46 protein-coding genes (2 of these 46 only partly in view) are annotated in these 57,671 nt (G+C 26.3%); 23 read left to right on the forward strand and 23 right to left on the reverse strand.

Annotation, left to right across the window (positions count from 1 at the left end; all coding sequences use genetic code 11):
- On the reverse strand, positions 1 to 1,192 hold the 5' portion of the coding sequence (gene recJ / locus BHYOB78_RS12340) for a single-stranded-DNA-specific exonuclease RecJ (protein ID WP_020064894.1). It extends 968 nt beyond the left edge of the window; the window shows 1,192 of its 2,160 coding nt (coding positions 1-1,192); it begins with the start codon at positions 1,190 to 1,192; its stop codon lies beyond the left edge, outside the window.
- 164 nt (positions 1,193 to 1,356) lie between these two features.
- On the opposite strand from recJ, the gene BHYOB78_RS12345 reads away from it, so the two are divergent.
- Positions 1,357 to 2,535: a tetratricopeptide repeat protein gene (locus tag BHYOB78_RS12345; protein ID WP_012671115.1), complete on the forward strand. Its 1,179-nt coding sequence runs from the start codon at positions 1,357 to 1,359 to the stop codon at positions 2,533 to 2,535.
- 393 nt (positions 2,536 to 2,928) lie between these two features.
- Here the strand turns inward: BHYOB78_RS12345 and BHYOB78_RS12350 are convergent, their stop codons facing one another.
- The 3 genes from BHYOB78_RS12350 to BHYOB78_RS12360 all read right to left on the reverse strand — a co-directional run bounded on the left by BHYOB78_RS12350 (position 2,929) and on the right by BHYOB78_RS12360 (position 5,973).
- Positions 2,929 to 3,435, reverse strand: a complete 507-nt coding sequence (locus tag BHYOB78_RS12350; RefSeq protein ID WP_028331366.1) for an NUDIX hydrolase — start codon at positions 3,433 to 3,435, stop codon at positions 2,929 to 2,931.
- Positions 3,436 to 3,547: 112 nt separating this feature from the next.
- The gene (locus BHYOB78_RS12355; RefSeq protein ID WP_020064892.1) at positions 3,548 to 4,354 is read right to left on the reverse strand and encodes a M55 family metallopeptidase; all 807 of its coding nucleotides are present in this window, start codon (positions 4,352 to 4,354) and stop codon (positions 3,548 to 3,550) included.
- 413 nt (positions 4,355 to 4,767) lie between these two features.
- Positions 4,768 to 5,973, reverse strand: a complete 1,206-nt coding sequence (locus tag BHYOB78_RS12360) for an MFS transporter (protein ID WP_020064891.1) — start codon at positions 5,971 to 5,973, stop codon at positions 4,768 to 4,770.
- Positions 5,974 to 6,301: 328 nt separating this feature from the next.
- Between BHYOB78_RS12360 and BHYOB78_RS12365 the strand changes: the two genes are divergently transcribed.
- Entirely contained in the window at positions 6,302 to 6,727 is a 426-nt protein-coding gene (locus BHYOB78_RS12365) for a hypothetical protein (RefSeq protein WP_012671119.1), read from the forward strand.
- Between the two features lie 87 nt (positions 6,728 to 6,814).
- On the opposite strand, the gene BHYOB78_RS12370 is transcribed toward BHYOB78_RS12365, so the two are convergent.
- Positions 6,815 to 7,354, reverse strand: coding sequence for a hypothetical protein (locus BHYOB78_RS12370; protein WP_020064890.1), 540 nt, complete (start codon positions 7,352 to 7,354; stop codon positions 6,815 to 6,817).
- Between the two features lie 155 nt (positions 7,355 to 7,509).
- Between BHYOB78_RS12370 and BHYOB78_RS12375 the strand changes: the two genes are divergently transcribed.
- Together BHYOB78_RS12375 and creD are read left to right on the forward strand one after the other, a co-directional pair.
- On the forward strand, positions 7,510 to 8,496 hold the full coding sequence (locus BHYOB78_RS12375) for an aldo/keto reductase (protein ID WP_020064889.1): 987 nt from the start codon (positions 7,510 to 7,512) through the stop codon (positions 8,494 to 8,496).
- Between the two features lie 606 nt (positions 8,497 to 9,102).
- Positions 9,103 to 10,482, forward strand: coding sequence for a cell envelope integrity protein CreD (creD, locus tag BHYOB78_RS12380; RefSeq protein WP_020064888.1), 1,380 nt, complete (start codon positions 9,103 to 9,105; stop codon positions 10,480 to 10,482).
- 446 nt (positions 10,483 to 10,928) lie between these two features.
- Here the strand turns inward: creD and BHYOB78_RS12385 are convergent, their stop codons facing one another.
- A complete protein-coding gene (locus BHYOB78_RS12385) occupies positions 10,929 to 11,861 on the reverse strand; it encodes a DUF7638 domain-containing protein (RefSeq protein WP_020064887.1) in 933 nt (310 codons plus the stop codon).
- 113 nt (positions 11,862 to 11,974) lie between these two features.
- Here BHYOB78_RS12385 and BHYOB78_RS12390 point away from each other — a divergent pair, with 113 nt between their 5' ends.
- Complete coding sequence (locus BHYOB78_RS12390; protein ID WP_020064886.1) at positions 11,975 to 13,261, forward strand: malic enzyme-like NAD(P)-binding protein; 1,287 nt, start codon at positions 11,975 to 11,977, stop codon at positions 13,259 to 13,261.
- A gap of 688 nt (positions 13,262 to 13,949) precedes the next feature.
- Positions 13,950 to 15,227 carry an MATE family efflux transporter gene (locus BHYOB78_RS12395; protein WP_020064885.1) on the forward strand — a complete coding sequence of 426 codons (1,278 nt, stop codon included), beginning with the start codon at positions 13,950 to 13,952 and terminating at the stop codon, positions 15,225 to 15,227.
- Between the two features lie 207 nt (positions 15,228 to 15,434).
- Here the strand turns inward: BHYOB78_RS12395 and BHYOB78_RS12400 are convergent, their stop codons facing one another.
- Both BHYOB78_RS12400 and serS read right to left on the reverse strand, forming a co-directional pair.
- On the reverse strand, positions 15,435 to 18,065 hold the full coding sequence (locus BHYOB78_RS12400) for a DUF2971 domain-containing protein (protein WP_020064884.1): 2,631 nt from the start codon (positions 18,063 to 18,065) through the stop codon (positions 15,435 to 15,437).
- Positions 18,066 to 18,468: 403 nt separating this feature from the next.
- Positions 18,469 to 19,749, reverse strand: a complete 1,281-nt coding sequence (gene serS, locus BHYOB78_RS12405; protein ID WP_020064883.1) for a serine--tRNA ligase — start codon at positions 19,747 to 19,749, stop codon at positions 18,469 to 18,471.
- Positions 19,750 to 20,247: 498 nt separating this feature from the next.
- Here serS and BHYOB78_RS12410 point away from each other — a divergent pair, with 498 nt between their 5' ends.
- From BHYOB78_RS12410 to BHYOB78_RS12430, 5 genes are all read left to right on the forward strand, one after another.
- The gene (locus BHYOB78_RS12410) at positions 20,248 to 21,333 is read left to right on the forward strand and encodes an NAD(P)-dependent alcohol dehydrogenase (protein ID WP_012671130.1); all 1,086 of its coding nucleotides are present in this window, start codon (positions 20,248 to 20,250) and stop codon (positions 21,331 to 21,333) included.
- A gap of 144 nt (positions 21,334 to 21,477) precedes the next feature.
- Positions 21,478 to 21,861 (forward strand): hypothetical protein, encoded by a 384-nt coding sequence (locus BHYOB78_RS12415; RefSeq protein WP_012671131.1) that lies wholly within the window; start codon positions 21,478 to 21,480, stop codon positions 21,859 to 21,861.
- A 32-nt stretch (positions 21,862 to 21,893) separates the two neighbouring features.
- Entirely contained in the window at positions 21,894 to 22,553 is a 660-nt protein-coding gene (locus BHYOB78_RS12420; protein WP_028331365.1) for a hypothetical protein, read from the forward strand.
- 475 nt (positions 22,554 to 23,028) lie between these two features.
- On the forward strand, positions 23,029 to 24,414 hold the full coding sequence (locus BHYOB78_RS12425; protein WP_012671133.1) for an MATE family efflux transporter: 1,386 nt from the start codon (positions 23,029 to 23,031) through the stop codon (positions 24,412 to 24,414).
- An 81-nt stretch (positions 24,415 to 24,495) separates the two neighbouring features.
- Positions 24,496 to 25,884 carry an MATE family efflux transporter gene (locus BHYOB78_RS12430; protein WP_020064880.1) on the forward strand — a complete coding sequence of 463 codons (1,389 nt, stop codon included), beginning with the start codon at positions 24,496 to 24,498 and terminating at the stop codon, positions 25,882 to 25,884.
- A gap of 420 nt (positions 25,885 to 26,304) precedes the next feature.
- Here BHYOB78_RS12430 and modA read toward each other — a convergent pair whose 3' ends face one another.
- The 3 genes from modA to BHYOB78_RS12445 all read right to left on the reverse strand — a co-directional run bounded on the left by modA (position 26,305) and on the right by BHYOB78_RS12445 (position 29,759).
- Entirely contained in the window at positions 26,305 to 27,078 is a 774-nt protein-coding gene (gene modA / locus BHYOB78_RS12435) for a molybdate ABC transporter substrate-binding protein (RefSeq protein ID WP_020064879.1), read from the reverse strand.
- A 400-nt stretch (positions 27,079 to 27,478) separates the two neighbouring features.
- Positions 27,479 to 28,774, reverse strand: a complete 1,296-nt coding sequence (locus BHYOB78_RS12440; RefSeq protein ID WP_020064878.1) for a replication-associated recombination protein A — start codon at positions 28,772 to 28,774, stop codon at positions 27,479 to 27,481.
- Entirely contained in the window at positions 28,767 to 29,759 is a 993-nt protein-coding gene (locus BHYOB78_RS12445) for a DUF8042 domain-containing protein (protein ID WP_020064877.1), read from the reverse strand. Before BHYOB78_RS12445 ends, BHYOB78_RS12440 begins: the two co-directional genes overlap by 8 nt.
- 216 nt (positions 29,760 to 29,975) lie before the next feature.
- On the opposite strand from BHYOB78_RS12445, the gene BHYOB78_RS12450 reads away from it, so the two are divergent.
- Positions 29,976 to 31,826, forward strand: coding sequence for a methyl-accepting chemotaxis protein (locus BHYOB78_RS12450; protein WP_020064876.1), 1,851 nt, complete (start codon positions 29,976 to 29,978; stop codon positions 31,824 to 31,826).
- 50 nt (positions 31,827 to 31,876) lie between these two features.
- Here the strand turns inward: BHYOB78_RS12450 and BHYOB78_RS12455 are convergent, their stop codons facing one another.
- On the reverse strand, positions 31,877 to 33,640 hold the full coding sequence (locus BHYOB78_RS12455; protein WP_020064875.1) for a tetratricopeptide repeat protein: 1,764 nt from the start codon (positions 33,638 to 33,640) through the stop codon (positions 31,877 to 31,879).
- 403 nt (positions 33,641 to 34,043) lie between these two features.
- Here BHYOB78_RS12455 and BHYOB78_RS12460 point away from each other — a divergent pair, with 403 nt between their 5' ends.
- The 5 genes from BHYOB78_RS12460 to scpB all read left to right on the forward strand — a co-directional run bounded on the left by BHYOB78_RS12460 (position 34,044) and on the right by scpB (position 38,719).
- Positions 34,044 to 34,661 (forward strand): carboxymuconolactone decarboxylase family protein, encoded by a 618-nt coding sequence (locus tag BHYOB78_RS12460; protein ID WP_020064873.1) that lies wholly within the window; start codon positions 34,044 to 34,046, stop codon positions 34,659 to 34,661.
- A gap of 24 nt (positions 34,662 to 34,685) precedes the next feature.
- On the forward strand, positions 34,686 to 35,063 hold the full coding sequence (locus BHYOB78_RS12465) for a hypothetical protein (protein ID WP_012671143.1): 378 nt from the start codon (positions 34,686 to 34,688) through the stop codon (positions 35,061 to 35,063).
- Between the two features lie 215 nt (positions 35,064 to 35,278).
- On the forward strand, positions 35,279 to 35,530 hold the full coding sequence (locus BHYOB78_RS12475) for a DUF167 domain-containing protein (protein WP_028331364.1): 252 nt from the start codon (positions 35,279 to 35,281) through the stop codon (positions 35,528 to 35,530).
- Between the two features lie 75 nt (positions 35,531 to 35,605).
- Entirely contained in the window at positions 35,606 to 37,912 is a 2,307-nt protein-coding gene (locus tag BHYOB78_RS12480) for a tetratricopeptide repeat protein (RefSeq protein ID WP_020064871.1), read from the forward strand.
- 135 nt (positions 37,913 to 38,047) lie between these two features.
- Positions 38,048 to 38,719 carry an SMC-Scp complex subunit ScpB gene (gene scpB / locus BHYOB78_RS12485; RefSeq protein ID WP_012671146.1) on the forward strand — a complete coding sequence of 224 codons (672 nt, stop codon included), beginning with the start codon at positions 38,048 to 38,050 and terminating at the stop codon, positions 38,717 to 38,719.
- A gap of 353 nt (positions 38,720 to 39,072) precedes the next feature.
- On the opposite strand, the gene BHYOB78_RS12490 is transcribed toward scpB, so the two are convergent.
- Positions 39,073 to 39,819, reverse strand: coding sequence for a hypothetical protein (locus tag BHYOB78_RS12490; protein ID WP_020064870.1), 747 nt, complete (start codon positions 39,817 to 39,819; stop codon positions 39,073 to 39,075).
- Positions 39,820 to 40,159: 340 nt separating this feature from the next.
- A complete protein-coding gene (locus BHYOB78_RS12500) occupies positions 40,160 to 40,729 on the reverse strand; it encodes a hypothetical protein (protein WP_020064679.1) in 570 nt (189 codons plus the stop codon).
- 299 nt (positions 40,730 to 41,028) lie between these two features.
- Here BHYOB78_RS12500 and mnmG point away from each other — a divergent pair, with 299 nt between their 5' ends.
- The 3 genes from mnmG to tmk all read left to right on the forward strand — a co-directional run bounded on the left by mnmG (position 41,029) and on the right by tmk (position 45,118).
- Positions 41,029 to 42,882, forward strand: coding sequence for a tRNA uridine-5-carboxymethylaminomethyl(34) synthesis enzyme MnmG (gene mnmG / locus BHYOB78_RS12505; RefSeq protein ID WP_012671149.1), 1,854 nt, complete (start codon positions 41,029 to 41,031; stop codon positions 42,880 to 42,882).
- 255 nt (positions 42,883 to 43,137) lie between these two features.
- Positions 43,138 to 44,289 carry a phospho-N-acetylmuramoyl-pentapeptide-transferase gene (mraY, locus tag BHYOB78_RS12510; RefSeq protein WP_012671150.1) on the forward strand — a complete coding sequence of 384 codons (1,152 nt, stop codon included), beginning with the start codon at positions 43,138 to 43,140 and terminating at the stop codon, positions 44,287 to 44,289.
- A 217-nt stretch (positions 44,290 to 44,506) separates the two neighbouring features.
- Positions 44,507 to 45,118, forward strand: coding sequence for a dTMP kinase (gene tmk / locus BHYOB78_RS12515; protein ID WP_020064680.1), 612 nt, complete (start codon positions 44,507 to 44,509; stop codon positions 45,116 to 45,118).
- On the opposite strand, the gene BHYOB78_RS12520 is transcribed toward tmk, so the two are convergent.
- Together BHYOB78_RS12520 and BHYOB78_RS12525 are read right to left on the reverse strand one after the other, a co-directional pair.
- A complete protein-coding gene (locus tag BHYOB78_RS12520) occupies positions 45,087 to 45,503 on the reverse strand; it encodes a single-stranded DNA-binding protein (RefSeq protein WP_020064681.1) in 417 nt (138 codons plus the stop codon). The two genes, tmk and BHYOB78_RS12520, sit on opposite strands and share 32 nt — an antisense overlap.
- Before the next feature lie 84 nt (positions 45,504 to 45,587).
- Entirely contained in the window at positions 45,588 to 46,634 is a 1,047-nt protein-coding gene (locus tag BHYOB78_RS12525; protein WP_028331344.1) for a hypothetical protein, read from the reverse strand.
- Positions 46,635 to 46,793: 159 nt separating this feature from the next.
- On the opposite strand from BHYOB78_RS12525, the gene BHYOB78_RS12530 reads away from it, so the two are divergent.
- Positions 46,794 to 47,684, forward strand: coding sequence for an AAA family ATPase (locus BHYOB78_RS12530; RefSeq protein ID WP_012671153.1), 891 nt, complete (start codon positions 46,794 to 46,796; stop codon positions 47,682 to 47,684).
- Positions 47,685 to 47,726: 42 nt separating this feature from the next.
- Here BHYOB78_RS12530 and BHYOB78_RS12535 read toward each other — a convergent pair whose 3' ends face one another.
- Both BHYOB78_RS12535 and BHYOB78_RS12540 read right to left on the reverse strand, forming a co-directional pair.
- Positions 47,727 to 49,529 (reverse strand): methyl-accepting chemotaxis protein, encoded by a 1,803-nt coding sequence (locus BHYOB78_RS12535; RefSeq protein WP_020064683.1) that lies wholly within the window; start codon positions 49,527 to 49,529, stop codon positions 47,727 to 47,729.
- A gap of 816 nt (positions 49,530 to 50,345) precedes the next feature.
- Positions 50,346 to 51,017 (reverse strand): tetratricopeptide repeat protein, encoded by a 672-nt coding sequence (locus BHYOB78_RS12540; protein ID WP_047108771.1) that lies wholly within the window; start codon positions 51,015 to 51,017, stop codon positions 50,346 to 50,348.
- 687 nt (positions 51,018 to 51,704) lie between these two features.
- Between BHYOB78_RS12540 and BHYOB78_RS12545 the strand changes: the two genes are divergently transcribed.
- Positions 51,705 to 52,829 carry a hypothetical protein gene (locus tag BHYOB78_RS12545; RefSeq protein WP_173425791.1) on the forward strand — a complete coding sequence of 375 codons (1,125 nt, stop codon included), beginning with the start codon at positions 51,705 to 51,707 and terminating at the stop codon, positions 52,827 to 52,829.
- 2 nt (positions 52,830 to 52,831) lie between these two features.
- Here the strand turns inward: BHYOB78_RS12545 and BHYOB78_RS12550 are convergent, their stop codons facing one another.
- The 5 genes from BHYOB78_RS12550 to BHYOB78_RS12570 all read right to left on the reverse strand — a co-directional run bounded on the left by BHYOB78_RS12550 (position 52,832) and on the right by BHYOB78_RS12570 (position 56,180).
- Complete coding sequence (locus BHYOB78_RS12550; RefSeq protein WP_020064686.1) at positions 52,832 to 53,329, reverse strand: Imm26 family immunity protein; 498 nt, start codon at positions 53,327 to 53,329, stop codon at positions 52,832 to 52,834.
- A 119-nt stretch (positions 53,330 to 53,448) separates the two neighbouring features.
- Positions 53,449 to 54,117, reverse strand: coding sequence for a DNA alkylation repair protein (locus BHYOB78_RS12555; RefSeq protein WP_020064687.1), 669 nt, complete (start codon positions 54,115 to 54,117; stop codon positions 53,449 to 53,451).
- Between the two features lie 18 nt (positions 54,118 to 54,135).
- Positions 54,136 to 55,140 carry an Ldh family oxidoreductase gene (locus tag BHYOB78_RS12560; RefSeq protein WP_020064688.1) on the reverse strand — a complete coding sequence of 335 codons (1,005 nt, stop codon included), beginning with the start codon at positions 55,138 to 55,140 and terminating at the stop codon, positions 54,136 to 54,138.
- 151 nt (positions 55,141 to 55,291) lie between these two features.
- Complete coding sequence (locus BHYOB78_RS12565) at positions 55,292 to 55,543, reverse strand: PepSY-like domain-containing protein (protein ID WP_012671158.1); 252 nt, start codon at positions 55,541 to 55,543, stop codon at positions 55,292 to 55,294.
- 55 nt (positions 55,544 to 55,598) lie between these two features.
- Positions 55,599 to 56,180: a PepSY-like domain-containing protein gene (locus BHYOB78_RS12570; protein ID WP_028331346.1), complete on the reverse strand. Its 582-nt coding sequence runs from the start codon at positions 56,178 to 56,180 to the stop codon at positions 55,599 to 55,601.
- Between the two features lie 646 nt (positions 56,181 to 56,826).
- Between BHYOB78_RS12570 and BHYOB78_RS12575 the strand changes: the two genes are divergently transcribed.
- Positions 56,827 to 57,671, forward strand: partial view of an aspartate-semialdehyde dehydrogenase gene (locus BHYOB78_RS12575; protein WP_020064689.1) — the 5' portion only. 253 nt of this gene lie beyond the right edge of the window; the window shows 845 of its 1,098 coding nt (coding positions 1-845); its start codon is at positions 56,827 to 56,829; its stop codon lies beyond the right edge, outside the window.

Here is a 57,671-nt window from a genome sequence, read left to right on the forward strand (position 1 = left end):
ATTTTACATAAGCCCTATTTTCTTCTATAAGAGGCACAACATCAGCTACACTTCCAAATAATACGAGTATTGATTTCTTCTTTATATAACTTTGAAGCTGTTTCTGACTTATATAAAATAGTCTTCTGAATATTTCCATCTTTATAATTAAATCTCTATACTCTATATCATCATATCTATAAATATTAACATTAAGCGCCAAAGCAAAATCATCTAAAGTCTTTGTAGTCTTTATATTAACATTACCGTATTTAGCACCTAATTGAAGAAGATCATATACATTGTCATATTCAGGCAAATATATTTCATACCTTTCATAGAAATTAAGAAGTTTCTTTAATCTCTCCTCTCCTCCTGTAAGTACCAATACACATCCATCACCTTCAAACATATAACTAGCAAGCTCTTCAAGTACCTCATCTTCACTCATAAGCTCATCATAATAGTCAGCATATATTGATTTATAGCAATTATTATCATTAATAAGCTCAAATCCGAACACCTCATCGCTTATAACAAAATTAGTAGATTTTAGAGCTCTTATTTTTTTTAATACATTTTTCGACTTATCAATCTCATAATCTAATACTATTATATCCTTATTATAAAGCTTAGTATAAGAAAACACGAAAGCCTGCATAAGTTTAAAGGCAACCGCACAGCCTGAAAAGTTCTTTGATACGAAACCTGTATTTGAAATCTTAGGATTAAATACTGCATAAGCATTAGGAAGTATTTCCGGTATATCATGGTGATCTGTTACTATAATATCTATTGATAAATCCCTTGCAAACTCTACCTCTTCAGCATTGGATATTCCGCAGTCTACTGTTATAATAAGGCTTACTCCTGAATTAGCATACTCCTCTATAACCGCCTTAGAAAGTCCGTATCCTGTTGTATGATTAGGAACAAATGCCTCAACATTCTTTGTAACTACTTTCAATGTATTATATATAATAGATGCTGCTGTTATGCCGTCTGCATCTTTATCGCCATATACTAATATCTTTTCGTCATTATCTATAGCTTCTTTTACTCTGTCTACAAATACATTAATATCTCTTATATTAAAAGGATTAGATAATGAGTATATATCCTGAAAAAAGAAATCATAAATATCTTCTTTTGAAGTTATGCCTCTTAATTTTAAAAGTTCTAATATCGTTGTATTTAAGTTATTTATGTCCATAATTATCTTTATCGCTTATATAATTATAATGTTTTATAATTCTAAAATAGTATATTTTATTTATGATATTCTTTCAAGTGGTATATATTTTGCTATATTTATAATTGAGTTTTTTCGATATTAATTATATCATAAAATAATAATATAATATAAGGTTTTAACTTATGGCTGAAAAAGATATTAAAAACTTTTTTAATAAAGCTTATGATGCTTTTAAAAGTAAAAATTATAAATTAGCAATAGAATATTTTTCTGAAGTTATAAAATTAGATTCAACTATTTACGAAGCATACTATAACAGAGCAAATGCAAAAGCAAATATAGATGATGAGGCTTCATATAAAAGTGCTGTAGAAGACTATACTTGGACTATAAAACTAAATGATCAATTTGCAGCAGCATATTATAACAGAGGAATTATAAATAGAAGTTTAGGAAATACTGAAGAAGCTTTAAAAGATTTTGATAAAACTATAGAGCTTAATTATAATCTTGAAGAAGTTTATTATGTTAGAGCGAATACAAAAGCAAGCTTAAAAGATTATAAAGGATCTATAGAAGATTATAATAAAGCTATTGAAGTTTATCCGCATTTCGCTGATGCCTACTATAATAGAGCATTATCTAAAAATGCATTAGGAGAATATAAAGAAGCTATAAAAGATTATGACAAAGCCATAGAATATAATTCTCATTTCATTGATGCATACAATAACAGAGGAAATGTCAAAGAAAAGCTCGGCAATTTTAATGAAGCTATAGATGATTATACAAATGCTATTCATATTAACCGAGAATTTGCAGACGGATATTTCAATAGAGCAAATGCTAAGTTTCATATAAAAGACTATAAAGGTGCTGTGGAAGATTTTGACGAATTAATAAAGATAAATCCAAAATATACAAAGGCATATTTAAATAGAGGAATAATTGCTATGACTATGGAAGCATATCAGGAGGCAATTAAAGATTTTGACAAAGTTATAGAATTAGAACCTAATCTTGCTGATGCTCATTATAATAAAGCGGTTGCTCTTAATCATTTGGGTATATACGATGAAGCTATACTTTATTATAACAAAGCCATAGAACTAAATCCTAATTATTCTGAAAGCTATTTCAACCGTGGAATATCCAAATCTAAAACTGCATATATGAAAAAAGATAAAATGAATGAAGATGAATATAAAAATATGATAAAAGAATCTGAAGATGATTTTGATAAAGCATATGATTTAGCTAATGAACATATAAAGAATATAATATCTGATGGGCTTAAAAAATTGGCTTTTCTTAATATGGAAGCTGCTGAAAATTTCTGCAAGAAGCATGACATAAAATAATTTTTTATATAATTGGCGGTAATCAGACAACAAATTTAAATAAATCTTGGGTGGGAAGCTGTAAATTCTAATTTAGCAACAATAAAAAATAATAGTATTAATTTCAGATTAAAGCTATAAATATAAAGGGTGGGCAAATGTAATTAGATTTTAAAACTTTAATTACATACCCCGCCCTTTATTCATTAATACCATAATTTGAAGTTTTCAATTTAGCTATTTTTTAAAGTATAATTATAAAATATAAAAACCCGCCCAAGCTTTATTTAAGTTTGAAAACCATTAAATGAATTTTATTTATCATTTAAATTAAAAGCCATTGTTGTAAATATTGAACTTACATATTTTGTATGGCTTTTAATAAAACTAAACTTATTATAAAAATTTCTTAATTTACTTATTATTTAACTTATCATAAATATCATAGAAATATCTTATAGAAGAAATTATCTCTCCGCTTTTACACATCTCTAAATATTTTTCTCTATTTACTATCATAGCATCACTAACTTCATTTTCCTGCAAAACTAAATCCTCAATATTTACATCTCTTCTAAACATATACGAATCTACTATTGTATTTGAAAAGTCTAATACAAAAGAAGTTAAAAATACTGCTTCATCTTTTTTAAATGATAATCCTATTTCTTCTTCAAGCTCTCTCAAAGCCCCGTCAATACTATCCTCTCCGGCTAATATAGAACCTTCTGTGCATTCCCACATATCAGGACATATTTTTTTGCTCTTATGTCTTTTTGTGATTATAACCTCATCATTACTATTAACTACCCAAGCATGTATAACTATATGATAATCATTTTTATTTAAAGGAATTCCTCTTTGATGAAATCTTCCTGTTTTATTTTTATTTATATCGTATATATCCCAAATCTCTGCCATAAACTTTACCCAAACTTTTTTTAAAATATTTAACAATAAAAAAGCCTCCTTAAAAGAATGCTGCTTTTTAAGGAGGCTTTCATAAGTTATCGGATTCCTATATTATATTATTTTATAATATAAATTTCAAGGCTCTTAGTATTTCATAATAGTCATTATTTTCAAAAATTACCGTAGTATCATTAATTTTTTTAGCTCCAGGATAGAATGACACTTTATGAGCGTATCCATGTTCCCTATAACAAATCTCTAATTTAAAATGATTAGGAAGTTTTAATAACTTACCTTTAAAATCTTGACTCAATGCCTCTTTAGTTTTTTCTTTAATCATTTTAACCATCAAATTAGGTGAATAATTGATAGTAGAATAACCTATACCCTCTTTAACAGGAAGAGTTACTAAATTAGGGTGATTAGGCTGCATATTTTGTGCTACTTCGCATAATCCTTTATCTCCTGATAAAAATACTGTAGGTACTTTTCTATAAGCTGCCGCATAACTAAAAAACATAAATTCGCTTGCTAATACTTCATTAAGCTTCACATAAACATTTCTAGTATTCATAGTATGCGAAAGCGGATTATTTCCAATAGAAGCTGCATTATGATATCCAATAAACATTATAGCATCAAAGCTCTCATCAATACCTTCTATCATAGAATAAGGATCTCCGCTCCATCTTCTATGTATTTTCACGCATTCAGGCAAAGCAGTTTGAGATATATTCATAGCAGAGTCATGGGCATCTTTTACAAATATTTCTTTTGCTCCAGCATCAATAGCTCCCTCGCATGCCGCTTTAACTTCTTTAGTCATTTGAAGTGCATGATCTTTATAAGTTAAACTTCCTGCATCTGTATCAGGCCATTGTGTAGTTGTGGTAATTCCTTCAATATCCGCACTAATAAAAACTTTCATGATAATTCCTCTAATATTTAAAAATTATTTTAATGATTAAAAACTATATTATATTTTTGATTTAATTCAATATGTTTTTTATTGTTTTATACTACAAAATACAACTATATAAGGTTTAATTTTTATAAACTAATTATATTTTTTATTTTCATAAACTTTTTTTGGGCTTCGCCAAAGTTGCAAAAAAAACAAATTATTAAATTGCATATAATTGATGTAAAATATTTTCATTATAGTATTCGGATACGATTCTAGAAATTCTTCGTTTTTAATAAAAGTAATATGATAATTATAAAAGTTTAATTTATATTTAATACAATATTTGAAAACTGTTTTACTAACTTGATGATAATGAGCTTTTTAAGATTAACATTAAGCCATATAAACATAAAAATCGATAATACTTAAATATATTAAAGAGTTTTATCAATATATTTACTGTCTATATCATCTATCATCTTGTTAAATTTTTCTTTAAGCAAAGCTCTTCTTTTCTTCTGCCACATAATGTATATAGCTATAATGTAGCATATTAAAGATACTGTCATCATAAATAAAAATCCCACAAAATACGAGAAATTAGAAGCTAAATAACCCACTACAAAAGGTATGAATAAAGCTGCAACACCTGTCAAAGCCTCATTAACAGCAACATTTCTAGGAGCATTATCCTGATCCGCCAAAGCATAATAAAGCCCAAAGAAATAACCGAAACCGCTTACAAAACCTAAAAACATAAATGCTACTAAAAATAACCAGAAATTTCTAGTGAATGTTATTAATAGCAAAGCAGCCGGAGTAAGAATCCCTACTATAGTAAATACTCTCTTTTTCTCCAAAAATCTTAAACAAAAAGCAGATGATAAAGAACCTACTGCCATAAAAGCCGATAAACTTCCTACTAATAATGAAGAATCTGCCTCAGAAAAACCAATTACCTTTATTCCATAATCAAGAAACATGAATCTTAAAGTATGTAAAACCATAGCACCTACAAATATTACAAGCCAGCCTATATGTACTTTATATCTAGGAGCTCTCATAAAAGGCATATTCCAATTTCTTTTTTTGTTGTTAGCCTTAAATCTTAAATGCCTTGAAAGATAAAATAGTATAAACATTATCACGCTTACTACTATAACAAAGTAAAAACCCAATTTATAATCAAACTTATATATCATACCTGTAATAGTAGGACCTAAGGCAAAACCCAAAGACCAAGAAAATATAAATAAAGCCCCGCTTAATGTAACAGGCAAATCTTTTGATACCACATCTAATGATGACTGAAAGCATACAAAAAATATAGTAGCACTGCATCCATATAAAAATGAATAAAATAAAGACATTTCAGGAGGAAGAAATATTAAGCATGCTGCTGCAATAATAAGCTGAAGTACTGCTTCAACATATATTAAATTTGTATAATATTTCTTTTGTATTTTAATGCGTGAGAAAGTACCCGCTGTTAGCATCATTCCCATACCATAAGAAACACCAATCAATGATACAAAAAAAGGAGTAGCCCCTGATATAGAAGCATTTATAACTAAAACCGTGCTGAATATGCTTGAACATAAATAAAGCAAAAACGGCATAGAATACACCAATATAGTCATTATTATTTATTCCTAACAATATATTATTTCAATGATGAAATATTATATACATTATTTATAAAAAATGTATATCATTTTACGATTTTTTTATTTTTTTACTTAATTATTTTAACAATCACTAATTAAAACTTTTATATTATATCATTATTGCCAAGTATCATTATAAGAAATCAATAATATTTTTGTCAATAATAAAAAATAAAATTACATAATATATTGATTTATATTCATTAATTTTATAAAATAAACTCTATTATTAAAATTTGATAATTCAATAAATAAAATGATTTGACCGATAATAAATGAAATTAATTGTTAGGTTTTTGATATGTATAAAATTTATTATGCATCAGTAATAATAATACTATTCATTATATCATGTAATGACAAAAAATTAGAAAGCAAACAGTACAGACTCAATATAGCAGAAACAAATGAAGTAATAAATATAAAAAGCAGAAATTTTGACGGTATCAGCCTAATTAAAAACAGTTCATTTACGGCATACCCTAATATAACAATAAATGAGCTTTTATCACCTTTCAGTTCTGTAGAATGGCAGGATTTTATATCTGAAGATGATTATAACCGTTATATAGATATAGTAGCAAGATATGACACTAATGAATATATAATACAGTTTCAAGTAACAGATCAGTACAGATGGGAATTATATGCATTTGAAATCAATAAAACTCCATACACTATCGATATAGTAGCAAATGAGTTATATAAATTGTATACAAATAAATAGAAATATTTTTTCTCATAAAAAAATAAAAAGCTGATTTTTTAGTCAGCTTTTTATTTTATTGATAACAATTCATTTATAGATAATATATTAATTAAATGCTAAAGATATGCTTCCTCTTTTTATATCTATAGGACCTGCTATATTTCTAGATAATTTTATTTGAATAGATAAACTTCTATCCAAATCATTTCCTGTAGTCCAATCATTTTTCTGAGGCTCGAATATTCCTACGATAGTTCCTGTTCCTGTTCTTTTACCCAAGAATACTTTTACATCATAATATGTAACAACTATACCTCTTGTACCATTAATAGTTTCTTCTGTAACTTTTAAAGGTGCTACTAAAGATGATTTTTTTATATCAGCTTCTGTCATATTCTCAACATCTTTTCCGCCTATTACATAATAAGTTTTATCATTTATTTCCACAGCTTGAATTTCTTTATCTGCTCCATAAACTGTAACTTTCATTTTTGGTGTATCTTCTCTAGTTATAGTTTCTTCTTTTTTATCTTCATTAGATGAATTATCATTTTTTACAATTGTATCATTATTTTTAGGCTGCATAGTTTCACATCCAGCAAGCACACTCATCAAACCCACAACAATAAAAAGTTTCTTAAACATGATGCCTCCGCAAGTATTTTATTTAAATTAATACTGTTAAAACTATCGGAAACTATTTTGGTAATATTAAATACTTTTTTACATTTTATACTTGAATAAAATTATAATAAATCTATACTTAATTAATATACACTATTTTACAAAGGATAATAAAAATGCAAGCTGCTGATAATAGATATGATAATATTATATACAATAGATGCGGTAAAAGCGGATTAAAACTTCCTATCGTTTCTTTAGGACTTTGGCATAATTTCGGTGAAAACTGCGATTATAATAATATGAAAGATATGGTAAAAACTGCTTTTGATAACGGCATTACTCATTTTGATTTAGCTAATAATTACGGACCTCCTTACGGATCTGCTGAAATTAGCATGGGTAAAATATTAAATGACGGACTTAATAAATACAGAGATGAACTCATAATAAGCACTAAAGCAGGTTATGATATGTGGGAAGGTCCTTATGGAAATTGGGGAAGTAAGAAATATTTAATAGCTAGTATAAATCAAAGCTTGAAAAGATTAAATCTTGAATATGTTGATATATTCTATCATCATAGAATGGATCCTGAAACTCCGCTTGAAGAAACTATGGAAGCATTAACTAGAATAGTTAAAAGCGGTAAAGCTTTATATATAGGACTTTCAAATTATGATGGTGCTGCAATGGAAAAGGCTTCTAAATTACTTTATATGGCAAATGTACCATTTATAATCAATCAAAACAGATATTCAATATTCGATAGAACTATAGAAAATAATGGATTAAAATTAAAGGCAAAAAAATTAGGAAAAGGAATCATAGCATATAGTCCATTGGCTCAAGGTTTATTAACAGATAAATATTTAAATGGTATCCCAAGTGACAGCAGAATAGCAGCTGACGGAAGATATTTGAAACATGATGCTATAACTAGAAAAAGATTATACAAAATCGAACAGCTCAATAATTTAGCAAAGGAAAGAGGGGAAAGTTTAGCACAAATGGCTTTGAGATGGGTGTTAAAAGATGAAGAAATTACAAGTGTATTAATAGGTGCTTCAAAGCCAAGCCAAATAATAGAAAATCTAAAAATCATAAATAAAATGCCTATTACTGATGATGAATTAAGAAAAATTGATGATTTTAGCTTATGAAATAAGATTATATAATTCATAGTAAATAGATTTTTATATTATTAAAAAATTAACTTTATATGCATGTATATGTGTCAAATTTAAATAAAACTTGGGTGGGAGCTAAAAACTCTAATTTAATCATAAAGAAATAAAAAATTAAAATTTCAAAATAAATAAAGAACTTAGAGGGTGGGAAGTGTAATTAAATTGAAAAACTTTAATTACATTATCCCGCCCTTTATATTTTCTGCTTCAATCTGTAATCATAAGTTTTTTATATTAATAATTTAAATTAGAAATTAAGGCCCCCGCCCAAGCGTTATTTATATTTTAAAAATTTATTAACGCACGGTTAGCTAAATTACAATATAGTAAAAACTTGAATTGAAAATAAACTTATATTTTTAACTTTGTTCTGCGTGCGTTAATAAAATAAAACATATAAAAAATCATCGACTATGTGTAATTAGCATATTGTTATAATAAAAAATAATATTTAAACTATTATACCATTTATATTACAAATCATACTATACAATCATTTTTTATTATTACTATTTTTTATTACCTATTTATGGTATTATGGTTTTTTATACAAAATAAAATTTTTATGGGGTAAATATAATGATAAAAAATTTTAATGAGATAACAAAAACTTTAGGTTTTAAAATACTTATAATAGTGATACTAGGGCTTTTGCTTTTGATACCAATGTCTTTTATAAATAGTGTTGTAAGAGATAGAATCAGTTATCAAAGAGAGGCAGTATCTTCTATAATTGAGCCTGTTGGAAGCAGTGCAAATATACAAGGTATAGTTGTTGCCATACCATATTTAACAAGGGTTATTGATAGTGAAACTAAAGAGATAAGCTATATAAGAAAATATATTTTTTATATGCCTAATGAATATAATATTACAGGAGATGTTGAAGTTTCAAGTTTAAGCAGAGGAATATTTAAAGCTCCTATTTTCAATTCTAAATTAAATATTACAGGAAGATTCGATAAATATAATGCTGAAATATATAATTTAGATGAGAATAATGATACTATACTTTATGATGAAGTTATGATTATATTAGGAATAGGAAATAAAAAAAATCTTATGAAGCTTCCTAGTATATTAGTTAATGGAAATGAAGAGCTTAAATATTATGAGAAAAATATTAGTATAGCTTTGAATATGTTTAATAATAAATTCCTATACACTATTTCAAGAGACAGAATATTAAATGGTTTTGATTTTAATATTACAATGGACATTCAAGGAGGAAACTCTCTTATAATAACTCCATTAGCTTCTGAAAACACTTTTAAAATATCTTCAAAATGGAAAGATCCTAGTTTTACAGGCGGATTCTTGCCTACAAAGAGAGAAGTTAATAATGACGGATTCAATGCAGAGTGGAATATAGCTAGTTTTAATACAGCATTTACTAAATATTGGACTAGCGATGAAAATGCCAATAGAGCAGATAATATTGATGATACTCAATACTTTACTGCAGATCAGAATTTTAATAGATCATCAAACAATGTTTTAATATCTTTTTTACTTCTCAATGATAATTATCAGAAAACATCAAGAAGTGTGAAGTATGCAATATTATTTATATTCATTCCGTTTTTTGTATTATTTTTATGCGAGGTACTTTCAAAGAAGCGTATACACCCTGTTCAATATATATTAATAGGTATAGCCAATGCAATATTCTACCTACTACTTTTAGCAATATCTGAACACATAAACTTCAATATTAGTTATTTTATAAGTGCATTGATGGTGACTGCTTTAACTTCAATATATATAGGATACATTATAAAATCTCCGAAGTACACTATTTCAATGGCTATTGTAGAGGCTTTGATATACATATTCTTATTTGGAATACTTCAGCTTACTGATTATGCATTGCTTATGGGAACTTTAGGGCTATTCGCTGTTATTGCTCTTGCTATGTACTTCACTCGTAATGTGGATTGGTATGGTGAGAATAACTAAAATAATTTACCGCACGGTGAGTTGGCTTCAAATTTAATGAAAATTTAAATTATAATTTTTGCTAATATTTAAGTTTAGTTTACCGTGCGTTAATATATGCTATAAATTTAAATATCCGCTTGGGTGGGTATTAATAAATTCTAATTTGACAGCAAGAAAATAAAAATTTATATAACAAATTAATATTTTAAATATAGAGGGTGGGCTTTGTAATTAAATTTTAAAACTTAAATTACATACCCCGCCCTTTATTCTTCATTACTATAATCTGCAATTTTTAATTTATTTATATTTAAAGCCAATTCAGAAATAAAAGCACCCGCCCAAGTTTTTTTAAATTTAAAAATTTAATTAACGCATGTATTATATAATGTTGTATTTTTATGATAAGTATAATTTTAATTTTTATTATATTTTTTGTTTTTCTCAGCATGCGATAATAAAAATCATACTTCTCTTTTTATATTAGGTGTGTAAATTATTCTCATGAAATCAGAGTCTTTATTGTCCATATCTCCCAAAAACATTCTTTCATGTTCAGGTACTTTTTCATAAGCCTCTTTTAATAATTCTCGGTTATAATCTGAAGGATATATAAGATAATTATGATAGCATTGTATAGCATAATCAGAAGCAGTTTCTTTTCCAGAAATCTCATTTATATTTTCTTCTATCTCTTTTAATTTTTCTTTTTTATTTGTATACTTTACAGATGCTTTTAATTTAAGCTTGGCAAGATTTTCTATTATAATAGTATCATCTTCTTTGGGATATAAAAGAAGTTCATTTTTATTAAACATCTTTTTTATATCATCAAAATTATATATATTATCATCATTATATATTGATATTGTTTCATCCTCATAAATTATATAGCAAGTTAAAAATATTTCTTTGCTAGATGAATAATTAGGAGATTTTCTAAATATAAAATAACTTTTTCCATCAGCCAAATCATATCCAAATTGAGCTTTCATTTTAAAATTTATAGGATTAGCCATAAATGACACTTTTAATTTTTCACATTTTTCTATTTCTCTTTGAGCAGTTTTATAAATATTTTGCATTTCAGGATTCATTTCTTTTAATATGCTTTTAATGTATTCATAATAATCATCTTTATGAAACCACTCTGATTCTAAAATTTCAAAATCACCTATACCATTAATATCTAATTTTTCATTATCTTCTATAAATGATACAACCCATTTTCTTTCTAACTCTTTTTCAAATTGATAAATATCAAATTTAAACCAAGCACTTACTATACCGTCCTCATAAATTGCTAAATTTGAAAGAAAGTAATTACCATTTTTTATAATACCGAAAAAACTTCTTCCCTCTATCTTTTCATTTCTATATACATTATTTTTATTCATAAAACTATTTCCTTATAATTATTTATATACCTAAATAAAAAAATTGACAAAATTATATTGTTTATATAATATTATTATAACTTTTTATATAAAAAATATCTAAGGAAATATTTATGTCAGATGAATTAAAAACAAAAGCATTGGAATATCATTCTAAAGGCAAAGCTGGAAAAATAGAAGTTATAGCTACCAAACCTTGTAAAACTGCTGATGATTTATCTTTAGCATATACTCCAGGAGTTGCAAAACCTGTACTTGAAATAGCTGAAAATCCTAATGAAGCATACAAATACACTTCAAAAGGAAATTTAGTAGCTGTTATTTCAAATGGAACTGCGATACTTGGTTTAGGAGATAGAGGCGCTTTAGCTTCAAAACCTGTTATGGAAGGAAAGGGAATATTATTTAAACGTTTCGCTGATATTGATGTATTTGATATAGAAATAAATGAAAAAGATCCTGATAAAATTATAGATATAGTACATGCATTAGAGCCTACTTTCGGAGGAATCAACTTAGAAGATATAAAAGCTCCTGAATGTTTTAAAATAGAAAAAACTTTAATAGAAAAATGTAATATACCTGTTTTTCATGACGATCAGCATGGTACAGCTATAATATGTTCTGCTGCTTTAATTAATGCTTTAGAGATTGCAAATATAGATAGAAAAAATGCTAAGATAGTATTTAATGGAGCCGGTTCTGCTGGTATTTCATGTGCTAAAATGTTTGTAGCATTAGGAGTACCTAGAGAGAATATTATCATGTGCGACAGTAAAGGGGTTATCACTAAAGAAAGAATAGAATCCGTTACTGAAGAGAAAAGAGAGTTTGCTACTGATTTAAAAGTAAAAAATTTGGAAGAAGCTATGAAAGGAGCTAATGTATTTGCTGGGCTTTCTGTTGCCGACTGCGTTACTGAAGATATGGTAAAATCTATGGCCAAAAATCCTATAATATTTGCTATGGCCAACCCTAACCCTGAAATACAATACGAAAAGGCTATAGCTATAAGAGATGATTTAATCATGGCTACAGGAAGAAGCGATTATCCTAATCAAATTAATAATGTATTAGGATTCCCTTTTATATTCAGAGGTGCTTTAGATGTGAAGGCAAAAGCTATATCAGAAAAAATGAAAATGGCTGCTTCATTAGCATTGGCTGCTCTTGCTAAAGAAAAAGTTCCTGAAGAAGTTTTCAAAGCCTATGGAAATAAGACTTTTGAGTTTGGTAAAAATTATATAGTACCTAAACCTTTTGACCCTAGAGTTATTGAATGGGTATCTCCTGCCGTTGCTAAGGCTGCTTGTGATGAAGGACTTGCAAAAGAACCTATTACTGATTTTGAAAAATACAAATCTTCACTAAAAGAAAGAATGAAAAAATATTGGGAATAATTTTTTAATAATAAAATTTATTTGGGCTTTACTTTTATTTAATAAAGGTAGAGCCTTTTTTATGACGCACGGTAAGAAAACTAATATTTAAAGTATAAATCTTTTTATTAATTCAGCCATATTTTTAATAAATCAAAATCGTGCGTTAAATAAATTTTAAATTTAAATACAACTTGGGCGGGTGCTTTAATTTCTAATTCAAGCTATAAAATAAACAAAGTTACTATTTTTGATAAAAGTATATAATCTAAAGGGTGGGATATGTAATTTAAGTTAAAAATTTAATTACACTTGCCCGCCCTTTAAACTTTTTAATCCTATCTGTAATTTTTGTACTATATTTATTTTTAACATTAAACTGTTATTATAAAACCCACCCTAGATTTATTTAAATTTACTGTTTACTCAACGCACGAATAGAAAAATTTATAATATAGTGTAATTATGAATTATTACTAAAATAATTTATAAATTTTACTTAACGTGCGTTAAATCTAATAATAATATTATTGACATTAAATAAAAATGAAATAATATCTAAATATGAAACTTGTTATTGAATAAAGCTCCGGTAATATTTTTATTTATTGTTTGGGGCATACTAAAAAATATTAAGCTATAGTTCTTTATAGATTTTCAATTCGTTTAGTATGCATTATGTTTTTAATGTAAATTCAAGGAAAGTTTCATGTATTTAATAAAATTTTCATTTATACTATTTGTTTCAAATATACTTCAATATTTATATAGTATTATAGATATAATATTTATTTCGCATATAGTTGGAGATTATGGAGTTGTAGCATTAGGAAATAGTGCTTCACTTATGTTTATTATAACTTCTGTATCATTGGGATTGTCAATAGGAGGCTCTATTATAATTTCTAAATATAAAGGAGCTAATGATACTATAAAATATCATCAAAGTATTTCAACTCTATTATTTTTATCAGCCTTATTTTCTATCATAATATCAGTATTAGGTATAATATTTTCAAAACATATATTAATATTTATGAATGTACCTAAAGAGTCTTTTAATTATGCTTATGACTATATTAGAATAATTTTTTCTGGTGTGTTTTTTATTTTCTTATATGGTTCTATATCATCAATAATAAAATCAAGCGGAAAAGAGAAAGTATCATTATACTTTATAATTGTCGCTTCTATAACTAATATACTATTAGACTTTTTATTTGTATATGTTTTAAAATTATCAGTAAAAGGTGCTGCCCTTGCTACTGTAATATCACAGGCTTTAAGTTTTTTATTATCATTATATTTTATAAGAAAGGATATAATTTTTAATATAGATATAAAAATAATAAAAGAATTGATATATGTATCTTTTCCCTGCATATTTCAAATGCTCATTATAAATATTTCTTTTTTTATTATAAATATAATGATGAATAAATATGATGTAATAACAGGTTTTACTATAGGACTTAAGATTAATACTTTTATTGGTATGATATCATGGTCTATAGGAGAGGCTTTAAGTATATTGGTTTCAAAAAGCATGGGAAAAAGAGATTATATTAAAATAAAAAATACTGTTATATTTGCCGTATTTTTTAATATTGCTGTTACTATGACGGCTGTTTTATTTATACATATATTTGCTAAAAACATTATAGCTATATTTTATAATGGAGATGACAAAACGATAAATGATATTATATTTTATTTGAGAGTTTGTGCTTCATTTAATGGTATGACATATGCTCTTATGTATATACTTGACAGCTTTTTAATAGGAATTCAAAAATCATATTTAGCTTTTATTAACTCTTTTATAGATTCAATTATTTTTAAAGTGATATTATCTATGATATTAGAAATTAGTATTGGTTTTATAGGGATATATATTTCTATAGCTGTATCAAGTGTTGCACCATCTTTTATAGGTATAATTTACTTTTTAATGTTTATCAATAAATATAAATTAAATAAATATTAAAGATACAGAGTTCAATAAAAAAGCGTATATTTTTATACAAATATACGCTTGTATTTATATTTTTATATATGTGGCTTTGCCCCCGCGAAGCGTACCCGTAGGGTAACCACACTTCTTTTGGTGACCCATACGAAGTACGCCTATGGAAAGAAGCAAAAGGACTGAATTTATATAGTTATTCTATAAAATAAAAATTATTACATTACTTTATTTTTTATGTTCATAAGGCTTAATATTAATCTTAAAAAGCTCATTATCATCTAGTTCCGCATAGTATAATTTAATTCTTTTATATTTTTTACCGTTTTTATTTCTGTTCTTTTCATTTATAGACTTTACTAAATTGTATATAAGTTCTTTATCTTCTTTTGATGTCTGTACTCCGAAACAAATACTTTTTATCGGTAAATTTATAAGTGTTCCATTGGGATTTTTATTTTCTTCATCATAAAAAAGTATTCTGTATTCATCTTCATATTCCCATTCTTTTGATTTTACCATAAATAATTCTGTAATATGATCCAATGGCTTATTATCTATTAAAGCATTACTAATGAAATTAGGGCTAATTAAAAAATTATCTATATTTTTTGTGTTAGATAACATTATTGTATTTTGTGTATTTTTTATAAGATCAAATCTTATTGCTTTTTTATTATAACTAATTTTTTTTAAAATTATATTATTTTTATCAAAAATATTATTAATATCATATTCAATACATATACCTTGATGTTTATCAGCATAATGACTCCATATCAAAGTATTATCATTATGTGTTGTTAAACAAGCTACTTTTATTCTTTCAAGTAAATAATCATAAGATTTATCATAGCTATTTTTTTTGATAAAAGGATCAACAGGGTCATTAAAATTTTTCGTATTACTACACCATAAAGTATTATTTAGTACGCTTCTTAAAGTATCTTTATTAACTTTAGTATAATTATATAAACTATCATTTTTTATCTCATAATAAAATTGTTGATTATAAAAATCATCTTGAATTGCTTTATTTATAATTTGTTTATTATTGTTTATAATATCATTTTCATCAATATCTATTTTATTTTTTATATATAATAAATTTCTTGTTATAGATGATAATATATTAAATAAATCATAAGTATAAAAAATTGAATCATTAGATATTTGTTTATATAATTCTAATATTACATTTTTATATAAATTATATATCTCATTTTCTCTATTTTCTAATTTTAATAAAATTTCTATTTTTCTATCATATATACTTAATTTATTTTGATAAGATTTACAATATTTTTCTGATATATCATAATTTTTAACAGCTTCATTATAATTTTTTAAATAAAAATAACATAAACCTCTATAATAATAGGCAAAATCATTCTCCTTATTTATTTCAATTACTTTATTAAACTGATTCAAACATTTATCATAATCTCCTAAAATATAATAAAATCCTCCCATTTTTGAAATCATAAATTCATCATTCTGTTTTAATTCTATAGCTTTATTAAAATCATTTTCAAACATTTCATAATATTTATTATAATTTTCATCTTTTTTCAAAGCTAGATTTACATAGCATAAACCTCTATTATAATAGCCAACTTCTGAATCTAAATTTGATTCTATAAAATTATTTATATTTTCTATTGCAATTTGATAATTTTGTAAACTAAAATTTGATGAAAATATATAATAATATAAAAATGAATCGACAATATTAAGAGAAATTGCTTTATCAAAATTTTCTAAAGATTCTTCATATTTTTCTAATTGATTAAGAGATATACCTATCCTATAGTAAATATCAGGATTCTCTTTATCAAATTTTAGATATTCATTAAAATTTATTAGTGCCGATTCAAAATACGAATTATTATTCTCTAATAAACCTAACGAAATATATGCTAATCCACTGCTATAATATATTTCAAAATTACTAAAGCCTAATTCTATAGCTTTACTATAATCATTAATAGCTAGTTGAAAATTATCAGCATTTATATTTTCTTCTATCAATGCTAAATTATAATAACAACCAGCCCTATTATAATAATATTCTCCATTTGTTGAATTATACCCTATTGCAATATTAAAATTTTCTAAAGACTTTTCAAAATATTCTATATTATTATTTGAGTATAAAGCCAAATACATATAGGCTAATCCTTTTCTATAATATGCATCTTTTTTATTATCATTGTCTAACTTAATTGAAAAGTCAAAATTATTTATAGCATTATTTAAATATTCTGTAAAATTATCAGTTTTGACTGAACCTAAATTTAAATAAGAAGAACCTTTTAAGAAATAAATATTACTATCATTAAATCCTAATTGTTCTGCTTTATCTAAATCTTCTATTGCTGATTGAAAATTATTTATATCATTATTGTTTTTGACTGCTATATGATAATAACATCCCCCTCTATTATAATAAACTCCTCCATTAATAAAGCCATATTCTATAGATTTATTAAAATATTCAAGAGCTTTATTATAATCAATTAAATACATATAAGATGAGCCTATATTATTATATATTTGTGCATATAAACTATATAACTCTAATTTTTTTGAATTATCTTTAACGTCTTTTTCTATTTCTGATAATATTTTTATTACATCATTAAAATATTTTATTGCTTTATTATGATAATCTGAATTATCGTTATATTCTCCTAAATTATGTAATGCTTCAGCTTTATGTAAATATAATCTAATATTTTTTCTATCAATATTTAAACCTTCATCGCATAACTTTATTATTTTATTATCATGTTTTCCATCATTATATTTCTCTATTTCTTTGAAAATTTTTTTTAATTTATTTTCTTTATCATTCATAATTATTTCCTAAACACTAATGAATACATTTTATATCATATAAATAAAAATTAAACCTTTTATAGTTGCTATATTATTATTATTAAAATGCACTTTCGCGTAGCGTATCCGAGCCTGTCGAGGATATAATGTTCTTTGACGAAGTCGCGGGAAAAAACAATAAAAAATAATTATTTATATAATAATTCAATAATTTGCTTTTTTGCAACTTTTTTAGCAAAAAAAGTTGATAAAAATAAAAAACTATCATTAGCTTACAAATATCTTATTATATAAAAATAAAAATGAAACCTTTTATAGTTAGTATATTGTTTTTATAATAAAACAAAAAATAAGGGACTAATAAATATTTATTAGTCCCCATATCATCAATATTATATCAAAAACTATTTATAAAATGATATTAATTAGCTTTCTCTATCTTATCAAATCCTGTAAATGGTCTTAAAGCATCTGGAATTATTACGCTTCCATCTGCCTGCTGATAATTTTCAAGTATAGCAATCCAAGTTCTTCCAACAGCAATACCTGAACCGTTTAATGTATGTACTAATTCTGTTTTGCCGTTTCTTCTAGTTCTCATCTGCATTCTTCTTGCCTGATAATCCCAACAGTTACTTACACTTGAAATCTCTCTGTACATGTTTTGTGAAGGAAGCCAAACTTCTATATCAAAAGTTTTATAAGCGGCATTTCCTATATCTCCTGAAGAAAGAACTACTACTCTGTATGGAAGTTCTAATGCCTGTAAAATACTTTCTGCATCTTTAAGCATTTTTTCATGCTCTTCTTTAGATTTGTCAGCAGCACATATTTTTACTAGCTCAACTTTATCGAATTGATGCTGTCTTATTAATCCTCTCATATCACGTCCGTAAGAACCAGCTTCAGAACGGAAACAAGGTGTATAAGCAGTACAATATAAAGGAAGCATGTTTTCAGGTATGATTTCTTCTCTATATATATTTGTAAGAGGAACTTCTGCAGTAGGTATAAGATATAAAGCAGGATCATCTGTAGTTTTAAATAAATCCTCTTCAAATTTTGGAAGCTGACCTGTACCTGTCATAGTTCTGCCATTAACAAGTATAGGAGGTACATATTCTGTATAACCATGTTCGCTTGTATGTTTTTTAAGCATAAAGTTAATTAAAGCTCTTTCTAATGCTGCACCTTTTCCTTTCATAAGTGAAAAACGAGTTCTTGACATTCTAACAGCTCTTTCTATATCAAGAATATCTAAACCCATAGCTATATCAACATGGTCTTTTACTTCAAAATCAAATTTACGAGGCTCTCCCCATCTGATTATTTCTTTATTTGCTTTTTCATCATCTCCGTCTGGTACATCTTCAGAAAGCATATTAGGCAAATAAAGTATTTCATTATTAACAGCCTCTTCCAACTGCGACAACTTCTCTTCTTTTTTATTTAAGGATTCTGTGAAGTTTTTCATTTCTTCTTTTATTTTTTCTGCCTCTTCTTTATTGCCGGCTTTCATATATTCGCCGATTTTTTTTGAAGATTCATTTTTTTTAGCTCTGTCCTGCTCTACTTCTTTTAATAAATCTAGTCTTTCATGTTCTAATGCTTTTAACTTGTCTAAAGATACTTTGCTTCTTCTCTTTCTCAAGTTTTCTTCTACTAATTCAATATTTTCTCTTATTAATTTTACATCTATCATAATAAAAATCCTTAAATAAAAATTTGTATTAAATTATACAGCTTTTTTAAAAATAGTAAATTGTATTTTATTAAATTTTATTCTCACTCCCCACCCTCTAGGCTTGATAATTTTTATTAGAATATTTTGTTTTTAGTATATTTGTTAATCTCATTAGAATTTTCAGCACCCGCCCAAGTTTTTTTTTAAAATTTGCAGCTTATACACCCGCACGCAGAGTAAAACTATTAATATAAATAAGTTATTAATCAAAATCAAATTATATATAAAAATTCACTTACCGTGCGGTTAATAGACTTTAAATCTAATAAACGCTTGGGTGGGTATGCTTTTTCTGAATTGGATTTAAATATGAATAAAGCTCTTAATTGTAAATAAAGTTAAGAAAAATAAGGGGCGGGATTTGTAATAAAAATTCAAAAATATGTATATTTCCTATTGACATTGGAGTACACTTCAATGTTATAATAATGCCATATTTATAAAAAGGAGTTATTTATGTTACTTGATAAAAACTTAGAAGAAGCTAATTCAGGACAGAGAATAAATGCTAAAGGTTATGCTGTACATAGCAAAACAGATACTTTTAAACCATTTGAATTTTCAAGACATTCTATGGGCGATAATGATATATTAATAGAAATAATGTATGCCGGAATATGCCATAGTGATATACACTCAGCAAGAAGCGAATGGCATGAAGGAATATACCCTATGGTTCCGGGACATGAAATTGCAGGAAAGGTTGTAGCAGTAGGAAAAAATGTTACTAAGTTTAAAGTAGGAGACTATGCAGGCGTAGGCTGTATGGTAAACTCATGCGGAGAATGTGAAGCATGCAAAAGAAGCCATGAACAATTCTGCGAAAGAGGTCAAACTGTATTAACCTATGACTGTAAAGACCATTTCCATAATGATGAACCTACTTACGGAGGATACTCAAATAATATAGTAGTAAGCGAGAAATTTGCTATTACTGTACCAAAAGATGCACCAATGGAAAAAGTAGCCCCATTACTATGTGCAGGAATCACAACTTATTCTCCTTTAAAATTCTCAGGAGTAAAAGAAGGAGATGTAGTAGGTGTTGCAGGTTTCGGAGGACTTGGCTCTATGGCTGTAAAATATGCTGTTAATATGGGTGCTCAAGTTTATGTATTTGCTAGAAATGATAAGAAAAAAAAAGAAGCTTTGGAAATGGGAGCTAAAGATTTATTTACTTCTACAAAAGATGTTCCTGTACGTTTCGATTTAATCATATCTACAATTCCTACTGGTTATGATGTTAACAATTATGTTGATCTATTGAAATACGGCGGAGAAATGGCTATAGTAGGACTTCCTCCTGCAGAATTGAAACAAAGCATAGATTTGGCAAGATTAATATTCTCAGGCGGAAAAAAAGTTTATGGTTCTATGATAGGCGGTATTAAAGAAACTCAAGAGATGTTAGACTTCTCATTAAAGCATAAAATTTATCCTGAAACAGAAATTATTGCTGCAAATCAAATTGATGAAGCATATCAAAAACTTACAACAGGTCAGGCAAAATTCAGATATGTAATAGATATGAAAACTCTTTGATCAAAATAAAATATTCTAAATTATTTTGTCATAAAATATTGAGAGGTAACAGCATTATATATGCTTTTACCTCTTTTTATAATTATTTGAATATTGACATGCAAAAAATATCGGTTATAATAAAATCAGGTTTATGGAGGTTGTATGATATTAGACGAAGTAAAAAAATATTTTAATTTGGTTGAATATTCTGAATTAAGAGCCCTTTATGAAGATGATTTTCAATTTGAAGTTTTAAAAAATGAAGACGAATTGGAAAATCATATATATGATTTAGACGATGATGAAAAAGAAAGAATCAGAAATGCTGTATCAAATGAATTAAAAAATAACAATGAAATAGTATTTTATACATCTGAAAGTGCCGGAGAAGTATATTCAAGTGTTGAAGACTTTTTGGTTTATCTTCTTAATGAAATTTTATATCAGAAATTATTAATAAAAAGCGAAAGAAAAACATTATCCAATAACTTTATGGAATTAGAAATAAGTATAAAAAAATTGCTTATACTAATTTGGACTAGATAAAAAATATATAAGTAATTATGAGGTTTATGATTATGAAGAAAGTTTATATTTTATTATTTTTAAATTTTATTTTTATTTCTTGTTTTGCACCTGCAAAATCATATTTTAATGTAGTATCAGCAAATAAAGAAAATGATAGTATAAAAGTAATAGTAGAAGCTAAAAAGTCAGGCAGACAATCAGAAAATATATTTTTAGTTTCTCAATTTTTAAATGATGATGATGTAATAGTTAATACTTCTATGTCGCAAATAGGTCCTATGATGTTTGATAAAGGAAAATATGAATTTAATGTTCCTCTTCCTACAAATAGTTTCACTAAATACACAAATTTCATTGATGAAATTGAGCCTGAAACAGCCCAAAGAACGGTAAATAACAGAGGTTATGGAAGCAGTTTCTTTACATATATGATGCTTATGAATATGATGGACGATAGAAGACCAAGATATTATGATGATTATGGTAAAAGAAGAACTATTAATAGAGATTATTATGATGACAAATATAATAATAGAACTTCAACAAGAAGAAGCATATTCAATAATTCAAGATCTACAACTAAAAGAACAACAGTAAATAATAATAATAGTTCTACTACTAAAAGAAGAACATTATTCAAACCTAGTTCAGGAAGCTCTACAAGAAAACAATCTACTTTCAGAAGATCTTCTACTAGGAGAAGAAGATAATATCAGTAATTTATGTTTTATACTATAAAATATTAAATTTTTATAAATAATACATTTTTGATATTGACTTTATTTTTTAAGAATATAAGATTACTAATTAGTTTTTAATAGAAAACATATATTCCGTTTTTATAACTTATAATCATATAGGAAATTGTATGAAATTACCGCGATTTGATTCATATTATCAAATATCTGTATTTGATATTATTGCAGTAAAGCATCATTTATTTCTATCTCTTATTGAGAATATGATTAAATCTATTTTAATTTATAATAAACATAATATTTTGCATTATGTTTATCTTTTTTGAATGATTTTATAATTTTTAAACTTTTTTCTATAAACAATGCAATAATAAAAAAGTTATTAATAGGTTTTGAAAATAATATGTTTCAAGACTAATTTTTATGAAAACATTATGATAAAAATAAAAACACTATACAATTATAAAACTTATAAATGAGGACAATCATGGAAAAAGATAAGATGTTGGAGCTTACAGAAGGTAATGTAAACAAAGGACTTATAAACTTAGTTATACCTATGATATTAGGAAACCTTTTAAATATTGCATATAATATAGTTGATACTATTTGGATTGGTCAGATGATAGGCCCTAAAGGACTTGGTGCTATTGCTGTTAGTTTCCCAATAATATTGATACTTATGGCTATAGCTTCAGGTGTTACAGTAGCATCCAATATTTTAATAGGACAGTATTTCGGTGCTAATGATAAGGATTCCGTAATATATGTTTCAAGAGTTTCTACTACTATAAGTTTGATAACTGCTTTAGCTTTGGCTATTATAGGATATATATTTGCTCCTGCTATGATGAGATTTTTAAATACTGCAGATAGTATAATGGAATATTCAGTAAGCTATTTCAGAATAAGCATGATAGGTTTTCCATTTATGTTTTATTATTTTTTAGTATCTGCTTTGCTTAGAGGAATAGGCGATACTGTAAGACCTTTAATATTTTTGGCTATTTCTTCTGTATTAAATTTAATATTAGACCCGCTTATGATAAAAGGAATAGGGCCTTTTCCTGCTATGGGACTTGACGGTGCTGCTTATGCTACAGCTTTCTCCCAATTTGTTTCAGTTGCTGTAAGTATGATATATTTAAAAATGAAAAATAGTATTGTAAAAGCCAATCCTTTTGACTTTGCATTTGATTTGAATATCACTAAATTGATGTTTAGAATAGGGCTTCCATTTGCTGCTATGCAGTTAATAGTATCTGTAAGCTGGTTATTTTTAAATAGACTTATAAATACTTACGGAGAATCAGCATCAGCTTCAGTTGCTGTATCTATGAGAGTGGATTCTTTATCATTTCTTCCGCTTTTAGCATTATCTGCCGGTATTGCCACTATGACAGCTCAAAATATAGGTGCTGGAAAAATGGAGAGAGTAAAGGAAATATTTAAAGCTGGAATGATGCTTTCTGTAGGAATATCTGCATTTATGGCTATTTTTTCTGTATTGTTTCCTGAACTTATTGTAAGAATGTTTACTAAAGATATGAGCGTTTTGAAATATACAAAAAGCTATATTTATGTTGTTATGCCTTCTATAATAATGCTTGCTGTAATGTTTACTGCTAATGGTGTTATTAATGGAGCTGGTAAAACTTTTATGCTTATGCTGTTTGCTTTTTGTGCTCATATAATAATCAGAGTGCCTCTTGCATATATGATATCTCCTCAAATGGAATTATGGGGTATATGGACTGCTATGGCTATAGGTAACTTTTTCAGTATGACTTTCAGCTTACTATACTATTTTTCAAACAAATGGAAAAAAGATGCAAATATAGCCTCTCATTCCGCAGCTGAACATAATATATAAGTACTAAAAATATTAATTATTGACTTTTATATATCTTCTGTATAAAATTATCTAATAAAAAATGATTAAGGTAAATTAATAATGTCAAAAAAAGAGAACATATTAGATTTAACAGAATGTAATGTAGCTAAAGGGCTTTTAATATTAGTTATCCCTATGGTTTTGGGTAACTTATTAAATGTGGCATACTCTACAGTCGATGCTATTTGGATAGGTCAGATTGTAGGTTCTAAAGGACTTGCAGCTGTTTCAATAAGTTTTCCTCTTACGATGGTTGTTACAGCTATAGCTTCAGGAATAGCAACTGCTGTGAATGTTTTAATAGGACAGTATTTCGGTGCCAATGATAAGGAATATGTAACATACATTTCTAAAGTTTCAACTACTGTAAGCTTAATAACTGCTTTAATATTATCAGTATTAGGATATGTATTTGCTCCTGAATTAATGATATTTTTAAATACTTCTGAAACTATAATGGAAAATGCTGTAAATTATTTTAGAATAAGCATGATTGGTTTTCCATTTGTATTCTATTACACTTTCGTTTCTGCTTTGCTTAGAGGTATAGGGGATACTGTAAGGCCTTTAATATTTTTGATAATATCTTCTGTGATAAATATAGTATTAGATCCTATTTTAATAAAAGGAATAGGACCAATGCCGGCTATGGGTGTAGAAGGCGCTGCTTATGCTACAGTATTTGCACAAGCCATATCCGTAATAGTAAGTATGATTTACTTAAAAGCAAAAAATAGTATTGTAAGGGCTAATCCGCTTAATTTCACATTTGATTTAAATATAACAAAATTAATAATAAAAATAGGTTTGCCTTTCACTCTTATGCAGCTGATATCTTCTATAAGCTGGTTATTTTTAAATAAAGTTATTAATTCTTATGGAGAATTAGCTTCAGCATCTTTTGCTGTAGCTGCTAGAATAGATGCTTTATCATTCGTACCGCTTTCTGCTATTCTTTCAGGTGTAGGAACTATGGCTGCTCAGAATATTGGTGCTGATAAAATGTATAGAATAAAAGAAATATTTGGTACCGGATTAAAAATTTCTTTAGCTATAGCATTGATTATGACTGCATTATGCATACTGTTTCCAGAGTTTATCATAAAAATATTTGTACAAGATGATAATATAATGCCGTATATGAAAAGCTATATATATGCCGGTGTGCCTTCAACAATATTAGTTGCCATTATATTTTCAGCAAATGGTATTATTAATGCTTCCGGAAAAACTTTTGTAATTATGCTGTTTACTTTATTTACTCATTTTCTAGTAAGAATTCCTGTTGTTTATTTATTATCTCCAAAAATAGGTTTATGGGGAGTGTGGATTTCTATGTCTGTTAGTAACTTCTTCAATATGGTTTTCCATTTAGTTTATTATTATTCAAATAAATGGCAAAAGAATGCCAATCTCACATTGAACTCTCCTTCTAAAGAGGATAATTAGAGCATTAAAATAAATTCTAAATTTAAATAAAGCTTGGGCGGGTGCTAATAAATTCTAATTTGGCTTTAAATATAAATAACACTAAACTTTAAAATAAAGCTATAAATTTAAAAAAGTGGGGGTATGTGAATAAAGTTTTAAAAATTAATTACAATTGCCCACCCTTTATGCTTTTTACATCGTTAAGTCATTTCTAGATTATTTTCCTTTTTTGTTTTAAACTGTTATTTTAGCTGCCCGCCCAGGATTTTTTTAAATTTATTATGTACTAAGCGCACGCAGAGCAGAATTTAAAATATAGAATAATTTATAATTATAATTTAAATCATATATATATAAATTAGCCTACCGTGCGTTAAATAAATAAAAAATAAAATAATACTTAAAATTTTAATCGGATAATAAAGATAAATGAATTCTCTATATAACAATTCCAAATCCATAATCTTTTAATATATTAAGATTTTTTTCTGAACATAAATAACTAATGAAATCTCTTGCCTCTTTCTCTTTTAAAGATTTTTTTAACACAGCAATACTATAAATTATATCTGTATGAGTTTTAGGTTCGGCAGCTATTTGTAAATTATTATTATTATTAAGTATAGCTTCTGTTATATAAACTATACCGCAGTCTATTTTATCATTTTTTACTAAATCAATTACTTCTTTAGTGTCTTTACCGAATATAATTTTCTCCGAAATGATATCATATATGTTAAATTTTTTTAATATTTCTTCCGTATATTCTCCTATAGAAGAAGTCATAGATTCTCCAACAGCTATCTTCTCTATATAATCATTAGTTAAATCCCAAAAAGAGTCAAGATGAATATCTGAATCTTTTGGCATAACTAATACTATATCATTTTTAAGAACATTTGTTATACTGTCATTATATAAAAAATCTATACTCTTTAATGCATTCATTTCCCTAGCAGAAGCTGAAAAATATAAATCAGCATAAGCTCCGGATTGTATCTGTTTTCTTAGTCTTCCTGATGAATCGAATGAACAGCCTATTTTTTTACCTGTTTCCTTTTCATAATTAGTACATATTTCACTTAACGGATTCATTAAACTAGCAGAAGCAAATATAATAATATCTTTTTCTTCTTTTTTGAAATTCGAACATGAAAATAAGAATATTAATGCCATAAAATATAAAATTGCTTTTATTTTATTGATTTTCATAAATATTTCCATAATATGTAATATACAAACTCTATTTTTAATTATATATAATTTACAGAATTAGTCCATATTATTAATAAGATTTTTTCATATTAAAGTTATAAAAACAGAATTTGTTATAAGATATATCAAAATAAATAATAGAATTTTGTAAATATTATGGTGGAAGCTTGGGGTATATATATATTCTAGTTATTCATTTTTATATTTTTTTGGATAATGCTTCCATATACCCCATGTTCCAAAGTTATATCATTCATACTAACCTCCATAGAAAATAAATTGAAATTTAAATCAAATGAAAGCAAATTATATGATTTCAAACATATAAAAATAAATAACATATATATCTATTTTTTATATAAATTAAAACAAATTTACTTTATTAAAGTAAAATGAATTATATATGCTTTATAATCCATTCATAGCGTTTTTTTAGTTCTCTTTCTTCGCCTATATCAACAGGTTCATAATACTCTTTTTTTACTCCATGCTCTAAATAGTCCTGCTTTACTATATGATAAGGGTAATCATGAGGATATTTATATTCTTCATCGCTTTTTTTATCGAATGTTGCAGAATGATTATCTCTCAAATAGTTTGGGATGGAATATAACTCTCCGTTTCTTATATCTCTTATAGCTTTATTAATGGCATTATAAGCGGAATTTGATTTAGGACATAATGCTAAATAAATAGTAACTTCAGCTAATGGTATTCTTCCTTCAGGCATACCTATAAAATCAATAATGCTCACAAGAGAAGAAGCAATATTCATAGCATTAGGCTCGGCAAGTCCTATATCTTCAGAAGCTAATATGCATAAACGTCTAGCTATATACCTTGGATCCTCTCCGGACTCAAGCATTCTAGCTAAATAGTAAATTGCCGCATTAGGATCGCTTCCTCTTACACTCTTTATAAATGCACTTATAGTGTTGTAATGTTCATCTTCATCAAAACTTATAGACTGCTTACTTGTAACATCTCTTACTATTTCTTCTGTGATAGTAAGTTTTTCTTTAGATTCATCAATCTGAGTAGCTAAATATGATGCTTCAAGATATGTAAAAGCCTTTCTAACATCTCCATGAGAATAACGTACTATTAAATTAACCGCCTCATCTTCTACATCTACATCATATTCACCAAGTCCTCTTTTATCTTCAATTGCTTTTAATACGGCCTCTTTTATATCATTATCATCGAGATTTCTAAACTCAAAAAGCATAATGCGTGAAAGAAGAGCATTATTAAGATAAAAGTAAGGATTTAATGTTGTGCTTCCTATAAGTATAATGGATCCGTTTTCAACAGCAGGAAGTAAAGCATCTTGCTGACTCTTATTGAATCTATGTATCTCATCTATAAATAGTATAGTTTTTTTTCTGTTTTCTAAATTCTTTTCTGCTTTTTTTATAGCTTCTCTTATTTCAGAAACATTTGAAAGTACAGCATTGAGTTTTATATATTCGCTTTTAGTTTTTTTAGCTATAATAGATGCAACGGTTGATTTTCCTACACCTGGAGGTCCAAAGAAAACCATAGATGTGATCTTATCATTATCTATCATTTTTCTTAGGGTTTTATTTTTGTCTAATATATGATGCTGCCCGAAAACTTCTTCTATAGTGAGAGGACGCATTCTTTCAGCCATAGGCTTGAAATTATTAATGTCCTCTTCAAAATCAAACATTGAGTTTTTCAATATGTTCCTCTACAAGCGGTATATAATTCATAATATTTTCTATTCTTTCTTTGATTTCGTATTCAAGCAAATCAGCTATTGATATATAATCCTCATTTGCAAAAGCATCTAAAACATTATTCATCATTTCATTAAAATCATTTATAGCATCTGTAAGAGTAACAGCATTCAAAGAAATCTGAGAATAATCTATTGAATATATAGAAGCTACATTTGAAAGTATGCTGAATGCATAGCTTACTATACGGGAGAATTTCTCCGCATACATAAAAGCCTCTTTATCATTTCCGGATTGAAGTTTATTTACTATAGAATCAAGTATATCTAATATTAAAGGTAAGAATTTAGGCAAACTTCCTACTTTATATAAAGCATTACTGCTAGTTATATTTCCGGCAAATAAGAATATTGTATTTATTTTGGCTTCTTCTATAACAAGATACATAGTAGGAAGCATTTTTTCACTTAAAAAAGGTTTTAATTCATTATTAAAAAATTCATTAAATTTATCTATATTATCTGATGCATTATTAAATTTTTCTAATTTTACTTCGAGCATTTTTAATAAATGAATAATTCCATAAGATTCTAAACTCATATTAAATAGGAATATAGTTCTAGGTATAGAATCTAATACCCAATACATTCCATCTTTTAAATCTTCTATATCTTTACTATTTACTGAAACAGTATTTGATACTTTTTCTATATATTCAACTATAGACATAATAGAATATAGAGAATATTCAGCCTGACTTAATGCTTCAACTTCTATTTTCTGTATATTTTCTACAGGGATGGTTTCATATTCTTCATCTATATACGGCTGCAATTCTGTATTATCTATAATAACTTTATTTATTAAAAAGTCATTAGAATTGCACCATTCTTCTATAGGTTTTAATACTTCATATGCATTAGTTTCATTTTCAAGCATTACGGATAATTCTTTGCCGTTAATAAAAATATTCATAATTTTTGCACCATAACTTATATTTAAATCTATATCGTCTATAATATTCGGATTTTATCGGCTATTAATGATTACTTTTTAGTTATTAATTAAATTAAAAAATATCTAAATTTTTTTTAGAAAATTAATAAAAATATAAAAAAAATATTGACGATATAAAAATAATTATTATATTCAAAGCGTTGATAATTTTCATAAAGTATATGGAGTACAAGGATGAGTAAATTTAATAGTTTGGCGGTAAAGGTACCTGTAATTCTTTGTATTGTTACAACGATATTGATAACAATAATGCTTATCATTTCACTTACAATAGCAGGAAACGGAATATCAAAAAGCAGATTCGAAGGGTTTGAAACTACAGTAATGGGATATTCATCAGTATTTGATGCTTGGTTTAGAACACAATCTTATATACTTGAAACTTATGCTTCTATGCCTATCATAAGCGAATATCTAATTTCTTTGGATGAAGATGTAAAAGGAAAAGTAACTTCAAATCTAAAAACATTCAGAGAAAAGAATGCTTGTGCTATACATATAGGAATAGTTGATAAAAATGGTATCATAATAGCAGACAGCGATTATCCTAAATGGATTGGAACAAAATTTACAGACAGCAATATCAATGTTTGGAATAAACTTCACAATAGAGAATATGGTTACGGCAGCGTAAGTTATGGAAACGGTATTGCTCCTTCAGTGGTTAATGGAGAATTATCATTTATTTTTGCTGCTCCTGTAAAACATGAAAATAGAGAAATAGGCTATTTATATACTGTTTTTAACTGGAGAGAGTTTTATAAAAATTATATAGAAGGAATAAAATTGGGTAAAACAGGAGGACTAGATGTAATAGGTCCTAATATGAAAGTCCTTATGAATACTGATTATAATAAAGTTAATACGGACGCTCCTCAGGTTTATAAAGAAGTATTTAATAAAAATTTATCAAAAGGTGTTGTTGAATATACTGCTAATAATCATAAAATGATGGGGTCATATACTAAAATGAAATATGTGCCTTGGATTACTTCTATGACTATGACTTCAGAAGAAATATTTGCTGAAAATAGAAAAGCTGTATTAAGCGGTATAATATTAGGAATAATAACAATAGTATCTATAGCAATATTTATTAATATATTTATAAGATCTATAACAAAGCCTTTATCTTTAGTAGTAGATGAAGCTAAAAAGATAGAAAGAGGCGATTTAACAGAATTTACAGGAAAAATAAAACCTAGAAAAGATGAGATAGGAATACTTGCAGAAAGCTTTGCTAATATGAGACATAAATTAGTTGAAACTATTAAAGAAGTTAATGAAGCATCTATATGTATAATGAATGCTTCTGAAAAGTTGGCTAAGGGAAATGTAGAATTATCTAGAAGAACAGAGGCTCAGTCAGCAAGTTTGCAGCAGACAGCAGCTTCTATGGAACAAATGGCTTCTACTATAAAATCATCTACTGAATATTCTATAACAGGAAATAATATGATGATATCTTCAAAATCTTCTATAGATGAGGCAGGCGATATCATTATACAAACTACAAAAAATATAGAAGAAGTATATGATGCAAGCACAAAAATAAAAAATATCACTAAAATAATAGAAGATATTGCTTTTCAAACTAATATACTTGCCCTTAATGCATCTGTAGAAGCAGCAAGAGCAGGAGAACAAGGAAAAGGTTTTGCTGTTGTAGCAAGCGAAGTAAGAAATCTTGCACAAACTACTCAGTCATCTGTAAAAGATATTACTGATTTAGTAGAAAATGCTTATGATAAAATAAATAAAGCCACTGAAACAGCTCATCATTCTCAGGAAATATTTGCCGATTTAAGAGTAAAAATAGATGAAACTGCTCATATAATGAGAGGAATAAGCTCTGCAGCAGTAGAACAGCAGTCAGGTGTTGAGCAAGTTAATAGAGCGGTATCCGAAATGGACGGAGCTACTCAAATGAATAATGCTTTGGTTAATGATGCTGAAAATGCTTCAAAAGATTTAGTTGCTCAGGCTAATTCATTACAGCAAGCTATGAAATTTTTCAAACTATAAATAATAAATAATAAAAAAGAGCGCATATATTTTCATATATGTGCTTTTTTTTATAAATTATCTTCTATTATCTTCATTAAGATAAAATAAAGCTCTATATCCTTCTTCTTATAATAATAATGCATAGTATTTAATATGCTCTCGGAAGTATGATTGAATAGCTCTTCTATATCATCTATAACTTTTTTGGCATATTCCATTTCTAAATCACTTATAATATCAAAATTAGTTATAATATTTCTTATAGTTGTTATTTTATTAGTATTATCAAAATTATCTTTTACCGCATTATTAATTATATTTCTATATGATAAATAATTATCTATATTAAAATCATTAAAATCTATATAGCATTTCTTTTCTGTATTAGATGAATACAAATTATATAAATCATTCTTTTCTATATCCTGAAACAAAAGATTAATAAAATGCTCAATATCTGTTTTTTTAGAATAAATTTCTTCGTTATTTAATATTTCTTCTTTTTGATAAATATTTTCTGACTTATTATTATTTTCAAATGCAGAACTTATACTTTCAGGATTATTGTATCCTTTTGAATAGTTATAGTTATTATCATATGTATTAATATTTTTTATAAGTTTCTTATATTTGCTTATATAATTATTATATTTTTCTTTTTTTCCTGCTTTTAAATATAATTCAGATATTAATTTGTAGGTATCTGCTTCATCATCTTTAAGTTCTATAGACCTTTTTAAATTAAATAAAGCCTTTTTATAATTACCTAATCTAAAATAGCAGTCGCCAAGCCATAATAAAACTAAATAATTTTCTTCTTCATCATTTAAACTTAAAGACTTTTCAAAATATTTTGCTGCATCTTCATATTCACTGTCTACGTAATTAATATATCCTATCCAATAATAGGCTAAATAATTATTTTCATTACTATACTTTTCATTTATCTCTATAGATTCAAGTAAATAATGCACAGCATTTTTATAGCTTTCAAGTTTTGCATAGCAAATACCAAGATATAAATAATTCAAATATTCATCATTTTGTGAATCTGTGAGTTTGATAAAACAGTCAAGCTCTTCATCAATATCATTATTATCCAAAGCAATATTTCTTGCCTTTTCAAAACATTCATCTGATAAATCATTTTCATCTATAACTTTATAAAGAAGCCCTAAAGCAAACCAATTATCAAAATCATTATCTTTTAATTTTACAGATTCACTTAAATGCTCCAAAGCCTTATCATATACCTGCATTATAAAATACGTATTGCCTAAATAATATCTGCTTAGATAATCATTATCTTTCAAGTTTACAGATTTATTTAAATACATAATAGCTTTATCATAATTTTTCAATTGAATATGGCAATATCCTATATATCCATATACTAAATAATCTTCCGAACCTAAAGACATAGACAAATACATTAACGCTGTATTATATTCATTATCATTTACTGCTATTTTAGAATATGTTATTCCAAGCCATAAGGTATAATATTTATTATTATTATCAAGATTGTACGCTTCTTTAAAATATTCCAATGCCTCTTTATATACTCTCAAAGAATAGTAGCATCTTCCTATATAGTATTTATATATAGCCCTATTGGTGCTGAATTTCTCTAATGAAGAAGCCTTTATAAAATGCATCATAGATATATCATATCTTTTTAATCTATAACAGCAATATCCTGCTTTAAACATAGCTTCTATATTATTGGGGTTTATAGATAAAATATCATTGCATAAGGAAAATGCATCATTATAATTTTTATTTTTTATACACTCATCTACTTCATGCAGATATTTATTAATATTTTCCATATAATCCTTTTACACTATTAGTGTAATATTATAAATCATATTTAAGAAATTTTAAACTACTTGTAAATAATTATATATGCATTATTATAAAAAATTGTTTTATTTTAAAAGATATAAAAATAGTTGATTTTAGTATTATAAATATTAATTAAAAACAATACTAATATACAAAAAATTTAAAAAAAGGGTAATAAAATGGATAATATAAATTTTGATATACAAAGCAATAAAGACAATTATTTTGAAAGTGAAACTAATGCCTACATTAACCAGCCTAAAAAAATTTTACTATTGCTAGCTATAAACTAGCCTAAAAATAGCTGACAACTAAAGTTATCAGCTGCTCGTTTATAGCTTAAAAACAATACTAATATACAAAAAATTTAAAAAAAAGGGTAATAAAATGGACAATATAAACTTTGACATAAAAAGCAATAAAGACAATTATTTTGAAAGTGAAATAGAAGCATATATAAAACCTCCTAAGAAAATCCCTTTCTTTTTGAAATTTCCTATGTGGATAGCGAAAAAGAAAGTGAAAAAAGATTTACTGCTTCCAAAGATTTTAGCTTGGAATCCTAAAACTGCAATAAGTTCTGGAGTAATGGAAGCATTAATAACTCATGATGATAAAGAAGTACCTAAAAGGCTTTTGAAACTCATAAGAATACAGATTTCAATAGACGTAGCCTGTCCGTTTTGCATAGACATGAACAGCTTTGAATATGATAAAGAAAATGTAACAGATGAAGAAATAAAATATTTACAAAATAAAGATATAGATGCTTGCCCTACTCTATCGAATAAAGAAAAAATAGCTTTAAAATATATTTCAGCTATAACAAAAACACCTGTAATAATATCCGAAGAATTAATCACAGAAGTAAAAAAAGAGTATTCAGAACGTGCCATATTAATATTAGCTTCCACTGCCGCACAGGTTAATTATTGGGCTAGGCTTATAAGAGGATTAGGAGTTCCTACTGCCGGCTTTACAAATATATGTAAAATTAATAAATAAAATTTAAAATGAGATAAAAATACAATGTCAGGTTATATTTATAATATAGATAATATTTCTAATATTGTATTATATTGGGCTAAAAATATTTTTGTAATAGAGAATAATATTTATAAATCATACAGCGAGAAAATATATTTTAGCTTAATGAGTATTAAAGAAGATAAAGTAGATAATTATAAAACAAAATTATTAGAAATATTAGATTGGATCGTTCATGCATTTCAATTCATTAAATCTAATAAAGAAAAAATAAAAAATTATTATAATGAAAATATTTTAGATAATATACTTCTTGAAGAACCTGAACATTATGAATTGTATATAAAAGATAAAATATTATTTTGTTCATTATTGTATTTATGTAAAAACAAAAATAGTATTATATCTTCTCTGATTTAGAAAAGATAGAATTATTTAGAGATTTAATATTTAACAATGATATTGAATACAAATCTGAAAATATTATAAAAACTTTATTTGCTTTGAAAGAAATAATAAAGTTAAATGATATTAATAATTTTAATTCTATTGGATTCATATAATTTATATTGACAAAAGAAATATTATAAGTTTTAATAAAAAAATAAAATGATAAAAATATAATTCCATAATATATGAACATAGAAGTTAAAGTAACGGCTGGAGCTAAATCCAACAGTTTTAAATTCGAGAATGGGGCCTATTCCATTCGTATTATGGCTAAGGCTATAGACGGCAAAGCCAATAAAGCTATAATTGATTTTTTAGCCGATGAGCTTAATATCAAAAAAAGAGATGTTGAAATATTAAAGGGCGAGAAAAACAGCAAAAAACTTATCTCTATCAATATAAATGATAATGAATTAAAAAAGTATTTTAATAAATAAAAAATTACATTTTATTGTTGACATAATATACATATTCATTGTAAAATATTTACAATAATTGTATACGGGGTTTTTATGTACAATACAAAGATGGAAAATCTTTTAAATGAAGTTTCATACAGAATAAATAATGAAGATTATCATCAAACTCTTGAAATACTTGACGGTATATTAAAAAAAGTCCCTAAAAATTATAGAGCAAATCTATATAAAGGACAGGTATGCGTCGAGCTTAAAGAGTATGAAGATGCTGTTAGATATTTTGAAGAAGCTAAAAAAGTAGATATAAAAACTTTTAAATCTTATAATCTTCTTGGTATAAGCTATCATGCTATAAAGCAATATGACAAAGCTATAGAATGTTTTAATGAAACTTTAAAAATCACCCCTAATTCTTTTAAAGCATATAATCTTCTCGGAATAAGTTATTTTGAAAAAAAAGATTATACTAATGCTATAGAAAATTTTAATAAAGCTATAGAGATTAATCCTAAATATGATAAGGCTTTCAATAATTTGGCTTTATTCTATTATAAAAATAAAAAATATAATGAAGCAATAGAGTTTTTTGAGCATTCAAAATCTTTAGATGAAAGAGTTTTTAAAGCTTATGATATGCTTGGAATGAGCTATTATAATATAAATAACTATGATAAGGCAATAGAATGCTTCACTAAATTTCTTCAGTATAATGGTAAATCTTGTAAAACAGCAAATACTTTGGGAGCAGTATATTCTTTCCTAAAAGATTATGATAATGCCATAAAATATTTCAATATAGCTATAGACATTAATCCCAAATATGCTAATGCCTATAATAATTTAGCTTTGGTTTATTTCAATAGAAAGATGTTCGATAAGGCTGCACTTTATTTTGATAAGGCCAAAAAATTAGATGTTAATGCATTTACTGACTATAATAAATTAGGAATAAGCTACTATTCTAAAAAATATTATTATGAAGCTATAGAATGTTTTGAAAGAGTAATAGAAAAAAATTCAAATGCTTATAAGGCTTACAACTTTATAGGTATATGCTACTCTTCTAATGAAGAATATGATAAAGCTATAAATTATTTCAATAAATCTATAGAAATTAATGACAGATATTATAAGGCTTATAATAATTTAGCACTCGCTTATTATAATTTAAAAGATTATAATAATGCTATAGAAAATTTCAATAAATCAATAGATATAAATAATAATAATAATGCAGATTCATATAACGGCATAGGCTTATCCTACTATCATTTAGGAGAAAAAGAAAAATCATTAATTTATTTAAATAAAGCATTAGAGCTTAATCCTTCATACAACAATTCTTATGAAATATTATTCAGCATATATTATGATTTAGAAGAATATGATAATGCTTTGAATATTGCTGATAAAATTATAGAAGTAAATCCTAATTCATTTAAATATTATGATAAATTACTTTCAATATGTTTTGATAATAAAGATTATAATAAAGTTATAGAATATGCATCAAGAACTGATAAAAGAAATGATGATATTTACAATATGCTTGCAGAGTCATACTATAGAATAAAAGATTATGATAGTTCTTCTATATGCTATAATAAATTAATAGAAAATAAAAAATCATCTTTCGAGCTTTATAATAATTTAGCCGTTATATACTACTTGAAAAAAGATTATGATATGCTTTTGAACACTTATCAAAGATATATAGATAATTTTGATTTAAAAGAAGATAATTTTGCAAGCTATAATATATTTTTATTATCATATACTTTATTGAAAGGAAATATAATAAAATACAATGATTTCTTAAATTTATTTGAAAAATCTTTGAATAAAACTATAGAGTTTCATAATATACATAAAAATAATTCTTCTTATACTCTATATAAAAATATTAATTATAATACAGATACCCTTAAATTATTATTAGATAAGAAAACAGAAACAGAAAACATATTTGATATTTTAGAAAATACTATTGAAGAAGGAAAATTAACAGCGATAAAACCTGTTATAGAAAATTTTAATAAAAAGATGAATATTGATTTTTATTCATTCAGTTCATATATTAACAATTTAAATGATAATGTTATATGCATAGAATACGAAGCTAATGATTCAATCATAATTAAAACAAAAAGTTATAATGAAGAAAATATTTATGGAAAAACTGCAAAATTTATCACTAAAGAAGATGATATTCATTATGACACTTTACTTTCTATATTCAGCTATAATTCTGGAAATGATGATTACAGAGCAATTTTAAATAACAATAATATAACAATAAAAAGCATATACTTCCCTAAAAACTTTGATGATTCCAATATAGAAATTATAAGAAGAATAATCAATGATGAAAGTATTAAACTATGCAAAGAAAATAATTAATAATTGAAAATAAATTTATTTTCCCATAAAAATATATACACAAAATTATGTCTAAACGATTGAAAAAAGTTTTTAATATGCTATAATCTGGATATATTAAAAATAAAAAGGAAGTTATTTTTTAGGGATATAAATATGGATGAAATGATTGAAACAAGCGGTGCTCTTTTGGAGAATGAGATTTCAGAAAAGAATTCTGAAAATAATGCAGATACTCAGGCAGTAAATACTGAAAATAAAAACACTTTAGAGATAGACGATTCTATACTTGCAAATGAAGAAGAACTTGAAAAGATTATGGAAGCCATCATATATGTTGAAGGCAATGTTCCAATAAGCAGATTAAGAACACTCTTCAAATGCGAAAATTCTGACATAAGAACTCATATAGAAAATATAAATAATAGATATAGAAATGCCAAAAGTGCTATAGAGATACTTGAGGTAGGAGATTCTATACTTATGACTATAATACCTTCTACATTCGGTACTTTATCAGCAATATATGACAAAAAAAGAAAGAAAAAAATATCAAAAGCAATGCTTCAGACTCTTTCTATAATAGCATATAAACAGCCTTTAACTAAAGCTGAGATTGATGATATAAGACAAAGCGACAGCGGTTATCATTTAAGAGCTTTAATGGAAGATGGTTTCATTGCTTGGAAAGGAAGAAAGGATTATTTAGATAAAAGACAAACTTACGGAACTACTGATAAGTTCTTAATGCATTTTGGTATAAATAGTTTAGATGATCTTCCAAAATTAAGAGAGCTTAAAGATTTGGAATTCAATAAAGATGAATAATCAATAAAATAGAAAATAATTGAGAATAAAATATCAATAAATGATTAGGCTTTGCTTTATAAGAGTGAAGCCTTTATTTGTGTATTTTTTAATAAAATTTATTCAACGCACGGTGAGCTGATTTTTATTTATTATTAACATTATAATTCAAATATATCTAATATTTACAAAATATTATTCTACGTGCGGTGAGTACGCTATAAATTTAAAAAAATCCTGGGTGGGCAGCTATAAATTCTAATTAAGCAAAAAGAAAATATAAAGTAAAAATTACAAATTAAAGTTATAAGCCTATAGGGCGGGCAAATGTAATTAAAAATTTAAATACACTGTCAATTAAAAAATTTTATATACTAATCATTATTTCTGCCAAAAGATACACCTATATAAAACATAAATGATAAAGAAGATAATTGATAATTCTTTATTAAAGTTTTATCAATTATTTTTATATTATCAGTATTATAGGACATTGAAAAATCATAAAGTATATAAGCTCCATATAAAAAAGCTAATTTTTCGGTGATATAAGAAAGTCCATCAAAGTTTATTTTTATATAAGGAGATACAGGAACTTTATATATTGTTTTTATAGTATCAAAATTCCAACTTTTTTTATCCTGATGCATTAAAGAGCCTTCAAAAAACCCTTCTTTTTTATCTTTATCAATTTGAGCATATAAAGGTATTTTTATTCCAGCACCTATTCCTAATGAAAAATTATTAAAATTTATTTTAGGATTAAAGCCAATTAAAATATTATGAAATGTCAAAGTTTCTGTAACTTTAAAATAATTATATGAATCAGCATAAGGATATTCATAAGTTATAGTATTAGCATTTAAATAATATCCCAATTCAAAAAGAAAACTTATAGAGCTTATGGATATATTTTTATTCAATGCCAAATTATAACCAAGCTGAGTAATTACTCCAAACTCTCCTCCCAAATTTCCTTTTATACTTTCATAGGTATGATTAGGACGATTTAATGTTATAGACGCAAAACTCCCATTGATACCAAATGGAATAAATGCATTTACTTCAAATTGAGCAAATAAAGTAATATTTATAATTAAAAAAATGATTATTGCTTTCATATTGTTGCTAATAAAAATTGTTCGCTTATAATCCTCTGCCATTCTTGCGAATGCCAGAGGCTCACAATTTTTATGGTTGTTGCTAATAAAAATTGTTCGCTTATAATCCTCTGCCATTCTTGCGAATGCCAGAGGCTCACAATTTTTATGGTTGTTGCTAATAAAAATTGTTCGCTTATAATCCTCTGCCATTCTTGCGAATGCCAGAGGCTCACAATTTTTATGGTTATTGCTAATAAAAATTGTTCACTTATAACCATATGACATTCGAGGCTTACAATTTTTATTTAATCCTCCTTAATTATTTAATTAAAAAAAATTATCCTGCATTTTATAAAAATTAATAAGCTGGTATTATACCATTTGCCTGAAGCGAAGAATATATAAGTATTGTAAGGATAACAATTTTATAATTATAATTTTCTTTATCTGATAAATAGCTGTAAGTTTTAATGCTGTTCATTAAGCTGTCTAAATCTGTACCCAAATCTATTATTACAGTATTACTTCCATTAACTTGTTTGTCAAAAGTTAATGTTAATTGACTGCCATTTATACTTACATTAGTAATTCTAAAATTACCTGTTAACCAAATATCTCTATAAGAAGCATAAAGTATATAGTCTATATTTTTATAATCATTTCTGTTAAAATTTATAGTAAATAGATCATTTTTTATATATAAATCGTATGATGTACTACTACCCAATTCTAAACACCATATATTTGTAAAATCATCGGCAAAATCTTTTAATTTAAATTGCATTGTAGAAGTTACATTTTGGGAAATATATCCATTTTCTACATACTGAATTTCAACATCTCTTTCATTAGGGTCTAGTATTTTTACATTACTGCAAGAAATCATAAATAGCATTAAAAAAACTATTAATAATATATTTTTAATCATAAAAAACCTTAAAATATATATTTTTTATATTATAAAATAATAAAATACTGACATTATGTAATTTATATACTATTTCAGCAAATAATGCAAAATAAATGAATATAATAAAAAAGATATTATTAATAATAATTTTTTGCTAGTATAAATAGTATTATAAACCAAACTTACTATAAAAGTTTTTTAATTATTAGTTTAATTATATAAAAATAACTTATTAAAATATACCTTTACAATATACTATTTTTAATATATCATCTTTAGTAATTATAAAACAATCAATAAAATAGAGAGAAATCCTAATGAATAATAATAAATACGATGTTATAGTAGTAGGGGCAGGACATGCAGGAATAGAGGCAGCACTTTCATCTGCAAGACTAGGAATGAAAACTCTAATTATATCTATTAATTTGGATACTATAGGACAAATGTCATGCAACCCTTCTATAGGAGGAGTAGCCAAAGGGACAATAGTTAAAGAGATTGATGCACTCGGCGGCGAGATGGGAATATTAATAGATAAAACTATGATGCAGTTTAGAATGCTTAACAGAAGTAAAGGTAAAGCTGTATGGGCACCAAGAGCTCAAGCAGATAAATATGCATATAAAGAAGAAGCAGCTAAAACATTATATGCACAAAATAATCTCACACTTCATCAAGATATAGTAACAGAAATAATTGTAGAAAATAATGTACTTAAAGGAATCAAAACAGAAAGAGGCAGAGAATACGAATGCCAAGCGGTTATACTCACTACAGGAACATTTTTAAACGGACTCATTCATATAGGTAAGTATCAAAAACAGGCTGGAAGAATCGGAGAACTCCCTGCAATAGGACTATCTGATAGTTTAAGAAGTTTAGGACTTGAGGTTGGAAGATTAAAAACAGGAACACCTGCCAGAGTTGATTATTATTCTATTAACTTTGATATATTAGAAATGCAAAAAGGCGATGATGAAATAACTCCATTCTCTTTTTTAGATGAAAAAATCGATATAGTTCAGGAGCCTTGCTATATAACTTATACAGACGCTAATATTCATAAAATCATTCAGGATAATATACATTTGTCTCCAATGTACAGCGGAGTGATAACAGGTATAGGTCCAAGATACTGCCCAAGCATAGAAGATAAAGTTGTAAGATTTGCTGATAAACCAAGACATCAATTACATTTGGAAAGAGAAAGCTACAGAACAAATGAAGTTTATATAAATGGATTTTCTTCAAGTTTGCCGGAAGAAGTTCAAATAAAGATGATAAGATCATTAAAAGGACTTGAAGAAGTAAGAATATTAAAACCAGCCTATGCGGTAGAATATGATTATGTGAACCCTATAGAATTAAAGCCTACACTTGAAACTAAAAAAATTGAAGGCTTATTTCTAGCAGGACAAATTAACGGAACAAGCGGATACGAAGAAGCAGCATGTCAGGGACTTATGGCAGGAATAAATGCAAGCTTAAAAATAAAAAAAGAAGCTCCATTCATATTAAAAAGAAGCGATGGATATATAGGCGTTTTAATTGATGATTTAACTACTAAAGGAACTAAAGAGCCGCATAGAATGTTTACTTCACAGGCAGAACATAGAATGCTTTTAAGACAAGATAATGCAGACGAAAGATTAACAGAACTTTCTTATAATATAGGGCTTGCAAGCAAAGAAAGACTTGAAAAGGTAAGAGATAAAAAACAAAAAACTCAAATACTTGTGGAATATTTAAATAAACGCACACTCACTCAAAAAGAAACTGAAGATTTAGGATTCACAAAAGAGGCTAAAGAGTACCGTACTATGAGTTTGGCTTCTATAATAAAGCGTCCTGAATGCGGTATCGACATGTTAAAACATTTAATAGACGGCGATTATAATAAAAATGTATTAGAGAATGCAGAAATAGCTATTAAATATGAAGGGTATATTGCAAGATATTTAAACGAAATAAGAGATATAGAAAAATACGAAAATATGCTTATACCTGAAGATTTTGACTACTCTACTTTAAAAAGCGTTAAGATTGATGCTATTAATAAATTAAAACAGTACAAGCCTTATAATATATCTCAGGCTTTAAGAATACCTGAAGTGGATAAATCGGTTGTGCATATTCTAATACTTGCACTTACTAATAAAAAGAAATAAAAATTAGAAAATTATTTTTATTAGCTGTAATAAATAAGCAAGTCAATTTTATAGATTTAATAATATTATTAAAATTTATAAAAATAAGGCTATTATGAAAAATATAATAGCCTGACTTTTTTATGGTTTAAAAAAATAATATAATAATTAAAATTTTATTAATTAACATAATATTTTTAATTGACAAAACTTTATATATATAATAGTATATTTAAATATTTAACTTTTTTAATTATATAAAGGTTGTAAATAGTCATGTTGTATCAAATTTTTTACCCATTAAGAGAATCATTTTTTGGTTTTAACCTATTCAGATATATTACATTCAGAACTGCAGGTGCTGTAGCTACTGCATTGATATTAGTTATTTTATTTGCCCCTGGTGTTATAGAAAAATTAAAAAAGCTGCATTTTGGGCAGGTTGTAAGAGATGACGGTCCTGAAACACATTTGGTAAAAACAGGAACTCCTACTATGGGCGGTATATTCATAGTTGGAAGTATATTGATTAGTGTGCTGTTATGGGCTGAATTAGATAATTTAAAAATAATACTGCTCACTTTATCATTAGTAATACTTTCAATAGCAGGATTTTTAGATGATTTTCTAAAGATTAAATATAAGAATTCAAAAGGTCTTCCTGGAATATATAAAATATTCTTTCAAACATTTGTTGGAATTATAATAGGTGTTTATTTATACTATTTTGATAAATCAACTTTTTTAATGACATTTGAACTCAATCAAGGCATAGGAGTATTAGAAGCCGTAAAAGTGGCTCAAGTTCCTTCTTCTACAATATTCCTTCCATTTGCAAGTACAATATATATAGACTTAAAAATTTTATATATACCATTTGCTACATTTGTAGTAGTAAGTATGAGTAATGCCGTAAATTTAACCGACGGACTTGACGGACTTGCTATAGGACTTTTAATAATAATGTCTATGGCTTTAGCTGTTCTTTCTTATGTATCAGGAAACTCATTAATAGCAACTTATTTAAAAATACCTTTCATATCAGATGCAGGAGAGGTTACAGTTTTTGTAGGTGCTTTGATAGGTGCCGGTTTAGGATTCTTATGGTTTAATGCCCACCCTGCTCAGGTATTTATGGGGGACGTTGGAAGTTTATCTTTAGGCGGAGTTTTGGGTATTATAGCCTTATTCATAAAACATGAATTGCTTCTTGTTATAATAGGTGCCGTTTATGTTGCAGAGGCTTTAAGCGTAGTCTTGCAGGTATTTTCTTATAAATTTTTCAATAAAAAACGTATATTTAAAATGGCGCCTTTACATCACCATTTTGAGAAATCGGGCTGGAAAGAAACACAGGTGGTATTTAGATTCTATATTATAGGAATCATAATGGCTCTTATTGGTATAGCTACGCTTAAAATAAGATAATTATATATAATTAAAATATAGCGATTGGTCAATTTATTTTAGATTAGTATAATAATAAAAATTGTGAGTGTCTGAGAAATTTATTTGCCAGACATTGCGGGCGAACAATTTTTTAACAATAATAATGAAAAAAAAATTATATATTCTTTTGATTTATTTTTAATAATTGTTATATTTATAATAGGGGTAGGATGTAAATATAATTCAGGAAAAATTAATGAAAGGAAAATTAATAGTATTAGAAGGAATCGACGGTTCCGGAAAATCAAGCATTGGCATGATGCTTACGGACATTTTAAATAATATAGGAATAAAATCTATATATACTTTTGAACCAACTCATGCATATTATGGCTCCAAATTAAGAGAAAGTATGCTCTCTAAAGATTTAACACCTGAAGAAGAATTATCCTTATTTATAGCAGATAGAAAAGAGCATATAAAACATATGATAAGACCTGCCATTAATGATGGATATGTAATAGTACTAGACAGATATATGCATTCTTCTATAGCATATCAAGGAGCTAAAGGCATTGATAAAGAATACATATATAATCTGCATAAAGATTTCATATTAGAACCTGATTTAGTATTCATACTTCACCTAAATATAGAAACTGCATTAAACAGAATCATGGAAAAAAGAGGATTCGTTGATAGATTTGAAAACAAACACTATTTAGAAGAAGTTGATAAAATATTCTCTTCTTTCAATGAACCATATATGCAGCATATAGATGCTTCTAAAGATCAAAAATCAATATGCGATGAAATATTGAATACTATAAAAGAATCTAAAATACTTCCTCTAGATTCTCTTCAATAAAATCAGATACTATTTGATTATTAGCTGTTTTCGTATATGAAGTATTTCCTATAGATTTTTTATCCAAATTTTTTATCTCTAATGCTAGTATATAAAAAGCACTTTTTTTGATTCCATCTTTAGAAGTATAAATATTTTGTCTTAATTCTCCGTTTACAAGTACATGTCTTCCTTTAAATAAACTAACTGCCGCCTTATCTGCATTATATCCCCAAGTCACTAAATCAAAGAAATATACTTCCTTTTGCAAAGTTCCGTTTGAATAATAAAACCTATTATTAGCTATAGAAAATTTGCATAAAGATTTTCCATTTTTAGTTTTCATATAAGTTGGATCTTTTGTTAATCTTCCTTCAATTACTATAATATTAGCATGTCCTGACATATTAAATCTCCTTTTTAATTATTGTCTTTATGCTAATAGTTAAACAAATTTTTTTATCGATTTAAGCCTAGATTTTATAAAAAATTATAAAAATAAATAATATAAAGGAGAATCTTCTTTTACATAAGGCTTTAATTCTTCAAATGTAAAACTTATCTCTGTTATTCCTACTGTATATGGAGATATATCATTAGCCTGCCATACGAAATTTATAGAATTAGGAAGTATTCTGAAACTTGAGCTTTCTAATGTTATAGAATCAAATTCATAATAATCTTCTTTGGCAGAACCTGTTTTTAATATTTTATCTCTCATCAATGATATTAAATTGACATTATTAAAATCTGATATTACATCTCTTATAGTGATAAGATTAGAACTCTCTAGTGAAAATACTTCCTGAATATTAGCTTTCGCTGCATGATCACCGCCTGTATACATAGATGAATAATTATCTAGTGCTATTACCCTATTATCTATATATCCCACATTAACAGTATTATCTATTTCATAAGTGGTATTGCTTGCCCCAACATATAAAAGTCCCTTCCATTCATTATAATAATTATCACATTCCTCTTTAACATAATTAATAGATGATTCCATATCCAAAGAGTTTATATCACTGCTTTTACTAAATAGAAGTATAGTTCTATGATATGAGAATATAGAATTACTTATGCTGTCATTTTTATAATAATCAACTATATCAGCATAATATACAGGAAGATTTCTATTTAAAGAAAATTCCATATCTTTTATTTCGTTCAATTCTTCATATCTTATTTCAGCACTTAATACTATATCATCGCTTAAATTGCCAACTATAGAAGCATGCATATTATTATTTTCATCAACTTCCTGTAAATTCAATTTCTTATTATTAATACTGCCTGTAATTACAGATTTTTTATTTTCAGTATAATAATATCCGCTTACTTTTTTGTTTTTTTCATTTACGTATAAATACATATCTGCTTTTTCTCCGGATATATTTCCTTCAAGCAAATAGAATTTGGATTCTTGTATTTCTGAAGTATTTTTATTTTTGACAGATGAGCTATTTTGATTTTTATTGCATGAAAAAACTAACATAACGATAATCAAGCTATAGAAAAACTTTTGAAACATATATATATACACCCTTAATTTTTACTCTATAGTTAATATATAAATTTATATAAAATAAATCAACACAAATCATCAAAATTATTGTAAATAATTGACTTTTTATAAAATTAATAATATCATTGATTAACTATAAATTTCTTTAAAAAAGAGGCTTAAAAAATGGAAAAAGTGCAAATAGAAAATGTTGAACTTACATTATCACATCCGGATAATTTAAATATAAAATGGACAGGACAGAATGACTTAGTAAGACAGATAATGGCTTCTTGGCATTTAATTTCAGAAGATGATATACCTCTAAACCCTAGAATCGTAGGAAAACCAGGTGCCGGAAAAACTACTCTTTCATATTATGTAGGAAAAGAGCTTCTTAATAGAGATGTTTATATTTTTCAATGCACTGTAGATACAAGACCGGAAGACTTAATAATTATTCCTGTAATATCTGAAAATAATAAAATAAGTTATCATGCTTCTAGTTTGGTTACAGCAATGATAAAAGGCGGAGTTGCTATATTAGACGAAGGAAACAGAATGAGTGAGAAAACTTGGGCTTCACTTGCACCTTTACTTGATGACAGAAGATATGTAGAAAGCGTAATAGCTGGAATAAAAATAAAAGCTCACCCTGATTTCAGAGTAATAGTTACTATGAATGATGATGCAAGCACTTTTGAGCTTCCTGAATATATTCATTCACGTTTACAGCCTACTATTGAACTTCCTTTCCCTGATGTTAAAGAGGAGTATGATATATTGAAAATGAATCTTCCTTTTGCTGATGATGAAATATTAAAAATCACTGTTGGATTCTTGCAAAAATCACATATACATAATGCTTCTTTTTCTGTAAGAGATGGTATTAATATGGCTAGATATGCTATGAAACTATATAAAAGCAATATCGCATCAAGCAGAGATACAGCATTTTTAATAGCATTAAAATCCGTACTTGGTACTGAAGGACTTAGAATATTAAGTCTTAATATGGATGACAGAGATAATAAAGATAGAAGAAATATGGATGATGACAGCGCTAATATGCTATAATCATATAATGCATTAGCATTATACGATTATTTATTTTTGATATTAACCTATTTTATGTAATTTAAAATATTCTAATTCTGAATAAACGCTTTCTGTATTATTAGAAACTTCTCTTCCTAAAATAGCACTGTTATGTACTAAATCAGCATTTTCCTGAGTGATATTGTTTAATTCATTCATGGCAAGTGCAATTTCTTTTACGCTTCCTTCCTCTTCTGAAACAGCATTATACAGATTAGTCAAAACTTCTGAAACTTCATTTGCAGAAGATTCTATATTCAAAAGTATCTCTAAAGAATGCTTAACAGATTCATCACCTGTTTCTATTTTAGCAACCGTATTTTCTATTATAGTAGTAATTTTTCCGGCAGCATCATTAACATTTTGAGCAAGCGAACGTATTTCTGTAGCAACAACTGCAAAACCTTTTCCCTGCTCCCCTGCCCTAGCCGCTTCTACAGCTGCATTCAAAGCAAGTATATTTGTCTGAAATGCTATAGACTGTATAAGTTTTATTATATCCGATATCTCTTTACTAGACTCTGATATATCAACCATATTATTTGAAATTTGTGTTACGGCCTCAACTCCAAGCTTTGTAGAATCAGCTACTTTATTACTCATCTCTTTTACATCATTAGTATGCCTTGATGTTTCTGATATAGAAGAAAACAAATTTTCTATAGCACTGCTTACTTGTTCTATTGCAGCCGCCTGAGAAGATGTCCTATCCGATAAATTATCTATACCATTTGATATTTGTCCGCTTGAATTATTAATAGAAGCCATATTCATTTTTATTTCTGATACTATAGATGATATTTTGTTTTGCATATCATTAACAGAATTAACTAAATGTCCGGACTCATCTTTTAAAGCCAAATCTTCTTTATTAAATACACTATTAAAATTGCCTTCTTTCATTAAGTCTATAATTTTTATTGTATTCCTTAATGGCTTTACTATTTTATAAACTAAAAATCCTTCAAGGAATAAAAGAATAACCATCACAACAAATATTACAAGCATTAGAATCATAAACTGATTATTTAATTCACTGGCATCTCCTTTGAATATTAATATCCATGGAGCATTATCTGTTTTTTGCACAGCATACCATTGATTGCCTACAATTTTAACTTCTCCTACATGCGATATAAGATTGCCTTTGAAAGAACTAAAAAGCGGATCTGTAAATAAATTCTTATTTTCCTCTAAAATATAATCGCTATTTTCATGAGTCATATATATTCCATCAGTAGATACTATATAAAAACTTTCATCAAAATTTTCTTTTATATCTTTCATGATGCTATTCATATCGGCGAAGTCTATAGCAAATACTCCTTTTAATTTTCCATTTGTATATATAGCCTTACTGAATGTAACTGTAAGTTCATTAACAGCAAAGTCTATGTATGGATCGCTTATTGCTATATCATTTGTAGCTACAGCATCTTTATACCATGGTCTTGAAGTTTGATTGTATGTACGAGGATATTCCTCTAAAGTGTTTATATATATTCCTCCATCAGAATATGGTACAGTATCACCAAAATACATGTTTAAATAACCTGATCCTGTTTTTTGAACATTTGTTATAAAATTTCCGAATGTTTCTAAATCTGGATTAGCTTCCAAATTATTAACTATTAAATTGACTGTGTTTTTTATTTCTTTTACATATGCTTCTGTTTCGTTTTTTGAGTTTAGAGTTTGAAAGTATTTTTCCTTTAAGAATTTTGATTTATATATTGGTTTGTATATAAATAATATTGCTAAAAATGCCGCAAAAAGAAATATAGAAAAAATACTCAAAAACTTGAACATTAATCCTCTTTTCATTAATTTCTCCACAATTTACTTTTATTATATTTTACAAGGTTAAATATAAAAAAGATTTTAAAAAATATTTAAAAAAATACAAAATTTTTTAGAAGAAAAATAAAAAAAAATTTACTTTTTGTGTAATTTTCAAAAAATCTATATAATATAGTATATAAATTACTTATATTATATGATATTTATTGATTTTAGTGGTACGCACGGAGAGATAAACTAAAATATTAATTAATTTATTATTCAAATTTTTATTACATCAATAATTTAGTTAATTGTGCGTTGAGTAAAGCAAAAAAATTTAATTACCGCTTGGTGGGCTAAAATTTCTAATTAAGCTATAAGAACAATAAATATTAAAATTCAAAATAAAGCAGTAAATTTTAAAGGGCGGAGTTTTAAATAAATTTGAAAAGTTATTTTTTATCAACTTTTCCCTGACTTCGTCAAAGTTGCAAAAGTGCTAATTTTTTATAATATAAAATTTTATAAATCATTCTTAAATTTAATAAATATTTGATCTAGTGCTAAAATTGCTGATTGTCTATAAATATAATTAATATAAAAATTAAAAATGAAGCAGTGAATTTTAATATTTAAGTTTAAAAATTTAATTACATTTGCCCACCCTTTAGGCTTATTATTTTTATTTGAAATTATAATCTTTTATTTCTTTTTGTTCTATCTGTTATTTTTGCTGCCCACCCAAGATTTTTTTTAAATTTATAGTTCATTCACCGCACGCAGAATAAAGCTAAAAATATAGATTTATTTGCAATTCAAATTTTATTATATTGTTAATTTTGTTTACCGTGCGTAAAGTCATTTCAAACCATATTTATTTTGAAGATTTTTTATATTATTTTTAGCTATGTTATTATTAGAATCTAATTTCAAAGCCTTTTTATAATCTTTTAATGCATCTTTATACTGTCCTAAATTTTCTTTAGATACTCCTCTGTTATTATAAACATCGCTATAACTAGGGTTTAATTCTATAGATTTATCAAAATCTTTAATAGCTTCTTTATATTGTCCTAAATTTCCTTTAGCAAGTCCCCTGTTATTATAAGCATTACTATCATTAGGGTCTAACTCTATTGTTTTATCATAGTCTTTAATAGCTTCTTCATACTGTCCTAAATATTTTTTAGCAATTCCTCTGTTATTATAAGCATTACTATAATTATGGTTTAACTCTATTGCTTTGTCATAGTCTTTTATAGATTCTTCATACTGTCCTAAATTTTTTTTAGCAATTCCTCTGTTATTATAAGAATCACTATCATTAGGGTTTAACTCTATAGCTTTATCATAGTCTTTTATAGATTCTTCATACTGTCCTAAATTTACTTTAGTAATTCCTCTGTTATAATAAGTATTACTATTATTAGGAGCTAACTCTATTGCTTTATCAAAAGATTCTATAGCTTCTTTGTATTTTCTCTCTTTAAAATAATTTAAACCTTCTTCATAATATTGTTCTGATGACATATTTTACCTCAAATAATTTTTTATTATAAAATTGATATATTTCATTTTTTAGTATTTTCAAGTTAATATTATTAAAAACCCACCCTTTAGGCTTATTATTTTTATTTGAAATTATGACTTTTTATTTCTTTAAAGTTTAAACAGAATTGTTAACGCCCACCCCAGTTTTATTTAAATTTATAGTGTATTCACCGCACGGAGAGTAAAGCTAAATATATAGATTCATTTGCAATTCAAATTTTATTATTATTGTTAATTTTGTTCACCGTGTGTTATATAACGTTTTAAAATTTAAACAAAACTTGGGTGGGTGCTAACAAATTATAATTAAGCTATAAATATAATTAATTGTTGTAATTCAAAATAAAGCAGTAAACTTGAAAGGGCGGGGTATTAAATAGAGTTTTAAAGCTTAATTACATTTGCCCACCCTTTATCTTTATTATTTAATTTGTAATTATTATTTTTTATTTCTTTAAAATTTAAATAGAATTTCTAACAACCTACCCAGGATTTTTTTAAATTTACAGAGCATTCACCGCACGCAGAATAAAATTAAAAATCTAAATTTATTTATAATTCTAGTTTTATTATATTGTTAATTTCGTTTACCGTGCGTAGAGTTTAACTATTATAAAAATGAATTGTTATAAAATTAGTCAGCTTTATTTAAAAAGAGGTAGAATTATGCTTGAACATAAATGCGATAAATGCGGAACAGAATTGGGTTATAAAGGTTTATGCTTTAAATGTAAGGCAGAAGAAGAAAGAAATAAAACTCTTGCTTTAACTGATGATGAAATAAAAGATATAGTAAGTAAATATGTAAAAAATCTAAAAGAAAAAGATATTGATAAAGAGTTAATAGACGGCATTTATATTTATGATTTAATTGCATATAGAAATATAGATTTAAAAGATATTGCAAAAAAAGCATTAGAGAAAAAAATTTATTACCCTGAAGTATTTTATTATAAGGCAAGCGAAGAAATAAGAGATGAACTTATAAAAAGAATAAGAGCAACTAAAGATTATTCTGAAGGAGCTAATTTATTATCATGTTTAGCTATGCAGGGAGATGATGCTGCACTTGACTGTTTATATGATTTTGAAATGAATCCAAGAGAATGGAGAAATAAACTTTATGTTGATCCTTCAGTTTATGCTGAATGTGCAGGCTGGACTTTTGATAAAGATAAAAAGAGACAAATACTTAATTTCGATAAATGCTATTATTTAGATAAAGCTCAAAGCAAAGAAGAAAAAGAACAGAGCCCTATTATAATAGCTTCATTAAGGAATGACAATTGTCCTGAATGCGGATGCAGAAATATGGATATGGCTATTATTGACGGCAGAGATGAAAGATTAAAATTTATAGGTGTTAATGGAATAATAAAGGCTTCATGCTGTCCTAACTGTGTAATTTACAATACAACTTATTCAAAATATGATTTAAAAGGAGGAAGCAAAATACTTCCTTTCGATAAAGAGTCTGAAAACTATTATCCTCCTGAAGAAAATTATATAGAGGAAGAAGAATTAAATTCAATGCATAATAATAATTATATACTTTCAAAAAATGAAGTTCCTTTGTTTTACGGGGCATTCGATGATACTTTAAATACAATAGGAGGATTTGCTAATTGGGTTCAGGACTGGGAATATATGAAATGCCCAAGCTGCGGAAAGAAAATGAAATACTTAATGCAGATTCATTGGCATACTATTGAATCTATGGCAGAAGGTACTTTGTTTATAGAAATATGTACTGATTGTAATATTACGGCAATGTTTCATCAGCAAACTTGATTTTATTTATTGCTGCTTATACGCTCTTTTATCATTATCTCTATTTCTGTAGGAGTATAAACAATACATTCATTATATTTATTTGTATCGTATTTTTTTATTGATTTTATTTTACCGCCTATCCATAATTTTGGATCATATTCATCGCCTAATAAAAAAGTTATTTTTGAATAATTGGAATATTTTTCTCTATCATAAGCCAATTCTTCAAAAACAAATCTCCATCTATTTTTAGTAAATGCCATTGATATATGAAGCGGATCAAACATAAGTCCTGATTTAACTATATCATCTTTATCATTTGGAATATTTCCTGTATAATTAAATATTTCAATTAAATCTCCTTTGGATTTATCAATTTCAATTAGTCTTCCAAAAGCGTAGTTTTCTTCAATATTAAAATTTATTTTTGAATAGTTTTTAGTATTGTCCTTTATATCATTTGATAAAAACAAAGGAATAAAAAATATATTGCCTTCTTTTTTTTCAAAATATTTCATAATTAATTATACCTTTTTTATATTTAAATGCACGCTAATAGGATTATAAATATGCATTAGTTTAATAATCGAATTTTAATAAATTAAATATTAATCGTGCGTTGAGTAAAGCAAAAAATTTAAATATACTTGCTAGCTTCTTTGATACTTAGATTAGCCATGTTTTCTTTATGACGATTTAGAAAATCTCGTACCCAGTCAGGATTAGTTTTACTATAATCCCTTAAAGACCAGCCTATCGCCTTATTTATAAAAAACTCTTTGTTGTTAAAATTGTTTATTATAATTTTTTCTAATAATTCTGTGTTTGTTTTGTCCTTTCTTAAAAGCTGATGATCTATAGCTATTCTTCTAAGCCAAATATTATCAGATAAAGACCATTCTAAAAGTATGTTATTTACAGCCTCATCTCTCAAAGCAATATCTCCGATTATTCTATCTAAACAATCTATGCTATCCCACCAAGATTTTGTAAGTGCATATACTTTTAATTTTTCTATATGAGTTTTATTTAAATATTTCTTTTTTAACCTTAAGTAGTCTAAAGAAGCATATTGAAATTCTCTGTATTTGTTGTCATAGCATTTGTCTGTAAAGTTAAAATCAATAAACTCTTTTTCTTCTTTTGGAATATTTTTGAATACTTTTTTCTCAGCTTCCTTTCTCTCTTTTGAATGAATACCTAAAAACTCAAAATTATTTTTCATGTATTTTGCCATTAATATAGCTTCTTTTTCATCTTTTAATTTTTCAAATTCTTCTGAAAGAGTAGTGTATAAATCACTCATTAAATTAAGCCTCAAAAATCATTTATCAAAAATATATTTATAAATATGCTCAGGTAAAGGTATACCTTCTTTTAAATAAACTTTAGAACAAGCCTCTTTTCTCTCACCAGGTATAGAAATAGTTCCGCCTTCTTTTAAAGCAGGCTCTTTCCTTATATCATCTATAAATGATTGAACTGTATTTAAATAAGTATCTAAATCATTATAAACAGCAGGATCAACAACAAGCATAAATGTAGATAAATTTCTTTTTTTATCCATATCGCCGTACATCTTTACTAAATTATTGCAGTAAACTTGTCCTACTAAAAGTCCAGTAAATGCTTCAACCATAGTCATTATCAAATATCCCTTAACTCCTCCGAAAGGCACAACATATTTTATTTCATTAGGATTAGAGCTAGGATTGCCGTTTTCATCTACTCCCCAATGCATAGGCACTGTTTCATTATTTTCTCTTGCTGTAAATATTCTTCCAAGCGATACCTCGCTAGTTGCCATATCTCCAAGTATAAAATCTTTCTTTCCTGGAAAACCATAGCTTATAGGATTAGTTCCAAAAAATGATCTCTTTCCTCCGAAAGGTATAACACAAGGATCGGTATTAACCATTATAAGAGAAACTTTATTTTGATCTATAGCCATTTTATTATAATATCCCAAAGCACCAGCATGACTATTATTTTTTATTCCTATTAAAGCAATTCCCTGTTTTTCAACAGTTTCTAAAGCCCATTCCATAGCATACTGTGTTGCTACATGTCCGAATCCGCCGTCAGCATCCATCAATGCAAAAGAAGGTCTCTTCTCTTCTATATGAAATTCAGAATTTAAATTTATTCCTCCAGATTTTATTCTATCTATATAATGTTCTACTCTTAATACTCCATGTGAATGTATGCCCCTTATATCAGCATAAATTAGTACATCCGTTACAATTCCAGCCTGTTCATTAGATACTCCAGCCATTTTAAACTTATTGTATACGGCATCCATTAATTCTTTTACATTAACTTTAATCATATTAAAATACCTTTACCATATTTAATAAACATAATAAAGTTTACATAATTATAAATATAATGTCAATAATTTAAATACTAAATTTAAAAAAAGAACAAGAGATTTTAATAATCCCTTGTTCTAATAGTTTTATATTTTAATTTTATTTATATTAATCGTCCCATTCCTGACCTAATAGATTTCCAGCTTTATCAATATATAATTCCATCATATTATTCATTTTTACTTTATATACATTGTAATGCTCCATTTCTACTGCCCAAATCTGAGCCTGAGGATAAGTTCTTTTTGCTGTTGCTATTACAGCCTGAGGAACTTGATTAAGAGGCACATACCAATCTGCAAATAAAGCTGAAGTACTTAAAACTGTTAAAGCTACTAATAAACAAAGTATTTTTTTCATATTTTCTCCTTTTTTTAATTATTATTTTTTATTATTTTTTATATTAAATATTTAATTAATCGTCCCATTTTTGACCTAATAACTGACCATTATTATCAACATACAATTCCATCATATTATTCAATTTTATTTCAAATATAGTGAACTGTTTTTCTATTTTAATTATAGCAGCATTAGGATAAGTTCTTCTTATTGTATTCATAACATTAGCAGGAAGTATAGTAGCAGGCATATTACCATAACATTTAACTTCTTTCCAATCTCCATTAGGGAAGAAATCTATTTGTGTTCCGTTTTCTAAATATACTTCTATATCTTCCCAATCTCTTTCAATGAAAGTTACTTTTACATTAGCAAAATGCTGTTTGATAAAGTTCTGAGCATTTTGAGGTATAGAAGATAATTGCACTCCATATCCATATTGTTGTCCTTGAGCAGGAGGCTGTGCATAAGGATCTTGGTAATTTTGCTGAGGATCTTGTACTTGAGGCTGACCATATGGATCATATCCGCCTTGACCGCCTTGCTGATAGCCTCCTTGATTATTATCATAATATCCGTCATATTGAGCGAACAATGAACCTGTAAGCATTGCTGAAACAAAAATTATAAATAAAGCTTTTTTTATAGTAGTCATAAAATTTCTCCTGTTTTTTATTTTGTAAAAACAATTTAGCAACAGGTAAATTATCTTTACATTTAGTATTATAGTATAATTTTATGATTATGTCAATTAATTTTACTAGTTTTTTACTGAAAATTTACATTTTTTTTAATTATATTAGCTTTTTTATGTTAGACATGTTTTAAAAATATTTGATAAAATCATATTAAAAATTATTTTAATAAATAAATTATAGAAATGAGTTATTATAAGTTTTATAAAACATAATTTTTAATATATAAAATATTTTATTATATACACTTATATACTCTTAATAATAAAAATAATTGTTATTTACTGCTAAGTCAAAATTTATATAAAATAAAAATACCTCAAATATTCATTGATTTAATTTTGAAACATATACAAAATAGAGTTTTAATTTTTTAAAAAATTTAAATAGTTATTAAAAAATAGAATTAATAAATAGTCTAATTACAGACATTTATTAACTCTATAATTACATTATGTTATTCATTTTTATAAAAAACTATAATCAAATCACTTGAATTAAATTAAAAAACTAAACATTTCTACATATAAAAATTCTTGATTTTAATATATTATTAATATATAATTGCAGGAACAAAAAATAAAAAATAATTAATGGTACACTATTATGAAAAAAGTAAATTTATGTTTATTAGGGGCTTCCGGTGCTGTAGGTCAGGAGATGCTTAAAGTATTGGAAGAGAGAAAATTCCCAATCAATGAGTTAAGACTTCTTGGAAATAGAGAAGCAGGAAAAAAAGTAAAATTTAATGGCAAAGAATACACAATCGAAAAGACAACTAAAGATTCATTCAAAGATATGGATATAACATTGGTTGCTGTAGGAGCTGATTTAAGTAAGAAATTAAGTCCGTTAGCTGTAAAAGCTGGAAGTATTGTAGTAGATAACAGCAGTGCTTTTAGAATGGATAAAAATGTTCCTTTAGTAGTTCCTGAAGTTAATCCTGAAGATGTTAAGCTTCATAAAGGAATAATAGCTAATCCTAACTGCTCTACAATAATAGCTTTAGTAGCATTAGCTCCTCTTCATAAATTCGGAAAAATAAAAAGAATAATAGCATCTACTTATCAGGCTGTTTCAGGTGCAGGTAAAGAAGGTATGGAAGAATTAGAACAGCAGATAAAAGATTATGTTGCTGGAAAAAAACTTAAAAACAGTACTTTCAAATATCAAATACTTCACAATTTAATTCCTCATATCGATTCTTTCGATAAAAATGGATACACTAAAGAAGAATTAAAAATGACTAATGAAGGAAGAAAAATTCTTCATGCTCCTGATATGCAAGTAAGCTGTACTTGTGTAAGAGTTCCTGTTATTAGAAGTCATAGCGAATCTATTACAGTAGAAACAGAGAAAAAAATCACTGCTAAAAAGGCTAAAGAATTATTATCTAAAGCAAAAGGTGTAAAAGTGGTTGATGATCCTGCTAAGTTTAAATATCCTATGCC

The organism is Brachyspira hyodysenteriae ATCC 27164 (assembly GCF_001676785.2).
Classification (GTDB): Bacteria; Spirochaetota; Brachyspiria; order Brachyspirales; family Brachyspiraceae; genus Brachyspira; species Brachyspira hyodysenteriae.

Bases quoted from the DNA above. Each gene is read 5' to 3' on its own strand.
- BHYOB78_RS12345 (WP_012671115.1), top strand. From the start codon at position 1,357: ATGGCTGAAAAAGATATTAAAAACTTTTTTAATAAAGCTTATGATGCT.
- BHYOB78_RS12350 (WP_028331366.1), bottom strand. From the start codon at position 3,435: ATGGCAGAGATTTGGGATATATACGATATAAATAAAAATAAAACAGGA.
- BHYOB78_RS12355 (WP_020064892.1), bottom strand. From the start codon at position 4,354: ATGAAAGTTTTTATTAGTGCGGATATTGAAGGAATTACCACAACTACA.
- BHYOB78_RS12360 (WP_020064891.1), bottom strand. From the start codon at position 5,973: ATGACTATATTGGTGTATTCTATGCCGTTTTTGCTTTATTTATGTTCA.
- BHYOB78_RS12365 (WP_012671119.1), top strand. From the start codon at position 6,302: ATGTATAAAATTTATTATGCATCAGTAATAATAATACTATTCATTATA.
- BHYOB78_RS12370 (WP_020064890.1), bottom strand. From the start codon at position 7,354: ATGTTTAAGAAACTTTTTATTGTTGTGGGTTTGATGAGTGTGCTTGCT.
- BHYOB78_RS12375 (WP_020064889.1), top strand. From the start codon at position 7,510: ATGCAAGCTGCTGATAATAGATATGATAATATTATATACAATAGATGC.
- creD (WP_020064888.1), top strand. From the start codon at position 9,103: ATGATAAAAAATTTTAATGAGATAACAAAAACTTTAGGTTTTAAAATA.
- BHYOB78_RS12385 (WP_020064887.1), bottom strand. From the start codon at position 11,861: ATGAATAAAAATAATGTATATAGAAATGAAAAGATAGAGGGAAGAAGT.
- BHYOB78_RS12390 (WP_020064886.1), top strand. From the start codon at position 11,975: ATGTCAGATGAATTAAAAACAAAAGCATTGGAATATCATTCTAAAGGC.
- BHYOB78_RS12395 (WP_020064885.1), top strand. From the start codon at position 13,950: ATGTATTTAATAAAATTTTCATTTATACTATTTGTTTCAAATATACTT.
- BHYOB78_RS12400 (WP_020064884.1), bottom strand. From the start codon at position 18,065: ATGAATGATAAAGAAAATAAATTAAAAAAAATTTTCAAAGAAATAGAG.
- serS (WP_020064883.1), bottom strand. From the start codon at position 19,749: ATGATAGATGTAAAATTAATAAGAGAAAATATTGAATTAGTAGAAGAA.
- BHYOB78_RS12410 (WP_012671130.1), top strand. From the start codon at position 20,248: ATGTTACTTGATAAAAACTTAGAAGAAGCTAATTCAGGACAGAGAATA.
- BHYOB78_RS12415 (WP_012671131.1), top strand. From the start codon at position 21,478: ATGATATTAGACGAAGTAAAAAAATATTTTAATTTGGTTGAATATTCT.
- BHYOB78_RS12420 (WP_028331365.1), top strand. From the start codon at position 21,894: ATGAAGAAAGTTTATATTTTATTATTTTTAAATTTTATTTTTATTTCT.
- BHYOB78_RS12425 (WP_012671133.1), top strand. From the start codon at position 23,029: ATGGAAAAAGATAAGATGTTGGAGCTTACAGAAGGTAATGTAAACAAA.
- BHYOB78_RS12430 (WP_020064880.1), top strand. From the start codon at position 24,496: ATGTCAAAAAAAGAGAACATATTAGATTTAACAGAATGTAATGTAGCT.
- modA (WP_020064879.1), bottom strand. From the start codon at position 27,078: ATGAAAATCAATAAAATAAAAGCAATTTTATATTTTATGGCATTAATA.
- BHYOB78_RS12440 (WP_020064878.1), bottom strand. From the start codon at position 28,774: ATGTTTGATTTTGAAGAGGACATTAATAATTTCAAGCCTATGGCTGAA.
- BHYOB78_RS12445 (WP_020064877.1), bottom strand. From the start codon at position 29,759: ATGAATATTTTTATTAACGGCAAAGAATTATCCGTAATGCTTGAAAAT.
- BHYOB78_RS12450 (WP_020064876.1), top strand. From the start codon at position 29,976: ATGAGTAAATTTAATAGTTTGGCGGTAAAGGTACCTGTAATTCTTTGT.
- BHYOB78_RS12455 (WP_020064875.1), bottom strand. From the start codon at position 33,640: ATGGAAAATATTAATAAATATCTGCATGAAGTAGATGAGTGTATAAAA.
- BHYOB78_RS12460 (WP_020064873.1), top strand. From the start codon at position 34,044: ATGGACAATATAAACTTTGACATAAAAAGCAATAAAGACAATTATTTT.
- BHYOB78_RS12465 (WP_012671143.1), top strand. From the start codon at position 34,686: ATGTCAGGTTATATTTATAATATAGATAATATTTCTAATATTGTATTA.
- BHYOB78_RS12475 (WP_028331364.1), top strand. From the start codon at position 35,279: ATGAACATAGAAGTTAAAGTAACGGCTGGAGCTAAATCCAACAGTTTT.
- BHYOB78_RS12480 (WP_020064871.1), top strand. From the start codon at position 35,606: ATGTACAATACAAAGATGGAAAATCTTTTAAATGAAGTTTCATACAGA.
- scpB (WP_012671146.1), top strand. From the start codon at position 38,048: ATGGATGAAATGATTGAAACAAGCGGTGCTCTTTTGGAGAATGAGATT.
- BHYOB78_RS12490 (WP_020064870.1), bottom strand. From the start codon at position 39,819: ATGAAAGCAATAATCATTTTTTTAATTATAAATATTACTTTATTTGCT.
- BHYOB78_RS12500 (WP_020064679.1), bottom strand. From the start codon at position 40,729: ATGATTAAAAATATATTATTAATAGTTTTTTTAATGCTATTTATGATT.
- mnmG (WP_012671149.1), top strand. From the start codon at position 41,029: ATGAATAATAATAAATACGATGTTATAGTAGTAGGGGCAGGACATGCA.
- mraY (WP_012671150.1), top strand. From the start codon at position 43,138: ATGTTGTATCAAATTTTTTACCCATTAAGAGAATCATTTTTTGGTTTT.
- tmk (WP_020064680.1), top strand. From the start codon at position 44,507: ATGAAAGGAAAATTAATAGTATTAGAAGGAATCGACGGTTCCGGAAAA.
- BHYOB78_RS12520 (WP_020064681.1), bottom strand. From the start codon at position 45,503: ATGTCAGGACATGCTAATATTATAGTAATTGAAGGAAGATTAACAAAA.
- BHYOB78_RS12525 (WP_028331344.1), bottom strand. From the start codon at position 46,634: ATGTTTCAAAAGTTTTTCTATAGCTTGATTATCGTTATGTTAGTTTTT.
- BHYOB78_RS12530 (WP_012671153.1), top strand. From the start codon at position 46,794: ATGGAAAAAGTGCAAATAGAAAATGTTGAACTTACATTATCACATCCG.
- BHYOB78_RS12535 (WP_020064683.1), bottom strand. From the start codon at position 49,529: ATGAAAAGAGGATTAATGTTCAAGTTTTTGAGTATTTTTTCTATATTT.
- BHYOB78_RS12540 (WP_047108771.1), bottom strand. From the start codon at position 51,017: ATGTCATCAGAACAATATTATGAAGAAGGTTTAAATTATTTTAAAGAG.
- BHYOB78_RS12545 (WP_173425791.1), top strand. From the start codon at position 51,705: ATGCTTGAACATAAATGCGATAAATGCGGAACAGAATTGGGTTATAAA.
- BHYOB78_RS12550 (WP_020064686.1), bottom strand. From the start codon at position 53,329: ATGAAATATTTTGAAAAAAAAGAAGGCAATATATTTTTTATTCCTTTG.
- BHYOB78_RS12555 (WP_020064687.1), bottom strand. From the start codon at position 54,117: ATGAGTGATTTATACACTACTCTTTCAGAAGAATTTGAAAAATTAAAA.
- BHYOB78_RS12560 (WP_020064688.1), bottom strand. From the start codon at position 55,140: ATGATTAAAGTTAATGTAAAAGAATTAATGGATGCCGTATACAATAAG.
- BHYOB78_RS12565 (WP_012671158.1), bottom strand. From the start codon at position 55,543: ATGAAAAAAATACTTTGTTTATTAGTAGCTTTAACAGTTTTAAGTACT.
- BHYOB78_RS12570 (WP_028331346.1), bottom strand. From the start codon at position 56,180: ATGACTACTATAAAAAAAGCTTTATTTATAATTTTTGTTTCAGCAATG.